The 57,671-nt window shown below is 53.2% G+C and carries 43 protein-coding genes and 3 pseudogenes (2 of these 46 running past the window's edge); 30 read left to right on the plus strand and 16 right to left on the minus strand.

Features of this window, described 5'->3' with window-relative positions:
* A protein-coding gene (locus ACR0JA_RS18740; RefSeq protein ID WP_480578383.1) for an SH3 domain-containing protein crosses the window boundary here: on the plus strand, positions 1 to 287 show its end. 346 nt of this gene lie to the left of the window's left edge; the window shows 287 of its 633 coding nt (coding positions 347-633); its start codon lies off the left edge, out of view; the stop codon is at positions 285 to 287.
* A 63-nt stretch (positions 288 to 350) separates the two neighbouring features.
* On the opposite strand, the gene ACR0JA_RS18745 is transcribed toward ACR0JA_RS18740, so the two are convergent.
* Entirely contained in the window at positions 351 to 2,330 is a 1,980-nt protein-coding gene (locus ACR0JA_RS18745; protein WP_480578385.1) for a tetratricopeptide repeat protein, read from the minus strand.
* A gap of 210 nt (positions 2,331 to 2,540) precedes the next feature.
* On the opposite strand from ACR0JA_RS18745, the gene ACR0JA_RS18750 reads away from it, so the two are divergent.
* Positions 2,541 to 3,857 (plus strand): D-alanyl-D-alanine carboxypeptidase family protein, encoded by a 1,317-nt coding sequence (locus ACR0JA_RS18750; protein WP_480578387.1) that lies wholly within the window; start codon positions 2,541 to 2,543, stop codon positions 3,855 to 3,857.
* Positions 3,858 to 3,883: 26 nt separating this feature from the next.
* Here ACR0JA_RS18750 and ACR0JA_RS18755 read toward each other — a convergent pair whose 3' ends face one another.
* A complete protein-coding gene (locus tag ACR0JA_RS18755) occupies positions 3,884 to 5,521 on the minus strand; it encodes a peptidoglycan D,D-transpeptidase FtsI family protein (RefSeq protein ID WP_480578389.1) in 1,638 nt (545 codons plus the stop codon).
* Between the two features lie 450 nt (positions 5,522 to 5,971).
* Here ACR0JA_RS18755 and ACR0JA_RS18760 point away from each other — a divergent pair.
* Positions 5,972 to 6,061: pseudogene (locus ACR0JA_RS18760) on the plus strand (IS5/IS1182 family transposase); the annotation flags it as partial.
* Between the two features lie 764 nt (positions 6,062 to 6,825).
* Here the strand turns inward: ACR0JA_RS18760 and ACR0JA_RS18765 are convergent.
* From ACR0JA_RS18765 to ACR0JA_RS18780, 4 genes and pseudogenes are all read right to left on the minus strand, one after another.
* Positions 6,826 to 10,428 (minus strand): P-loop NTPase fold protein, encoded by a 3,603-nt coding sequence (locus ACR0JA_RS18765; RefSeq protein WP_480578391.1) that lies wholly within the window; start codon positions 10,426 to 10,428, stop codon positions 6,826 to 6,828.
* Positions 10,429 to 10,513: 85 nt separating this feature from the next.
* Complete coding sequence (locus ACR0JA_RS18770) at positions 10,514 to 11,239, minus strand: hypothetical protein (protein ID WP_480578393.1); 726 nt, start codon at positions 11,237 to 11,239, stop codon at positions 10,514 to 10,516.
* A gap of 103 nt (positions 11,240 to 11,342) precedes the next feature.
* A pseudogene (locus ACR0JA_RS18775) lies at positions 11,343 to 11,552 on the minus strand (transposase); the annotation flags it as partial.
* A gap of 354 nt (positions 11,553 to 11,906) precedes the next feature.
* Positions 11,907 to 12,458, minus strand: a complete 552-nt coding sequence (locus ACR0JA_RS18780; RefSeq protein ID WP_480578395.1) for a hypothetical protein — start codon at positions 12,456 to 12,458, stop codon at positions 11,907 to 11,909.
* Positions 12,459 to 12,633: 175 nt separating this feature from the next.
* On the opposite strand from ACR0JA_RS18780, the gene ACR0JA_RS18785 reads away from it, so the two are divergent.
* From ACR0JA_RS18785 to ACR0JA_RS18865, 17 genes and pseudogenes are all read left to right on the plus strand, one after another.
* The gene (locus ACR0JA_RS18785; RefSeq protein ID WP_480578397.1) at positions 12,634 to 12,858 is read left to right on the plus strand and encodes a helix-turn-helix domain-containing protein; all 225 of its coding nucleotides are present in this window, start codon (positions 12,634 to 12,636) and stop codon (positions 12,856 to 12,858) included.
* Positions 12,859 to 13,113: 255 nt separating this feature from the next.
* Positions 13,114 to 13,809, plus strand: a complete 696-nt coding sequence (locus ACR0JA_RS18790; protein ID WP_480578399.1) for a Tn7 transposase TnsA N-terminal domain-containing protein — start codon at positions 13,114 to 13,116, stop codon at positions 13,807 to 13,809.
* Positions 13,806 to 15,944, plus strand: a complete 2,139-nt coding sequence (locus tag ACR0JA_RS18795) for a transposase (protein ID WP_480578401.1) — start codon at positions 13,806 to 13,808, stop codon at positions 15,942 to 15,944. Before ACR0JA_RS18790 ends, ACR0JA_RS18795 begins: the two co-directional genes overlap by 4 nt.
* Positions 15,937 to 16,929 (plus strand): ATP-binding protein, encoded by a 993-nt coding sequence (locus ACR0JA_RS18800; protein ID WP_480578403.1) that lies wholly within the window; start codon positions 15,937 to 15,939, stop codon positions 16,927 to 16,929. Before ACR0JA_RS18795 ends, ACR0JA_RS18800 begins: the two co-directional genes overlap by 8 nt.
* A pseudogene (locus tag ACR0JA_RS18805) lies at positions 16,926 to 17,327 on the plus strand (TniQ family protein); the annotation flags it as partial. The gene ACR0JA_RS18800 and the pseudogene ACR0JA_RS18805, both read left to right, overlap by 4 nt.
* A 36-nt stretch (positions 17,328 to 17,363) precedes the next feature.
* Complete coding sequence (locus ACR0JA_RS18810) at positions 17,364 to 18,743, plus strand: hypothetical protein (RefSeq protein ID WP_480578460.1); 1,380 nt, start codon at positions 17,364 to 17,366, stop codon at positions 18,741 to 18,743.
* A gap of 211 nt (positions 18,744 to 18,954) precedes the next feature.
* Positions 18,955 to 19,767 (plus strand): nucleotidyltransferase domain-containing protein, encoded by an 813-nt coding sequence (locus ACR0JA_RS18815; RefSeq protein WP_480578405.1) that lies wholly within the window; start codon positions 18,955 to 18,957, stop codon positions 19,765 to 19,767.
* 362 nt (positions 19,768 to 20,129) lie between these two features.
* A complete protein-coding gene (locus ACR0JA_RS18820; protein ID WP_480578407.1) occupies positions 20,130 to 21,860 on the plus strand; it encodes a sensor histidine kinase in 1,731 nt (576 codons plus the stop codon).
* Positions 21,857 to 23,197 (plus strand): sigma-54-dependent transcriptional regulator, encoded by a 1,341-nt coding sequence (locus tag ACR0JA_RS18825; RefSeq protein ID WP_480578409.1) that lies wholly within the window; start codon positions 21,857 to 21,859, stop codon positions 23,195 to 23,197. The genes ACR0JA_RS18820 and ACR0JA_RS18825 overlap by 4 nt, the downstream gene beginning before the upstream one ends.
* Positions 23,198 to 23,322: 125 nt before the next feature.
* Positions 23,323 to 24,333 (plus strand): TRAP transporter substrate-binding protein DctP, encoded by a 1,011-nt coding sequence (gene dctP / locus ACR0JA_RS18830; RefSeq protein WP_480578411.1) that lies wholly within the window; start codon positions 23,323 to 23,325, stop codon positions 24,331 to 24,333.
* A gap of 68 nt (positions 24,334 to 24,401) precedes the next feature.
* Positions 24,402 to 25,034 (plus strand): TRAP transporter small permease subunit, encoded by a 633-nt coding sequence (locus ACR0JA_RS18835; protein WP_480578413.1) that lies wholly within the window; start codon positions 24,402 to 24,404, stop codon positions 25,032 to 25,034.
* 11 nt (positions 25,035 to 25,045) lie between these two features.
* Positions 25,046 to 26,446: a TRAP transporter large permease gene (locus ACR0JA_RS18840; protein ID WP_170597730.1), complete on the plus strand. Its 1,401-nt coding sequence runs from the start codon at positions 25,046 to 25,048 to the stop codon at positions 26,444 to 26,446.
* 537 nt (positions 26,447 to 26,983) lie between these two features.
* On the plus strand, positions 26,984 to 28,411 hold the full coding sequence (locus tag ACR0JA_RS18845; protein ID WP_480578416.1) for an HlyD family secretion protein: 1,428 nt from the start codon (positions 26,984 to 26,986) through the stop codon (positions 28,409 to 28,411).
* The gene (locus tag ACR0JA_RS18850; protein WP_480578418.1) at positions 28,404 to 29,981 is read left to right on the plus strand and encodes a glycosyltransferase; all 1,578 of its coding nucleotides are present in this window, start codon (positions 28,404 to 28,406) and stop codon (positions 29,979 to 29,981) included. Before ACR0JA_RS18845 ends, ACR0JA_RS18850 begins: the two co-directional genes overlap by 8 nt.
* 99 nt (positions 29,982 to 30,080) lie before the next feature.
* Positions 30,081 to 31,499 (plus strand): mannose-1-phosphate guanylyltransferase/mannose-6-phosphate isomerase, encoded by a 1,419-nt coding sequence (locus tag ACR0JA_RS18855; protein WP_480578420.1) that lies wholly within the window; start codon positions 30,081 to 30,083, stop codon positions 31,497 to 31,499.
* Positions 31,500 to 31,681: 182 nt separating this feature from the next.
* On the plus strand, positions 31,682 to 33,076 hold the full coding sequence (locus tag ACR0JA_RS18860; RefSeq protein WP_480578422.1) for a nucleotide sugar dehydrogenase: 1,395 nt from the start codon (positions 31,682 to 31,684) through the stop codon (positions 33,074 to 33,076).
* Positions 33,077 to 33,153: 77 nt separating this feature from the next.
* Complete coding sequence (locus ACR0JA_RS18865; RefSeq protein ID WP_480578424.1) at positions 33,154 to 35,733, plus strand: calcium-binding protein; 2,580 nt, start codon at positions 33,154 to 33,156, stop codon at positions 35,731 to 35,733.
* 22 nt (positions 35,734 to 35,755) lie between these two features.
* Here ACR0JA_RS18865 and ACR0JA_RS18870 read toward each other — a convergent pair whose 3' ends face one another.
* The gene (locus ACR0JA_RS18870) at positions 35,756 to 36,370 is read right to left on the minus strand and encodes a response regulator transcription factor (RefSeq protein WP_170424629.1); all 615 of its coding nucleotides are present in this window, start codon (positions 36,368 to 36,370) and stop codon (positions 35,756 to 35,758) included.
* A 346-nt stretch (positions 36,371 to 36,716) separates the two neighbouring features.
* Here ACR0JA_RS18870 and ACR0JA_RS18875 point away from each other — a divergent pair, with 346 nt between their 5' ends.
* Together ACR0JA_RS18875 and ACR0JA_RS18880 are read left to right on the plus strand one after the other, a co-directional pair.
* Positions 36,717 to 37,208, plus strand: a complete 492-nt coding sequence (locus ACR0JA_RS18875; RefSeq protein ID WP_480578426.1) for a putative pterin-binding protein — start codon at positions 36,717 to 36,719, stop codon at positions 37,206 to 37,208.
* 38 nt (positions 37,209 to 37,246) lie between these two features.
* Complete coding sequence (locus ACR0JA_RS18880; RefSeq protein ID WP_480578428.1) at positions 37,247 to 39,715, plus strand: hybrid sensor histidine kinase/response regulator; 2,469 nt, start codon at positions 37,247 to 37,249, stop codon at positions 39,713 to 39,715.
* A gap of 659 nt (positions 39,716 to 40,374) precedes the next feature.
* Here the strand turns inward: ACR0JA_RS18880 and ACR0JA_RS18885 are convergent.
* Positions 40,375 to 41,259 carry an HAD-IIA family hydrolase gene (locus ACR0JA_RS18885; protein ID WP_170637904.1) on the minus strand — a complete coding sequence of 295 codons (885 nt, stop codon included), beginning with the start codon at positions 41,257 to 41,259 and terminating at the stop codon, positions 40,375 to 40,377.
* Positions 41,260 to 41,527: 268 nt separating this feature from the next.
* Between ACR0JA_RS18885 and ACR0JA_RS18890 the strand changes: the two genes are divergently transcribed.
* The 7 genes from ACR0JA_RS18890 to ACR0JA_RS18920 are packed head-to-tail and all read left to right on the plus strand — an operon-like array spanning position 41,528 to position 48,890.
* A complete protein-coding gene (locus tag ACR0JA_RS18890) occupies positions 41,528 to 42,304 on the plus strand; it encodes a DeoR/GlpR family DNA-binding transcription regulator (RefSeq protein WP_170637906.1) in 777 nt (258 codons plus the stop codon).
* 2 nt (positions 42,305 to 42,306) lie between these two features.
* Positions 42,307 to 43,323 (plus strand): ABC transporter ATP-binding protein, encoded by a 1,017-nt coding sequence (locus ACR0JA_RS18895; protein ID WP_170398781.1) that lies wholly within the window; start codon positions 42,307 to 42,309, stop codon positions 43,321 to 43,323.
* A gap of 56 nt (positions 43,324 to 43,379) precedes the next feature.
* Entirely contained in the window at positions 43,380 to 44,636 is a 1,257-nt protein-coding gene (locus ACR0JA_RS18900) for an ABC transporter substrate-binding protein (protein ID WP_170478323.1), read from the plus strand.
* Positions 44,637 to 44,695: 59 nt separating this feature from the next.
* Positions 44,696 to 45,589, plus strand: a complete 894-nt coding sequence (locus ACR0JA_RS18905) for a carbohydrate ABC transporter permease (RefSeq protein WP_117872581.1) — start codon at positions 44,696 to 44,698, stop codon at positions 45,587 to 45,589.
* Complete coding sequence (locus tag ACR0JA_RS18910; protein WP_170478326.1) at positions 45,586 to 46,395, plus strand: carbohydrate ABC transporter permease; 810 nt, start codon at positions 45,586 to 45,588, stop codon at positions 46,393 to 46,395. The genes ACR0JA_RS18905 and ACR0JA_RS18910 overlap by 4 nt, the downstream gene beginning before the upstream one ends.
* Positions 46,396 to 46,397: 2 nt before the next feature.
* The gene (locus ACR0JA_RS18915) at positions 46,398 to 47,192 is read left to right on the plus strand and encodes a metallophosphoesterase (RefSeq protein WP_480578431.1); all 795 of its coding nucleotides are present in this window, start codon (positions 46,398 to 46,400) and stop codon (positions 47,190 to 47,192) included.
* 39 nt (positions 47,193 to 47,231) lie between these two features.
* Positions 47,232 to 48,890 carry a Na/Pi cotransporter family protein gene (locus ACR0JA_RS18920; protein ID WP_480578433.1) on the plus strand — a complete coding sequence of 553 codons (1,659 nt, stop codon included), beginning with the start codon at positions 47,232 to 47,234 and terminating at the stop codon, positions 48,888 to 48,890.
* A 600-nt stretch (positions 48,891 to 49,490) separates the two neighbouring features.
* On the opposite strand, the gene hchA is transcribed toward ACR0JA_RS18920, so the two are convergent.
* The gene (hchA, locus tag ACR0JA_RS18925) at positions 49,491 to 50,351 is read right to left on the minus strand and encodes a glyoxalase III HchA (RefSeq protein ID WP_480578435.1); all 861 of its coding nucleotides are present in this window, start codon (positions 50,349 to 50,351) and stop codon (positions 49,491 to 49,493) included.
* Positions 50,352 to 50,367: 16 nt separating this feature from the next.
* The gene (locus tag ACR0JA_RS18930; protein WP_170667887.1) at positions 50,368 to 51,024 is read right to left on the minus strand and encodes a nitroreductase family protein; all 657 of its coding nucleotides are present in this window, start codon (positions 51,022 to 51,024) and stop codon (positions 50,368 to 50,370) included.
* Between the two features lie 111 nt (positions 51,025 to 51,135).
* Between ACR0JA_RS18930 and ACR0JA_RS18935 the strand changes: the two genes are divergently transcribed.
* Positions 51,136 to 51,495, plus strand: a complete 360-nt coding sequence (locus tag ACR0JA_RS18935) for a winged helix-turn-helix transcriptional regulator (protein ID WP_170547363.1) — start codon at positions 51,136 to 51,138, stop codon at positions 51,493 to 51,495.
* Between the two features lie 526 nt (positions 51,496 to 52,021).
* On the opposite strand, the gene ACR0JA_RS18940 is transcribed toward ACR0JA_RS18935, so the two are convergent.
* The 6 genes from ACR0JA_RS18940 to ACR0JA_RS18965 all read right to left on the minus strand — a co-directional run.
* Positions 52,022 to 52,831, minus strand: a complete 810-nt coding sequence (locus ACR0JA_RS18940) for an NAD-dependent epimerase/dehydratase family protein (protein WP_480578438.1) — start codon at positions 52,829 to 52,831, stop codon at positions 52,022 to 52,024.
* Complete coding sequence (locus ACR0JA_RS18945) at positions 52,819 to 53,721, minus strand: hypothetical protein (RefSeq protein ID WP_480578440.1); 903 nt, start codon at positions 53,719 to 53,721, stop codon at positions 52,819 to 52,821. Before ACR0JA_RS18945 ends, ACR0JA_RS18940 begins: the two co-directional genes overlap by 13 nt.
* 52 nt (positions 53,722 to 53,773) lie before the next feature.
* Positions 53,774 to 54,769, minus strand: a complete 996-nt coding sequence (locus tag ACR0JA_RS18950) for a substrate-binding domain-containing protein (RefSeq protein ID WP_010437236.1) — start codon at positions 54,767 to 54,769, stop codon at positions 53,774 to 53,776.
* Positions 54,770 to 54,825: 56 nt separating this feature from the next.
* Positions 54,826 to 55,812, minus strand: coding sequence for an ABC transporter permease (locus ACR0JA_RS18955; protein WP_174818509.1), 987 nt, complete (start codon positions 55,810 to 55,812; stop codon positions 54,826 to 54,828).
* Positions 55,813 to 55,814: 2 nt separating this feature from the next.
* Positions 55,815 to 57,410 carry a sugar ABC transporter ATP-binding protein gene (locus ACR0JA_RS18960; RefSeq protein WP_480578442.1) on the minus strand — a complete coding sequence of 532 codons (1,596 nt, stop codon included), beginning with the start codon at positions 57,408 to 57,410 and terminating at the stop codon, positions 55,815 to 55,817.
* 105 nt (positions 57,411 to 57,515) lie between these two features.
* Positions 57,516 to 57,671: the end of a GntR family transcriptional regulator gene (locus ACR0JA_RS18965; protein ID WP_170431691.1), read on the minus strand. 516 nt of this gene lie beyond the right edge of the window; only the last 156 of its 672 coding nucleotides appear in the window; the start codon falls outside the window, past its right edge; the stop codon is at positions 57,516 to 57,518.

Here is a 57,671-nt window from a genome sequence, read left to right on the forward strand (position 1 = left end):
CTGAATCTGGGCATTGGCGGTCTGTCAAAGATCTCGATGGAGCGGGTGGATGGGTGCACTATTCATTACTGAGTGCACTACGTTCCGTCTATTTTACAGAGGATTATTCGGAAATACATAAAGAGCCGACAGGTGACGCAACACCATTGGCTGTCGCGCAAATAGGGACGATTGCTGGATTGGCGGAATGCCGCGAAACACGCTGTCTCGTTTCCGCCGGATACATAGAGGGATGGGTGGCGAAATCTGATTTATGGGGGATTAGACTGGATGAAATCTGTCGCTGAAGCACCCAAACAACGAGCTTTTCGCCTGTTCTATACGCAAGAACTAGCTTAGTTCAGCGTTCGTTATTGGACTCTGCCGCCGTCGATTTCGTTGGCTTCTCGGATTTTACGCAAATCTTGACAGCTATCGTAACCGACGTAATTGCAGATCGTTTCGTCGAGCTCATTTTCCACGTCAAGGAGCGGGTTGAAAATCACACGTGACACAGTAGCGCAACTATCTTCATGACCATTGTAACAACGCGCTGCAACGTAGTTGAAATGTGCTTTGGCTGAGGCCGTCAGGAAGAAAGTCTGCCGGCTCTCGTTCAATATTTGCGTTTCTATGCAGGCGCTTTTCTCCTTCAAAGCGCACCCAGCGGTGAGTGCCCTTTGCGAAGCTCCAATATCCTTTGGCAAACTGTTTCCAAGTTGGTACATACGAGCCAATTGCAGACATCCTCGCGAGTCTCCGATGTTACAAGACACTTTAAAGTAGCGGGCTGCAAGCACCGGATTGGCCGGTCCATGTTCTCCCAATGCAATTGAGTTTCCGATTTCAAAACAAATACCTTCTTCTTCGCTATTGCAGACTTCCCATGGGGCAAGATAGCCCACTGGTTGCAGCGCGTCGTAGCTAGATTCTTGGTTTTGAATTGCCATCGCAGTAGAACAAGACCGTTCCTCTCCAAGCGCACAAGATTTTTCGTACAGCGACAACGCCTGAGCAATGTTTGGAGGACCTGTCCGCCCGAATTCCAAATGTCTTGCCGCAAGATAGCAAGCCAGAGGATTTTCTGCATCGCACCAGAACCGATACGCTTTCAGCGCCGTCACGGCATCCAACTGTACCCCACGCCCGTTTTCTGTCATCCAAGCCTGAAACACGCAAGCATCCGAAGACTCCAACGCGCAACCTTGGGTATATGCTCTAAGTGCGATACGCTCACCTCGCGGATCGTCTGCAGCGGCATAGGCAAGATGCCCGTGAAGCACGCATCCTTCAGGACTTTTCAAACGACAAGCTAGCATCGCATATCGCAGCCTATCCAATCGGCCTTCGATCTTCGTGTTTTTCAGAAGGCTTGCTGCGCGAAGGCAACTCTGTGCGCTTTGGACCTGGCACCCGCTGTTGTAGATATCAAATGCCCTTTCAAAATCCTCGGCCTCGTCAAAGAATGAAGCTGCAGCAAAACATTCGTCAGCAACCCCTTCGCGGCAAAGTTCGAGTTGGATATTTAAGCGAATTTGTTCATCTCCGGTTAGGCGAAGAACGTGGGGGCAAGCAACACTGGTTGCGATACTGCATAACCATTGGTCGAACGCACTGGCGCGCACATGCTCTTCACTTGATGCAACTGGTGCAACCAAAAGCATAAAAAACAGCGCATAGACCGAAATTAGTAATGACATTTGCGCTGTTGCATTGGCCCGGACATCGAGGAGGTTCTCTATTCGGATCGCCCGAACGAACTTGAGCGTACCTGACGCCAGCACAAATAACCAAGCCCAGACCGACGTCAGAAATGTTGTATAGAAGAAAACAGAGTAAACACTGAAAAAACCCACCATCTCAACCAAAGCAATCGAACTCTGTCCTGTAAAATACAGATAAACAGTGATGTAGCAGAAAATGATCAGACCTGACGCCAGCAGATCGACTACCAGCAGAACGCATTGAAGGATGACAGACCGGTACTTACTAAACAGTTTTATAAGCAACCGTGTTTCATACAATGAGAGATAGTCTGGGATCACATTGATCAAAAGGGCAAGAACCATCACGTCCAGAAACGGCAAAGTCTCTTCAAGACGCGCGCTAGAGCCTCCGTCAAAGTCGACAGCAAACGTAAATATCACGGCAGCGGAAATGAGCGATGCCACGGATGAACGGAAAAAGCATGTCACGCTCAGGTGTTTTCTGCCAAAAACTGCTTCAAAGAACGAAGAGTAGTGTTTTTGCCAAGTGTCGTTATGCTGCCCCATCAGCCATTTGGTCAGCTCTGACTTAGCCGTTTCCGACAAATGGTTTTTGCCAAACCAAACCAATACACCATAGATCATCCCCGCAACCCCGAAGGACAGCACGACCAAACTATAGGTATTCAAAGTTTCGAGTATCACAGGTGATCCAAATCGACGGCTTGAGCAAATCTCCTTTTCAGACTTTGCCATCGCAGGAATGGGTTGTAAATCTGGTTGGGAACTGTGACACTTCTCAGCAGAACTCGGATACGACCGCCGACCTTCATGAGCTATCTTAGGGATCGCAAGATGTTCGGAACAAAATGGTTTATTCAGCAATTTGTTGCCATTGCTTTCGCTTTCTGGGCCTCTGGATTTACACTGTCCGCTCAGGCAGCACCGTATGCCGCAATCGTGTTGGACGGACGCACCGGAGAAGTTCTCCACTCAAGAAATGCAGATACGCGACTTCATCCTGCGGCTCTTTCAAAAATGATGACGCTTTACGTCGCCTTTTCTGCAATTGGGTCCGGCGAAATTTCGTTAGATTCAGAGGTTACGATTAGTCGCCATGCTGCATCTGAACCTCCTTCTAGACTTGGGTTGAGCGTTGGGCAGAGCATCTCGCTCCGATACTTGATCCGAGCGGCGGCTGTGAAATCCGCCAATGATGCAGCCACAGCCATTGCCGAAGGCATTTCGGGGAGCGAAGAGGCGTTTGTGGCGCGCATGAACTTGATGGCGCGGCGAATGGGAATGACAAGGACCACCTTTCGCAATGCTCATGGTTTGACTCAAGATGGGCACCTGTCCACAGCTCGCGATATGGCCACCTTGGCGCGACATTTGGTTTTCGATTTTCCGCAGTACTACAATTTATTCTCTCGCCCAAGCACATCCGCCGGTGAGGTCGTAGTTAACAACACTAACCGCAGGTTCCTTTCCGAATATCGAGGTGCAGACGGGATTAAGACAGGCTATACGCGGGCTGCAGGTTTTAACCTTGCCGCCTCAGCAAGACGCGATGACGAACGGATTATTGCTGTAGTGTTTGGCGGAAGATCTTCAGCGGAGAGAAATGCACGGGTTGCAGAATTGCTGGATTTAGGGTTCACGCGTGCGCCGATGGAAGTTGCTATTGTTCGCCCTGAGTTACTCCCGTCGGACGATGTTTCGGTTACCACCCTGCCTGATAATTCAACTATGGATACAGACCCGGCTCCAGACATCGGCCCGGACCCCAGCGAGGTCGATACACAAAAAGAGATTACTGTCGTACGTGCCCCGGAAGGGCCTTTCAGAATTTATCCGGAGGCTCCTGGCGGACAGGTATATGGAGCGCAACGGGAGTGGATCGACATGCATCGAAGGTCTCCAACGGATCCCAGAGACGGGCTGAATCTAGCCCGCGTTGGAGCATTCGAAAGTCGCGACATCGCCGCCGGTACTGCTATGACGATCAGTTTAAATTCTTCTTTTGCGAAACATGCTAACTCCTTACGTATCATCGAATTGGACAACGGTGGAAGTTTCGCGTTCGAGCTTAGCTTCCCTGATGCCGACGAACGTGAAGCGTTCTGCAGGTTTGTCTCGCAGATGTCGCTGAGGTGTGTCTTTGACCTATGAAATCCTTGTTGCGGTTGGCGCAGTAGTTATTCGAACACCGGTTTAGGTTTGACGTAAAGCAAAGGTGCGACACGGCGAAGAACCTCCCGCCCCACTGAAGCGGGAACGATGTTGCTTTCTATGAGTTTTGTGTCTTTGACCACAGACAAGGGTTCGTCCAGCACCACAAGCAAAACGTAGCGCGGTTTATCGAAAGGGAACATCGCAGCGAAGATTGCCGTCGCCTCATCAGCCTGGTCGGAACCATCCTTTGACGATTTTCTGGAGGTTCCAATGCTCGCTGCAATATCATAGCCCGCGATGTCGCCGAAGCTAGCGCCTCCTTTTTGGGTTAAAGTGCGCATTTCATTCCTAACAATCCGGGCCGTCTGCGCCGAAAACAGGATTGGTCCGGGCTGATCACTCTCTGCGCGTTTTAGCAACGTAGCAGGCACCCACTGCCCGTCGTTGGCTAACGCGCTATAGGCCTGAGCCAAGTGAACTAATGATACGGAAAACTCATGCCCAGCACCCAAATACATCGCCAAAGTGTCGGACCAATCATTGGGCATTTCAGACTCGGTTGATGCAGCTTCGGATAATTCAAGTGGCAAAGGATCAAGAAAACCCAGCTCTTGAAAATACGTTCGCAATTGTTGCGGACCGACGCGTAAGCCCAACCGGGCGGCCAAGTGCACCGATGCAAGGGGAACAGCATCATTCGTTACGGGATTGTTGGACGCCGCCACATAATCTTCTACCCTGAAGCCAAGCGCAACCAAGTTTTGGTCGATTGGTATGCTGGTGCCGGGTTCAATGATCGCAAGGTCAACAGCTTTTGCAAATGTGAAAACGTTGAACAAAGATTCAGGCTCGAATACTTTCTCAACTGCAATGTTGACCCGTTCGACGTCCGTCATTCTTTTGTCTTTCTGGGCCGAGTGATTGTTGGGATCGAAGTCTGGCGCCGATGACAGCGCGAGAATTTCGCCGGTCTCTGGTTTCATCACTATAGCGGCAGCACCCTTTGCGATCTTCTGCTGAACCACGCGTTCCAAGACTTCCTCAACAGAAAGCTGAATCGCAAGATCGATCGACAACTCAAGCGGAAGTCCCGCACGTGTTTTGTCCTTTAACACAAAATCAAAATACTTCTCTAAACCGGCTGATCCTAAAGTCTCAACAGCGGTAACACCTTCTCGGCCTGTTGAAACACCTCCCAACAAGTGTGCGGCAATGGCTCCGTTTGGATAAAACCGCTTTTCCCGCACTGCGATCAAGAGACCGGGTTCTCCTATGTCATGAACTACCTGCGCATCTTCCGGACTTATGTCTCTGATAACCCAAGTAAAATTCCGAGAACTAGTGAACAATTGGTAAAGTGCATCATGTTCAAGGTTAGAAAAGGCCTTGGCCAATTCCGTGGCCGCCCGTGCAGGCGCAATCATCTGTGCTGGGTGTGCGTAAGCAGTATAGCTTTCCACATTCGTAGCCAAAATACGGCCATGCCGATCCACTATATCGGCCCGCGCCGAGGAAATGGGATTAATCGTCTCTGGTTTTGACGTTACGTGTGGCTCATTGGATAACGCGATCTGGCTTACTCTAACCCCAGCAATAATGAACCCCAAACAGAAAAATATTGAAATACCCAGCAAACGACGCTGAGCTCCAACATCCGGCACTCCATATATGCTTCGCGCTAACGAAAGCCATATCAAAAACGGTAGATTATTTAGTAAAAACTTACGCATACTGGACGGTCAGAGTGTGAGCCCTCAACTCTGAAATCTGTCGTTTCCTAAGAAAAAGTACGGTATACAAAAGTTCTCCAGTTTATTTAGCCTGTTGTTTAATAATCCCTATTTCTCGTTTCGCTATCGTAGCACAAAAACAACGCGCCGGGATATGCTAGGGCTATGAATCGGATTTTTCAAATTTAAACCGTGGTGATTGTGACGAAACTTGCAGCTTCGGCTCACCTGGCTTTTCTCATTAACTGACGAGGTCTTGCAGCTCAAAGGCGGATCGAAGTTTAAGGTCAGAACGTGTTAATTTCCGCTACTCGGTGTGATTCAATGCTCTGAAAACGGAGCCGTGATAGAAGCGACCTTTATTGGCTAACCGACGAGCAGATGGCGAAGCTCCAGCCCTTCTTCCCAAAGTCGCACGGCAAGCCTCGGGTTGATGACAGACGGGTGCTGAGTGGAATTATTTTTATCAATTGAAATGGGTTGGGGTGGTGTGATGCTCCGGCACAGCAGCTTCTCCGTTCGTATAGTGAACTCCAGGCTAAAATTGGTCACTCATGCTCCTCCAGCCAAAACTCGTAAAACAGTGCCACTTGTGCTTCCTGTCTAGCCCCATCATCGTAAATTCTCCCGCTCAAGGAACAAATTGAATCAGCCAATTAGGCGTCGATCAAGGAAGAGTTCTTCAACAACATCGGCTCGAAGCAGTCGTTTGCTGCACTTTGCGCGAGCGTCTGTTAAATTACGTCTTACCCTTCGCTCTGTAATACTCGAACCTGAGGCTTTGATAGGCCAGATCTTACGCTCAGTGTGGTATATTTGGTGGTATAAGCCTGATAGTTAATTTTTTTATTAAAATTTAACAGATAGTTAAAAAAAATATATAGTTGCTCCTCGGTCCGCCACTGGTTTCCTGTCAGGCGACACATAGTTCTGCCACCAGCGACAGAACCTTTCCATTTTCGCCTCGCATCCTTCATCCAGCACCTAGACCGATTTCAATGATCCTGACTTCCCTTTTGGGAAATCAGGGCTGATTTGCAGATCAGACGCCGAAGGCGCCTGTTCCTGCTGATCTGCCACGTGGCGAACGCGGATATTCGTAATTAGATTGGATGTCTGCGGGTGTCATGATTTTATCACCGGTGCCTCGTCCTCTGTACAACACGCTGACCAACTTACTTGGTGATTGCAGACGGTCTGCAGTTTGCCTTTCCGGGTATCAGACTATCAAACAGCTATGTCCCCTCAGCATCAGATGCTTGTACGGCGTCCGACGATGCAAATGTATACCGGCGTGCGATCGGTGCTGTGCTCTTCAATTTTTCATAGAGACCTGAACGGGAAAAATCAGATTTCTCCTGCGGCGGTATAACCAGACGCAAGGGTTCCCATATCAATTCAGCGAAATCTGGGGCCAGACGGAGTGGAGGTTCCCCTTCGGGGTTTTCCGATCCGGTTACATCAAAATAAACGAAATAATCATCGCTCGTTTCGATCAGGTCGAAATGATGAATGGCCGCTTCGGGCGAACCCGTGGCGAGTGCCAATTGGGCTATCAGCGCCCGACAGCCAAGTTCATCGTCGTTGTAATCAATAAGCGGGGATCCGTCCTTGTTGTCGACTGATTTTATCAACCCGTAGACATTCACAAACCGTAAGAGTTTTCTTGGGGAACGCCCCGCAAATGGCGCAAATTCCTCAAGAATGGCGCGTTCGGTTTTCGTTATTTCGACCGGTCGGGTCAGAATTTGGGCCTCAGCCGGGTCATCCTCCTCTTCAATTTCAACGGCCAAATCATCGGGCTGATCATCATCTGGTTCCTCGTAACTAGGCTGAGTTGGCGGTATGGAAGGAGGCTCTGTGGAATTCTCTGGTGTTGCATCTTCCGTTGGAACCGGTGCTAAGGGTGTTGGGATTTGATCGTCGTCGGTTTCCCCCTTTTTTCCGTAATCGGTTTGAACCCCGTCGTCCTGCGAATTCGGCATGATGTTTTTAACGAATTTTCTGGCGATACGGCCTTCCATGCGCCGCGTCCAATAAGGGATCTGGAATATTTTCTCCAAATAATCCTTTGGGTTAGCGCCGCTCGTGCCGTCCACCAGATTGCCGAGCTCTTTTTTGAGCGAGGTCTCCATCCATCTTGTGTCCACACCAACAACAACCACGAAAAGAGGGAAGGTAAGGAAAAGATGCAGCGCCTGAAGAACTTCGTAGACCTTGTTCGGGGGGCAGCGATCAAGATCGTCGATATAAAGGACAATCCTGTCAAAGGTCGTTCCGAGCTTAATGCCGGTTTTGTTGGTCTCGTTTAGCTTGTCGAGCGCGTTATTCACCGTGGCATAGGCCGCATTATCAAGATCGTAACGGGCCTTGATCGCATCAATCTGGGCCGCAACATGTTTTTTGTGCAGCTCCAGAATTTCACTTTCGTCGTCTTTGGTTTTTGAGTTTTCCACGAGGGCTGACAATTGTTCAAAGTCCCTCCGGATGGTGTCGATGATCCCTAAGTGCTTGGAATAGACATCACTTTCGGCGCGATCACGGATAAATGCGGCGATGCGACCGGCACTGGTGTGTTCCATCAACCGAGTTTGAGCTTTGGCAACAGCCTCTTCCGACTGAATGATGATTGATTTTGCGTCATCGATGTTTGTTTCGAGTTTAGCCAATGGCGTTTTTTTCTTTTCGTCGATGGCGTTGAATTTTTCCTGCAACGTGCGAAGCGCTGTGACACCTTTTGAGGCACGCGCGGTCACTGCGCCCAGCCATGCTGTCGCACTCGCCGCCAAACCGGCAATCGTTGTTATCGTCTCATCAAGATTGAAATCAGAGGAAAGCACAAAAAACTGCTGTTTCTCTGCAAAGTTTATGAGCCAACCGATCAAAAAGGGCCCAAGCAAAACGACGGCCGCCAGACTAGCCAGATTTAGGGGTGAAGAAATCCGGGAACGCAGTGATCTGATCAGGAGATCCGCATTTGAAGCTGTCTTTCGCGCCTCTGAGATCGCGTTCTGCAAATTTAACGCATCGTCGCTGAGCGTCTGGAGTCCAAGGGTATTTATGGCGCGCTTGACGTGTTTGTTCGACAATTTTGCGCTTTTTAGCTCGTCAAGAACGCTCTTCCAGTAATCTTTGGTGTTCTGTTCGACATCAGACAGATCTTTCCGTGCACTTTCCAGCGCCTTTACCTTTTCGGCCAGCGCTTCAATCGCGTTCAGCTGCTCTTCCTGCGCCGTGGTGAGGCTGTCAAACAATGCATCAATGTCTTCGCCCTTGTTTGAACCGCCATTTTTGTCGCGCAACCATGCGTCGAGGTCTTTAAAGATGACATCCACAAGGCTCGCCCAGACATTGGCTTCCATGTAGTGCCAGGCATTAAAGGGAATGCGGACAATCTTGTCGTGGAAAGAGGGCGTATCCTGCGTTGCCTGACCCTCGACGCCATTGACCTTATGCTGGACCAGCTTTCTGATCGCCTTTTCAATCTGGTTCATGAAAAAGGTCTTGCCGCTGCCCCATGGGCCGAAAACGCCGATGGCAAGCGGGGGTTCGAAACTAGTAGACGCAATCAGGCGCGCAAATGCTTTTGCCTCTTCTTCCACATCAAGAAGGTCCTGTTCCCGGTCGGCTGAATCGTTTTGGGCATTTGGGATCTGCCAGACCGGATACTTGGCGTCTAGCGCTGTGGTTACCGCTGTTTCGGGACCGGCGTCTGATGCTGAGAAATTATCTTCTGGCGATGGTATAATCGGACCATCGGCGAGGTTCGTCCGTTTCACCCAGGTGAGAAATTGCCGCAGCTCTTCGGCTCGGTCGTTTTGAACCGCCTGTTCGTAGAGCCGCTCAATCAGACCATCGCGATCAGTTCCGAAAACGTCTTTATAGACGTTGTCGTTACGATGCGTGTTTATCAGGGCGGCCAACATAGCCTCGACAGAGATCAGCCCATCCCCGGAGATCGCTTTGGCTTGCCTTATCGCTTCTTCGGCACTTGGGCTCATTTTCTCCATTGCAACCGCGTCACTGCGTTTGAGCTTTGAGATCGGCAAGCGGGTGCTTTCCCATAGCGCGTCGAGTTCTGCATCGTCATCATTGGGTGACGCCAAATGGTAAAGGCATAATGTGGCGACGTCTTTTCTGGTGTTCTTCCGCAGGTTTTTTCCCTGCAACAGGACCCCAAAAAATAAATGTGTCCAGGTCAGCTCACCTGAACGGCTGCTCGATGCACCACTGAATGCCCTCGCCAGTTGAAAGGCAATTGCCGCATTCCGGTCGACCCAGGCGCGCGACTTGTCAATTGTTCGGGTGACAGCGTCAAATCCATGCCTATCTTCGAGCAAAGCATTCAAGTTTGGATGTTCATACACATTTGCGCGCTGGATTCCGTCCTCTGGTGCGTCGATCTCATCAACCAGTCCAACAGCGACATCGCGATCGATCAGAAAGTTCACACCCATCTGACCATAGACTACGCCCGCGGACGCAATACGATGATCGTGCCAAAACAGATAATCTGGAAGAACCTCGTTAGGGAAATAGGCCAGCGTTTCGACAGGTGTACCGGATGCAGTAATCGTAAAGTCAGGCGTGACGGGTTCGTTGACTACAATACCGTACCCCACGATACCTCGCCAAGACTGATCCCTTGGGTGGTCCTCCGGTCTGGCCCCGGCTTGCAGGATAAACACATAGTCGCCGATCGATGGCTGTTGTTGTTTCCACCGCCACTTAACAATGCCGCCGGGGTGCAGGTTTTTAATTTGAGGGCTAAGATTATCGACTAAATCATCGCGTGTATATTTGACAATCCAGAAGTTTGGGCTTTGGGCCGCGGCCATTTTCGTTAGTACCCCTTCAAATTATCAGGCCGGAAACATTTTGCGGCGGATGGTTTTTTGCCAGGGATGTTTTTTAGAATGCCGTTCATGGTCTTTTGATCATTGTCGAACCCGCCAAGTGTTTCGCTGTCGGTGATGGCGGGCGCGCCCGCCGTCGGTCGTGGGAGAGGGTTTGATTTCGCCTCTGGCCGGGTCTTGCCAACCTAGATAGATTTGCGCGGATACTACAGATAGAGTCGGCTTCGTTGAGAGCATGATAGTCGACGATTTCCGGACGCAGGCGATAATAGGCCCCGAGACCGACATTCCTGGCGTCTTTGGCGTGTTTGACCTTTAGGAACCAGTTCTTTTGACCATCTTTGAAGGGGGCAACGTCGTCGCTGCAGGCGCCATTGTTGTAAAAGCCTTTCAGGGCGCCGCGAATGCTGGATTCTTTATAATCTTCGCCTGGCCATTCGTCATGGATCTTGGCCATTTCATACAGCATGCGCGGGCTGGTCATCGGAACTACGGTCGTCGGATCGATCTTGTGATGACGACGCCTGTTCATCAGCGTGATCGCACTTGCGAGCGCGAAGCCCGGGCAAGAAACTTCGCGCCCTTGATCGCAGATTGGGCTGAATTGAGGATCTGGCGGACCCATTTGGAGATCCAGATCGCGCAATGCCGGTCCATAGATGCGGTCGCGCAGGTCGGAAACATCCGGTTGAACGTTAAGAACCCGATCCCCTGGTTTTGGAGCGGTATCAAGGGTCGTAGAAGGGTTGGCTGCTTTTTGGGCATTGCGTGATTTTGTGGGAATCTTGCTCATAAATGGACCCCTCCTATACGATCCGTTGCAATGTCGTGTTCTTAAAAAATCTTGTTCAACAATTTGGGGATACTGTAGCGCGGAACTGTCCTCCGCGCAAAACTAGCAATTCCTTTAGTTTAACGTTTTCAATTTCGGGCGACTTCAATCGCCCGGCATCGGACACTTTCATGCCGCCGTACCTTGACCGCCATCTATAAAATGTCGCATCGCTGATTCCGTACTTGCGGTACGGCTACTTCGCGCCAAGCCCAGCCTGGTACTCGTTAGGAATACCAATAATCTGTTCTTCGCCAAAACAGCTTCTCTTCATCCTCTGCCTCCTCAGTTGGAGAACAGGCTGACCAAATTCGAGGAAATTTCAGGGGAGCAAGTCACAGGCAAAGCAGATTCGCCATTGCCCGTTGATCGCACGGAATGTTGCCCGGTCCGTCAATAGTCACAAAACTTGTCAAATGATGCTTACGCGGCCAATGGAGTATTTGTATCCAGTTTGCGCTCGGTCCCGCGAATGTGAGTTCGCCACTTTTGAGAATTCGCGGTTGCGGCGAATGTCCGGAAAGCGGGCTGCGACCGCAGAACCTGAGCGAGGCGCCCAATGTCAGCATTGGGCCGGCCGTGACTAAACTAGATTTTCTAAAACGCCCCTGAGGCGTATACAAAAAACCTACGGCGACCGTGATGATTTTGAGAGTTTTCTCGGTCGACCTTCATAACCCACGATCAGCTTTTCGTCCTTAAGTAGATATAACGCCGTTTCCCACCGAATATCGAACGCTCGCGCCACCCTGTTGATTACCTGTGTCTCAAACCAGATGCGGCGCAGCTTTTGTTTTGGCACTTTGGGTCTACGAACCCCGCGCTGCACCTCAAAGCCGCGTTCCCTAAAGAGTTTGGACAGCGTTGCTGGCTTCATCCCGTTTGCGTTGGCGATTTCTGAACAGGTCTTTCCCCTTTCATATTGCCTATAAAGGCGTCGAACATAGTCGACGCCAAGCAAATCCAACAGCCGACGCACAACCAACGGGCTAATTCCGAGCCGCTCAGCAAATTCCCTATGGGTTTTGCTAAGTTTGAGTAGAGCGAGGAGTTTGCGGCGCAGGTAGGGCTGCCACGCATTTGGCGTCTCTCGCAGGAAAATAGTCGGAACTCTGCCACATTTTATTTCGACTATTGTGTTCAAGCCTAATCCAGTTTCTTCAACGTCAGATACCTCCATTTGCGTCTCTTGGCGCAAAGCCATCAGCGTTACAGCAACTTAGCTGATTGTCTTCCAACATTGCATTGAATTTTTGAGGCGCAAATACGTAAACACCAGAAAATAAACAATAAAAATGACATCTTTGAGGTCATTTGCTAGGTTTCGTTAACTGGAATCAGTCGGAACATTTGACATGGCAGGAAATTTGGTAGTCGATCTCGCCAAGCATGAGCAGATCAAGTGTGATCTTCGGCTCAAGGGTAGTTCACTGGCGATGCTGAGTCGGGACATCGGCCGCTCCATCAGCTCCGTGTCTACCGTGTCTCAAGGATACAGACGCTCCGATTACATCCAGAAGGCCATAGCAGAGAAGCTTGGGACAACACCTGAGGCTCTTTGGCCGGAACGTTATGAATAACGGAGGTGCCTGCAGATGAATTAGCAACAGCATTGATAGGAAGAAAGGGTATGGCCCCGAGGGCGGCAACCCACGAGGCCTTTGAAATCAGTATCGATAGCTTACCGATACACCTTCTTCCCCCGCCATGATCGCAAAGTCAACTGTTTCGTCGTCGCTTTTGGCGATGAGATGGCTTGGCTTTGCCCAAGGAACACCAAAAGAAGGTGGAGAGGCACGATCGGCCCAAGCTGGTCGGCGCTCCAAATCACAGAAATGAAAGATGAAGAGTTCACACTGAAGGGCGAGATGTCGCCCGAAACCAGCCGTGCGACACGGGATATCCCCCGGAGATCGACGCATAGCTCCAGAGGCGGAGTTGTCATGCAATTGCCTGGGCAAATCCGCCCCAGGGTCGTTCAATTTGAAAGCAAACTGGAACAGCGAGTGTTGTTTCTGCTGCTGGCTAACCCTGCAGTGGCTAACGTTTGGGAGCAGCCACAATTCATCAGCTACCGCGATCAATCAGGCAATCGGAAGACCCATTTCATAGACTTCTTGGCGGAGCTTAAAAACGGTCGCCGATTGGCTATAGCAGTGAAGCCGTGGAAGGTGGTGCTGGAGAAGAATTTCTTACGCGAGCTTCAGCAGATCCGCGCGGCGATGCGCAAGGATTTTGCCGATGACATCGTGTTAGTTACAGAGCGCGATTTCACCCGCGCAGAGGCCCTCAACGCACAACGTTTCGTTGAGTTCTCAAAGACGAGAAATTCGGAGCATCAGGCTCATCTCAAATCCATCATCTGTGACGTTTGTTTTCCAGTAACGGTCAACGAGCTGTGCCAGTTGTTGGGTCTCGGTGGCGCAGGGTTCAGGAGCATCGTGATTGCGGTCTTTGAAAACGTTCTAACGGCCGACAGAAAGCACCTGATTGATCTCGACACTCTGCTTTCGAAGGGAGGTGCAAAATGAACCTGCCTTTCAGAGTGAGTGTCTTTGGCCTTCTGACTGTTGACGGCCGGAAGTACAAATTAGACCGGAAAACCGACTTTGGTTACCAATTCGAAGATTTTGATGAGACTGGCAGGAACCTGTCTCTCACATTCGACGAATTTGCCGACCTCCTTCAAAGACCTGATGTGACCTTTGATCCCGGGTATTATCTACCTGAACGCCAGGGCGTGCGAATGAGTGCGGGTGTTGAAGCAATAGCAAGCTTGCCAGATGACGTGAGATCCGAAGTAGTCTGGCGCTTCTCCTGGGTCGACGGGTTTTACCAGTTCGAGCGTGTCGATGAGGCGAAGCGGACAGATTTCTCACTTCAGAGCGCCATTCCTTCCATCGAGGCCCATGTGAACAAACAGGCACGTGCGGCCCAAAGCAATTGGCGGAACCCGAGGGCCGGGAAGAAAAACGTTTTCCGTGATCCTCCCAGTCCAAGAACCTTAAGAGAATGGGTGAGACGATACGAGAAAGCAGGCGGCTCTCCGCTCGGGTTGATCCCGGGTACACATAGGTCTGGCAACCGGACTGCGCGGTTCTGCCTGGAGGCTTCGAGATTGCTGGGCGAATGCCTCGAAGCCTATTTGACCCGGAAAAGATTAACTAAGAAGAACGTCGCGGATATGTGCCGGGACCGGTTTAAAACTGTGAACGAGCAACGAGCGATGGAGGGCAAGCCGGAGCTTACAATTCCGTCGCGACGCAAAGTCGAGCGCGCCCTTTCTGAGCTTGATCCTTATTTTACATGTGTCCAAAGGCACGGCGTGGACTACGCCAATCGCAAGTTCGCACTCTATGAGGAAGGTGTAACAGCAAGCTATCCAATGGAGCGTGTTGAGATCGATGAATGGTGCGTCGATCTGATCACGATACTGGCCGAACGCGGGGCCCTGGACCATTTGAGTCCCGAAGAGCTCGCCAAGCTGGATCGTGGGCGTCGTTGGCTTTACCTCGCAATCGACTGTGCCACGCGATGTGTGGTGGGTATGAGACTGGCGGAAAAGCCGAATTGCCAAGACGCCATGGCTTTGTTGTCTGACATCACACGCGACAAAGCGGACCTCGCGATAGCGGCTGGCTGCAAGTCGGCCTGGCATCACTATGGTGGGTTGAGTTCTCTGGTAACCGATCTTGGCGTTGCTTTTGTGGACGATGCGTTTCGAAGTGCGGTCTTTGATGCGCATGGGGTTGTTGAGACGCCTCGCGGCGGGCTACCGCGTTTGCGGGGGCGCGTGGAGCGGATCTTTCGAACTTTTGGGACGGCCCTGATGCCGCTTCTCGCCGGTCGCACATTTTCTGATCCTAAAGAGCGAGGAGACTATCCTTCGGAAGAGATGGCCTCTCTTTCAGATGATGTGTTGATGGAAATCCTCATCAGGTTCGTTGTGGACGTGTATCACAACATGCCGCACCGTGGGCTGAACGGCGAAACCCCCAATAATTGCTGGAAACGCCTCGCCGATAAAATGGGTATTGTCCCCCAGCTTGCGGAAACCACCCGACGCAAAGCCTTTGGTGTGAGGTATCGCAGGCGTGTTTTTGGCAAAGGAGTGAGGCTGTTTGGCATCGACTACACCTGCCAGGCACTGCGTGGGTTTTATGTGCACGGCCGCCGCCGTCACGTTCATATCAAAGTTGACCTGAACGACCTCGGTTGGATCATGGTTCAGATCGGAAAAAAGTGGTTTGCGGCGCGGGCTCTGCAGAAGTGCTTCGATGGAGTGTCTTATGAGCATTGGGAAGCGACCGCGCGTCAGTTGCGGCTGAAGCACAAGGCCGAGGCCGTGCTTCAGGAGAAGATCGTCTCTGACGCATTGCATGCCATCATCCAAAAGAACTCAGAAGAAGAGCGCCGGTTCGGGGCTGTCCTGAAGCGTCAAACACCTGCTGGGCTTAGACGAGCCAGGGAAGATCTGTTCCTTGGTTTGAGCATCGAAACGGATGATCCTGAAGGCTTTGACCTTCCGCCAGAGCCAGATCTGTTCGGCCATGTCATCCCGTCATTGGACGAAGGAGAAAACACCACCGAATTTACAGCTGGCCAGGGGCAAAGCCCCACTGGGGATCGTCCCAGAACTTCGAAATGGAGGATTGAAAATGACTGATCTCCCTGACAATCCATCTGATGAGATTGACGCTCAGATTGCGCGCCTTCGAGACATGTTCGTTTCGCATCAGGTGTTCCACGATCTAAAACTGGTTTTTGATCGTCATCTGCGTCAAAGACGAGCGGCTATCCGATTGGGTAGTCGCAGCGAGGCGCGCGGTATTGCTCTGATCGGGGCGTCTGGCAGTGGGAAATCCACCGCCGCAGACCGCTTGTTTGATAATCACACTGACCTGATCCTGCCAACGGCGAGCCAGGATGTGGCGGAGGTGATCCGGCTATTGCTGCCTTCACCAGCCACGCTAAAGAATGTTGGTACGACGCTCCTGTCCGGTCTGGGATATCCGCTCGCCAGAGACAAGTCGGTAGGTATCATCTGGACGCAGGTGCGTCAGTTCCTCCGAATGCGAAGGACCCTGTTTGTGCATCTGGACGAGGCTCAGGACCTCTACATCAGCAAAGGCGTCAAAACCCGCAATGACGTGGTAAACACCCTGAAGTCTCTGATGAACGATAAGGATTGGCCGGTTGGTCTTGTTCTGTCTGGCACGCCCGATCTGATCCAGATGATCAATTCGGATGTTCAGCTTAAAAGGCGCATAGATGTTGTGCACCTGGGTGCAGTGAGTTGGATATCCCACGAACCCGAAATCACAGATATCTTTACCGAGTTCGTTGGGAAGTCTGGTCTGGCACCATCCGGCGAACTGCAACAGGGCGTGTTTCTCAAGCGGCTAGTCCATGCAGGTGGCAATGAGTTTGGATTGATCATTGAAATGTGTCTGAGCGGGATAGAAGAGGCACTTTATAACGGAGATACCCAACTCCGTCTTGCACATTTTGCAGAGGCATTCCGGCGCAAGTCGGGTTGTATCCCTGCATTCAACCCGTTCCTTGCCCAAGATTACCTGAGCATCGATGTCCGGACCATCATGGGCTGGTTGGATTCCGATGACCCTTCGCCGAGTGGAGGCGGGTTATGACAGCACTACTCGCTCTGACTTTGGCTCATCATCACATGGAAACCCCTGCTTCTTATGTCGCCCGGTTGTCACGTCGCAATCTCAGTGTTCCAAGAGAGTTTTGTTCAGATCTGGGTCTGCGATGGCCCCATATCTGTTCGGCCCATCCGGATCAGCTGGAGCGGCTGTCACAACTGGCTGGGGTGCCACTTGAGGCGTTGGAAATGGCGGCATCCAGATTGGTTGGCCCCTGTCGGTACCGCGTCGGGTATTCCTTTGCCACCACAGGTTCGTTCCGTCGGGCTACCACCCGAATCTGTCCGAAGTGTATTGTGGATGTCATTGATAGGTCGGGCCCTGAGAACGCGTTTCAACTTGTGGAGTGGTTGGTGCTTCCGATTGGGACCTGCGCAATACACGGCGTTCCGCTGCTCCAGCTTCCCAACGCGTCATACGTGCATCGCACCTATGATGTGGTTGAACAAGTAACGCGTCACCAAGATCTGATCTTTGAAGCGGCTCAAGACGCAACATCGCTTGGGCGATCCTCGTTTGAAACCTACCTGAGCCGCCGTATCGAGTTTGGGGTCGCTGATGACTGGTTGGACTCGTTGGAGCTAACGCATCTTCATCAGTCTGCTCTGACATTAGGTATGGCGATTGCCATGGACCGTGGCGTCGGCCGCTCGGACTTGGACTTCGAACAAGAGCGTGCTTGCATGTCGGCTGGTTTCGAGGTTCTGAAGAGTGGGCCGGAAGCCCTGAAATCTGAGTTGGAGCGTGCCAGGCGCCGGTCTTCTTCTAAGCGATCTTATTTCACGACAGATATGGGCGAATTCTACACCTGGCTTAAGGAAACTGAAGAGGACCCGGCGACAGCAGTCCTCAGGGCTTGTGTGCAGGATTTTGTGCGTGAAAACTATCCGCTGCAGACCGGCGCAAAAGTTCTGGGTACGGAAATCTCAGCGCCCAAACTTATCACGCTTGAACGCGCGCGGGAGCTACATGGGGTCGGCGAGGTTCGGGTGCGAGGTATTCTCGCCCATCTTCGCGGTATAAATGCGAGCGACCTGTCATACATGAAAGATGTCAGCCATGAGGATCTGGCTGCCGTGCTCGACTTCTGGTCTGGGCTGCAGAATACCAAATCCACCGCGGTCCAGCTGAATATCCATCCGGTCCATGTTAAGGCACTGATCCGGCATAATGTTCTGGAAGCCTATCGTTTTGGAACGTCTCTGCGCTATGTTCCATCGTCCACGGTACAGACCTTGCTGACTAGGCTTGAAGGCCTGCGCATTGCCTCTCGGGCACGTCATAGATTGCCCCTCTCGGAGTACAGCCGACAGAGCAGGGTGGCCCTGGCTCGCGTTGTCGCCGATTGGGTAGCAGGCCGACTGAGCGGCGTTTGGAGAGATCCGGACGTAGAGGGGTTGGCTGGAATTCTTATAGACTGCGCTGAGATCTTGGAAAAATCGGAGCGCGTGTTTTCTGGTGATCTGTCGCTTCTGGATGCAGCGGCGCGCTTGAGAATTAGTATCGGGTCAATCCGGCTCTTGCGGGATTGTGGATACCTTAAGCAGGTAAAGCTGCGAAACCCGGACACGCAGCATTATCGTTGCTACATCACTGAAGAGAGTATTCAGGCTTTTGAAAAACACTATGTAACGCTGGGCCAAATGGCAGAGCAGTTTGAGATCGCCGCGATCCATTTGGCTCCGGCACTGGATCGCAGAGAAGTTGAGACAATCCCCTGCGAGGCTGGGTTTGTTCGTGCCTACCCGAACGAGACACGAGACGTGGTTCGGGAACTGGCGACCAGAGTAACGAGTTAATCTGACTTGATAGTCTCGACGGATATTTGAACCAGTGCGCTGCGGAGTTGGCCAGATACTCTACCGCGCATGCTCACCAATAATAGCAAGGTTTGGGACATGATAATGCCGCCTCCGATGGCCATAGTTCCGCGGTTGCTCGCCTAGTTCCTGTTGACAAAAACTGTGTTGTACCTTCCCAGATGGCTGTCTTGACACTGCGAGAAACACGATGACCCGTCCAACTTTCACCTCTAGCGTTTCGCCTGAGATCGAGCAGGTCATCCAATCTAAGCTCACCGCTTTAGAAGCAGATCATGATGTCCGAGTGCTGTTCGCCATTGAAAGCGGCAGCCGCGCATGGGGTTTCCCGTCTCCCGACAGTGACTACGATGTACGCTTCATCTATGTACACCGGCCAGACTGGTATCTGAGCATTGAGCCCGGTCGCGATGTCATCGAACTGCCCATTGAGGGCGATTGGGACGTAAACGGGTGGGATATTCGTAAAGCGCTTGGTTTGTTGATCAAACCTAACCCCGTGATGTTGGAATGGTTATCCAGTCCTATCAGGTACAGATGGAATGATGCGATATGTGAACGGCTGATTGCCTTCGCAGCCAAGACGACCTTCGGCGAATCCTGTCTGCACCACTATCGCAACCTGGCACAGAAACAGTGGGACAAGCATGTTGGTGAGAGCCAGGATGTGAGCTTCAAAACGTATTTCTACATCCTGAGACCCGCCTTGGCGATCTCCTGGATCCGGCAGATACCCGATACGCCACCCCCAATGAACCTGCATGATCTCATTAAAGATCAGGACCTATCTCCTAACCTACTCGGGCATATTGACAGGCTTTTGGTGTCAAAGAGCAAAACCAAGGAAATGGGCCGTGGGCAGCGCATAGCGATCGTTGACGATTTCATACAAGATCAAATGGCGTGGGCAGCCGTGATGAAAAAGAACGAAGATCGCCACGACCTCATGGCCGAGGGTAATTGCTTGCTACGGCACATCGTTAAGGAAAATGTCACGGCCTGAAATGCCAATATCGAAGGCATGTGACAGCAGATCGGGCGTTCAACGAGAGACCGGTGCATATAACACCCGAACTGCGATGTGCAGAGGCTTTCTGCTATTGTCTTTTTTCCAAGAAATCAAAACCGGACCCTAGTGCAGCGTGCGGCGAATATTCCAAAGGAAGCCCATTTCAGTCATATTGGTTTCATGCTGCGCGCGCGAAGTACGACAGATGTTGCTGGCGCAGAAAATCAAACTCCGTAACGCAGCTGAAAACTGGCCGTTCATTCACAACGCAGCAGTGTCTTACGCTCACGCCCAGCGTGTGGGATAGACTATCCCAAGCTGCTATGCTCCTATCTTATGGGATCAAAGGGTGCTTAATGCGGTCATCGTCACATATTGCGATCCTGGTTACTGCAGTTGTCGCCAGCACCGGCCTTTACCTGTCATCTTACAGGTATTTCCTTTCGGAAGAGCTTTCGAAAGCACAGGGACGGCTTTCTCTTTATCAAAGTTCGGTCACCGCTGAGTTGGAGCGCTTTTCGCATCTCACATACGTAATGGCGCAAGACCCATTTGTAATCGGAACTGCGCAAGGTGACAGTACCGGAATTCTCAATCAGAGATTCGAGGATTTTGCAACACAAGCAGGCCTGGACGCGATTTATCTAATGGATCGGAATGGTGTAACGATATCGGCTTCCAACTACCGTGAGGCCGGAAGTTTTGTAGGACAGAATTACGCGTTCCGCCCATATTTCCAAGTGGCTCTTTCCGGCGACCAGGGGCGGTTTTACGCGATCGGGACAACAACAGGATTGCCGGGTTATTTCATTGCCAATGCGGTGCATGGCGAAGCAGGAAAACCAGCCGGTGTCGTTGCTATTAAGATTGATTTTTCCAACCTTCAGGAAAGCTGGAAAAACTCGGGCGAGCAGGTTCTTTTGGCTAATGAAGACGGCGTCGTTTTGCTTTCTTCGAACTCGGATTGGCAATATCGCGCGTTGACGCCATTGTCAGAAACTCAGCAAGAACGGATTCGAGCTGCCAGGCAATTTCCGGGGCAAGACTTAGATGCGTTGGATTGGGTTGAATTGCCGGGAGATCAGGCCAGAATTGCTGGTACGAAGCGCCTGCACCTTGCAGCTACGGATTTACCCCATGGCTGGTCGCTTCACTATTTTGCAAGTGACGATCAGGCCGTAGCACGTAGTTGGCTTGTAACTGCAGTCTTTGTCCTTTTGGCGGGGCTCGCATTTATCTTTTTCCAGATACAACGCGCAAGGCGAGTAGGCGCGGCCTTAGTGCGGTCCGAAGAAGAAGAAGCAAAGCTGCGGGAGGCAAATGAAAGGCTCGCTATCGAAATCGACGACCGCACGACAGCCGAGCGGAGCCTGAAACGCACCCAAGGCGAGTTGGAGCGCGCAAGCCGATTGGCGGCTCTGGGGCAATTATCCGCGTCGGTCACGCATGAACTGGGCCAGCCCATCGCTGCGATGCGCAATCACCTGGTGGCAGAAGAGATCTCATCTTCCGGTGAGTCCAAGCTGCCGCAAAAAATTGGAAGTCTGGTCGACAGGATGGAAGGGATCACGCGCCAATTGCGGTTCTTTGCGCGTTCAGAGAGTGAGGCGTTTGACGACGTAGACTTATGCACTTCGGTCAATGCCGCTTTGGCTCTGGTTGCGCCAAACATCGAGCAGGGTAAGGTGAAAATCTCAGTTGATGCGCCGACGGATCCGGCCATTATTCGGGGCAGTGCTCTGCGGATCGAACAGGTCATCACTAATCTTTTGCGCAATGCGATTGACGCGATGGACGAAGTGGATGCACCTGAAATCCATATCGCTGTCATAGCTACTGATGATGAAGCGGTGTTGGAAATTCAGGACAACGGTCACGGGTTGGGCGAGGCAACGCTGGCTGAGTTACAAGAGCCATTTGTAACCACAAGAGAGAGCGGGAGAGGCATGGGCTTGGGACTGGCTATCTCCACCAGCATTGTCAAAGATCACGACGGCACAATGACGGCCCGAAATCGTAACGACGGCGGAACAATTTTTCGTGTCACCTTCCCGATTGCCCCAATTACGGAAGAAACGGACGAATGACTCAGCAGCAACCCTTCAAAGTTCTGGTCGTTGATGATGACAAATCGATGCGACAATCTCTTATCGAGTTGCTCGAAGCCGCTGGCTGGATTGTTAGCGCCCTGTCGCGCGCGACCCACGTGATGGAGTATCTGGCCAGCGCGTCGCCCGATGTTATTCTGTCCGATGTGCGTATGCCGGGTATGTCTGGGCTTGAATTACTGGCCAGTTTGGACAGACAGGTGGCGCCTCCGGTGGTATTGATTTCGGCACATGGTGACATCCCGATGGCGGTTCAGGCCATACAGGACGGGGCGTACGGGTTCATCGAAAAGCCATATGAACCACGGCGATTGCTTACGGTGCTGAGGCACGCAGCTGAACAAAACCGAATGCGAAGAAGCAATGCCCGCCTCAAAGACCGGCTGTTCAAACTGTCAGGCCTTGACCGCATCCTGCTGGGCCAAACAGACGCCATTACAGACTTGCGACAAGAAGTACTTGATCTTGCTGATACCTCGGTTGCGGTATTGTTGCAGGGGGATACGGGCACCGGGAAAGAGCTAGTTGCCCATGCTTTACATGATTTGGGCCGCTCGCCGGAGGCTCCGTTCTTGGCGCTTAATTGCGCCGCATTGTCGGCCGATACGTTCGAAGTGGAAATGTTCGGCGTCGCGGGTGAATCCGACGGAAGGCTTGTGGCGGCATCAGGCGGGACCTTGTTTCTGGACGAAATCTGCTCATGCCCACCGGTGGCGCAGGCCAAGCTACTAAGGGTCATCGAGGATCAGCAGGTGCTGCCAGTGGGGGCTGTGTCGCCAGTGCCAGTAAGCTTCAGGGTCGTATCAGCAACCAACGAAGACGTTGTACTTGCAGCCGAGGAAGGTCGACTGCGTCAGGACCTTTTGTTTCGATTGAATACTGTCGTCCTGTCCTTACCTCCACTACGTCAAAGACGGGATGATCTGGTTCTTTTGGCAACGCATTTCTTGAACGAATACGCGCAGGTTTATGAGATAGACGCGCCAGAACTCGATCAGGACGATTTGGCCGCTCTGCTTGCACATAGCTGGCCCGGGAATGTACGTGAATTGCGCCATGTCTGCGAACGGCGTATTTTGTCGGCCCGACGCGGAGGAGGGTCGGTGGCCCAGGCTATCCAAAGCGATCAGCACTTTGACGAAGTGCCGGATACGCTGCGCGAAGCGGTTGCTGCTTTTGAACGCGAGCTCATCGGCAAAGCCATCAAGGCACATAAAGGCCGCATGGAAGCCGCCGCCGAAGCGCTTGGGATTGGCCGCCGGACGCTCAACGAAAAGATCGTCAAACTCGGTCTCGATAAAGAGGCGCTCTTGTAAGCGAAACCACTCTGCGGATATCCGCAGGGAATCCGACTGTTCACACGCATTTTCCTTCATAGGCAGGCTGCTGCCCATCCTGGATACTCCACCCAAGCGAATTGCGTGATCTGGGAGGAGCCATTATGCGCAAACATCTTAACCGGGCGGCCATTGCTGCCCTGTCACTGACCGTTGCATCCGAAGCACTGGCCGTCGAATGGAACGTTTCCCTGTGGGGCAAGCGTCGTGCCTTTACCGAACACGTCGAGAAACTTGCCGAACTGGTGAGCGAAAAGACGGGCGGTGAGTTCACACTCAACATCAGCTATGGCGGCCTGTCGAAGAACAAAGAAAACCTCGATGGGATTTCGATTGGTGCGTTTGAAATGGCCCAGTTCTGCGCTGGCTACCACCGTGACAAGAATCCCTCGATTACTGTCCTGGAACTGCCGTTTTTGGGCGTGACATCGCTGGACCAAGAGGTCGACCTGTCGATGGCTGTCTACCAACACCCGGCCGTTGTCGAGGATCTGGCCCGCTGGGACGCGACTTTGCTGATGCCGTCGCCGCTACCGCAGTACAACCTTGTTGGTGTCGGGGAAGCACCCAAATCCCTAACCGATTTTGAAGGTCTGAGCGTTCGGGCGACAGGTGGCATCGGCAAGGCTATGGAGACGGTTGGAGCGGTTCCGACCTCGATGTCTGCATCCGAAGTGCGTCAGGCAATGGACAGCGGCATCGTCAAAGCGGTCAGCTTTGCGCCACACGCGCATATGTCCTTCGGCACCATTGAGAATGGCACGTGGTGGACGACGAACCTCAACCCCGGCACCGTCAACTGCCCCGTCGTGGTGAACACGCTGGCACTGGAAGATCTGTCTGACGAACACCGCGAAGCTCTGCTGGGATCGGTGGAAGAGGCACTGGATCACTACGTGAGCCACTACCAGACCAAAACGATGGAAGCGTGGGGCCCTGAGCTGGATCAACGCGGCATCGAACGAGTCACTTTCAGCGATGAAGAAATCGCAGCGTTCAAAGAAGCCGCAGCCGCCCCCGCGGCCGAGGCCTGGATTGCAGAAAACACCGAGCGTGGCCTACCTGCACAAGAGCTCTATGACCTTGTGACTGGCACGATCGCAAACGGGAGCTAATCCACTCACTGCCCGGCGTCAGCTTGATTGGCGTCGGGTTATTTCTTTCCTGACAGCGGAGTACAACGATGGCCGGGTCATCCCAGGTGCTGTCCGACGACAGCCGTCTCAGCATTCTCGATCAACACCTCTACAAACTGGAAAGCTTTCTGGCTTTGATCAGCGGTCTTGCAGTCTTTTCGCTGATGGTCATGGCCGTAGTCTCCGTTGGTGGTCGGAACTTCGCCAATGCACCACTTCCCGGGTACGTGGACTGGATCGAGCAGGCCATGCCATTAATCGCCTTCATGGGGATTTCCGATGCGCAGCGTGATGGTGGTCATATCCGAATGGACATGGTTGTTGGAGCGCTTAGAGGCCGGACACTCTATATCGTTGAGTTTATCACGACCGCTGTCATTCTGGCGCTGATCGTCTTGCTGATCTGGGGGAGTTGGGCGCATTTTGCACGCAGCTTTGACTTTGGTGCGCCACTCTGGAGCCGCGACAGCTCTATCGACATAGGTATCCCGCTTTGGCCCGCAAAGCTGTTGGCCCCCGTCGCCTTCAGCGTGCTTTGCCTAAGGCTTGTTCTACAGCTTTGGGCCTACGGTCGTGCGATCAGGCATCCCGATCGGGCACCTATTGCCGTCCCGCTAATAGCCGATGCAGCCACTCAAGCCGCAATGGAAGCCGAGCACGTCTCGGGCCACGACAACTGAGGTTAAATCTGATGGAACCCATTGATATTGGTCTGATCGTCTCGGGTGGTATGCTTGTTCTTGTGGTGCTGGGGATGCGCGTGGCCTTCGCCGCCGCGACAGCTGGTATGGTTGGTCTGATCTGGATCTTCTGGGCCAAGTTTGGGTACGACCCTGCGCGGTTCGGCAAAGCTGTGACTGTGGCCGTCAAAACAGCAGGGCAGGTGCCACACTCCAAGATTTCAAGCCAAGCGTTGAGCCTTATCCCGACTTTCATCCTGATTGGCTACCTCGCCTATTACGCGGGCCTGACCAAAGCACTGTTCGAAGCCGCAAAGCGTTGGCTGGCATGGGTCCCCGGTGGGCTGGCGGTTTCGACCGTTTTCGCAACCGCTGGGTTTGCGGCGGTATCCGGGGCCTCGGTCGCCACATCCGCTGTGTTCGCCCGTATCGCCATCCCCGAGATGCTAAGGATCGGCTACGACAAGCGTTTTGCTGCAGGTGTCGTCGCTGCAGGCGGTACGCTTGCCTCGCTCATTCCGCCTTCGGCCATTCTGGTCATCTACGCGATTATTGTCGAGCAGGACGTTGGCAAACTGCTGTTGGCCGGATTCATCCCGGGCATGTTCTCGGCGGTAATTTATGGCTTGCTGATCATTGGCATGGCCGTCGTGATCAAAGGATTTGGTCCCGCAGTCTCAGGCTTTACATGGAAAGAGCGTTTCATGTCTCTTCCGCCCGCACTGCCTATCTTGTTTGTCGTCGTTACCATCATCTTCTTTGTCTACAACCCATTCGGCGGCGATGCTTGGGGCACGCCAACCGAGGGTGGCGCAATCGGTGCCTTCGTGGTGTTCCTGATGGCACTGTATCAGGGTATGCGCTGGGCCGAACTCAAAGACGCGCTTTTGGAAACCGCCAAGCTGAGCGTCATGATTTTCACGATCATTTGGGGCGTTTTGGTCTACGTTCGTTTTCTTGGTTTCGCCGAACTGCCAAGCGCATTCTCCGACTGGATTACCTCGCTTGAGATGTCTCCGATGCTAATCCTGATCTGTATTCTTCTGGCTTACGCTGTACTGGGAATGTTCATGGATGCGATAGGTATGCTGCTCCTGACGCTGCCGGTAGTTTACCCTGCCGTCATGGCGTTAAACGGTGGTGAAGCCGTAAGTGCAGCCGAAAGTACCTTCGGCATGTCCGGGCCGATGTGTGCCATCTGGTTTGGCATTTTAGTTGTCAAAATGGCTGAGTTTTGCCTGATCACGCCACCTATTGGGCTGAATTGCTTTGTCGTGGCCGGCGTTCGTGATGACTTAAGCGTTCAGGATGTTTTTAAAGGTGTAACGCCCTTCTTTCTGGCGGATGCTGCAACCATAGCGATGCTCGTTGCTTTCCCTGCTATCGTTCTGTGGCTTCCCGGACAGGTTTGAAGTGGTTTTCCGATGGGTCCAACGGCGATTGATAGGTTCGAACTCTCTTGCATCCGAAAATGGCCATGCTAGCAGTTGGCGTTCCGAATACGAACTGGACCAATGACAGCTTACTAAGCCTGGTTTGCGTCGCGGTAAAAGACTCGCTGCAATTGCAAAGCGATGCTGCGTCAGCCAAGGCGGAATTGCCAATACCGGCTCTGTCCGCGAGGCAGCCTTTCGCACTTGTTCCACTGAACGGCCATCACTCAACCAGAGATCGCTTCACATAAAACCGCTTCAAGTATGTTCGCAGTTTGTTAGCGTGAAACGTTTCAACCCAAGGCTGTATTTTCGCGCCTCTGAACTAAAGCGCAAATGCAGAATTTCGCGAACAAAATGAGAGGCTCTGGCGCGGTCCAGGAAGATTTTCCCGATATACTTTAGTATCGGAAGCGATCTTATTTGCGTACAAATATGCGTCCGTGTGTCCGTCAGAAGCTGTGATTTGTTGCTACCTCAGTCCTGTCAACAATTTCTGAGGCGACATTGCGTATAATGCACGAAACACCGGGGTCGGACCTGGATTGGAAGGTCAAAGCACCGCTGGTCGTGGAAACCCCCTCTGGCGCGGTGGTCGCGATTGAACGCTGGTCGCTTGCGGGGCTGGAATGGCCGGACGACGCGCCTGAATGCCCCAAAACCGCAACACTTAGCGTTCCTTTTCAAGGCGTAGATATCCGCTTCCCGGTACGCCTAACCAAGCCGAACTCGAATTCCACAGTACAATTGCAAGGCCTGAGCGGTCGGCAACGCGAGACACTGGCACTCTTCTATCGCTCGCTTTTGTCTGGGCGAATGGCCAGCAGCGGCGACGTGATAACCAGCCTCGATACTCCGGTTGATTTAGTGCCGATGGAGGAAACTGAGGGCGAGCAATCCCGAAAACCCGTGAGGTTTCTTCCACGTTCCCTGCGTGTTGCATTCAATGTGGCGACCTACCTTCTAATCGCTGCGGCGGTTGTAGGCGTCATAGGCAACAACATCTTTACCAACCTGGATCGGATCGACATTCAACACGGTCGGGTGTTGGCACCCATGATCCCCTCTTTCCCACCGGCCAAAGGTTACATCAAGCAAATTGCGGTGACGCCGGGGCAGGAGGTGCTGGAGGGTGATCTTCTATTCTTAATGGACGACGCGGAAGCAGAGGCGGCTCTCAAACGAACAGAAGCGGAATTGGCGTTGGCGCGCGCAGAGCTCTCAAATGTCAATGACGCCCTAAAGAACCTTCAGTCCCAATCCAGCTCTGAAATTCTGGCCGAAAGGGTTGCTGCCGCCATGCGCTTTTATGCTGAGTTTGTGCAGGATGGTGGGTTTGACGATATGCGACGCCAATGGCTCAGCCTTCGCGAACGCAATCCGGATCTGGCGCGGTCTGTAGACCCAGTTCTTATTGTGACGAACCTGCTGAAAGCCGAAGAGCGAAACCGCTCGTTTGCAGTAAAGGCGTTGGAAGCAACCGAAGAAGCACTGCAACAGATAATAGAAAACAACCATGTTCGTGCGACCACGGACGGGGTGGTTCAGGATTTCACTGTCAGCGCGGGACAACCGTTTCGCGGCACTCCGGAAGAACTGATTTTCGAGACTGCTGAGCCTCGCATGACTATCGGATGGGTGTCTGAGCGGTTTGCTGAAACGATCTACATCGGAATGCCAGCGACAATCGGGTTTAACGAAAAGGGTGATAGGATCAGCATCCCCGGAGAGGTCTGGGATGTGCGCGCCGGGGACAACCCTGAGCGGCCCGGAGAGTTTGGGATTATTGTCACTGTTCGTCCAACCGGCCTGTCTTCACGACAAACCAAAACCCGTTTGCGATTGGGAGCCCCGGTCAATCTGGATGCGAAAAGACAGTTGGGAACACGATTTGCCACTTGGATGAAGTCTATGGACCCTCGTAGTGGCCAACCCCATGACTGAGTATGAGTTCGACAAGGATCTGGCGCGGCGATTGAGGCAACTGCAATCAAATGTACCCAACTATTTTTGCAAGTGGTCTCTACTGCAGTTCACGCTGTTTCTGTTGTTGTTCATGGCGCTGCTTTGGCTATTGGCGAATGTGCCGAACCGGTTTTTTAATCCAAGCGTTTTGCATGTCACGATGGTCCTTGGAACACTCGGGCTCTGGCGATTTGGCTGGTGGTTTACCCATGCGTTGAGGGCCCAAATTTACGCTAAAGCCAAATGGCCGGGAATGCGGCGCCGCGCCGACGCGCTTTGGGATGCTGGATGGCGGCCCAAGCGTCTCCACATCCAGATGACAACATATTTTGAGGAACCCTCGATCACCAAACGCGTCGTAGGGTCGATACTTGGGCAAATCCGACGCGAACGGATTCCGACAACGATCTATATCGGCACGGGCAGCGCATATGATGAGCAGATCATACGCGACTTTGTTGAAACCTATGCTCAGGATATTCCGGACGAATTGGCCACGCTGGTTTTTGTCCGCCAGAACCAGCCGGGCAAAAGGATGGCGATTGGTCTGATCCTTCGAGCTATTTGCCGCTCTGGTGCACACCGTGACGATCTGGTGATCTTCATGGACGGAGACGCCTTGTTTGGCGGGGATGTTCTACGCAAAACCCTGCCTATGTTTGCAAGTGATCCAGAGCTGCAAGCACTGACGACAGATGAAGAGGTCATCTGCTATGGCCCGGCGTGGATCGCAAAATGGCTGGACATGCGGTTTGCCCAACGTCGTCTAGCGATGCAAAGCCATGCTTTGTCTGGCCGCGTTCTGACACTGACGGGCCGAATGAGCGTCTTTCGAGCCAGGCATATTCTGGACGAAAAATTCATTCGCACGATCGAGGCGGATCACCTGCATCACTGGCTTTGGGGTAATTTCCGGTTTCTGTCCGGGGATGACAAATCAACCTGGTATCGCCTGCTGAGCGTGGGTGCGAAAATGACCTACGTGCCGGATGCCACGGTCTACACGATTGAGGTTATCAAGGAAAACGGCCTCATGCGGATGGTTCAGAACTTCCGCCGTTGGTCGGGCAACATGCTGCGGAATGGCAGCCGCGCAATCGCTCTTGGTCCGACCGCAATGCCGTTTTTCATCTGGTGGTGTGTCGTTGATCAAAGGATCGCCATGTGGACCATGATGGTCAGTCCGGTCATGGCCGTTGTCGGCAGCCTGATTGCGCCAGGTTACTTCTGGAACTGCATAATCTGGGTGCTGTTTTCACGGATCGTGCTGTGTCTGTTCCTGTTCGGTTACAGCAGGCGCGCGGACATGAGTTGGCCGTTCATCCTGTATCTCAACCAAGTGATCAACGCGACGGTCAAAATCTACATGATCTTTCATTTGTCCAAACAGAAATGGTCGAACAGAGGCAATCAAAGCTCGGGCGGTGGGTCGGGCTTTGTCGAAACGCTCAAAAGCGGCTTTGCCAAGTTCCAGATGGCCACTGCAATCCTGACGTTTCTAACCGCGATCCTGATCTATGTTGGTCTGATCGAGATGCCGTTTGGCTAGCAGACCTATCCTTTCGATAGGTGAATTAAGCCTATGAAACACAATGTTAAACACGAGGGTCGGTAACCTGAGATCAGACTTGTAATGAAGAGGTTTCACATGATTCAGCCAATTATCCTTGCTGGTGGTTCCGGCACCCGTCTCTGGCCCGTCTCTCGTAAGAGTTACCCAAAGCAGTTCGTCGAACTAGTTGGCGACAACAGCCTGTTTCAGAAAACAGTTGAACGTGTGGCCGAGCCTGGATTTTCGGCACCACTGATCGTGACGGGCGAAGACTACAGGTTCATTGCCCAACAACAATTGGCAGATGTTGATGCCGAAAAGTCTGAACTGATCGTGGAACCTGTTGGCCGCAATACCGCCGCTGCGGTTCTGGCAGCCGCGTTGCGGTACAAAGAAGAGCCGGAAACGATCCTGCTTGTCCTGCCCAGCGATCACGCGATCGTGGACGTGTCGGCATTCCGCCGGACTATGGTGCGCGCTGAAAAAACAGCCAAACGCGGTAAGATCGTCACCTTTGGGATCAAACCCGATCATGCCGCGACTGGTTTCGGCTACCTGAGGGTTGCGGGCGGGTACCAAGGGGCGTTGCTGATTTCTACGTTTGCCGAGAAGCCCGATGCTCAAACCGCAAAGGTCATGCTGGAAAGCGGTGACTGGCTGTGGAATGCCGGGATGTTCATGTTCAGGGTCGATACTGTGCTAAAGGCGTTTGAAGCGCACGCCCCTGAGATGTCTGCGCCGGTCGAAGCCGCGGTGGCTCTCGGTCAAAAGGATCTGGGTTTCTACCGACTCGATCAAAACGCCTTTTCCCGTTGTCCGAGCCTCTCGTTTGACCATGCGGTAATGGAGCATGTCGAAAAAGGTGTCGTAGCGTTTGAATTGGACTGCGGGTGGTCCGATCTGGGCAGTTGGAAATCGGTGAAGGATCAGGGGCAGCTGGATGAGGGGGCGAATGTCACTTCTGGAAATTCGACGGCCATTGATTGCCGCGACAGTCTGCTGAGGTCGGAAAACCCGGATATCAAGTTGGTCGGACTGGGTTTGAAGGACATCGTTGCAGTCGCGACCGACGATGGAATTCTGGTCGCGGACATGTCGCACAGTGCTGAAGTCGGCAAGGTAGTGGACGCGTTGCGCAACGAAGGCTCCGACCAGGCCGAGATGTTCCGCCGGTGCCATCGTCCCTGGGGTTACTACGAAACGCTGTCGCTGGGTCCTCGGTTTCAGGTCAAACGGATCATGGTTCTGCCTGGTGCCAAGCTGTCCCTGCAAAGCCATATGCACCGAGCCGAACACTGGGTTGTCGTCAGTGGTTCAGCAACCGTGACGGTTGGTGACAGAGTCAGCCTGCTTTCCGAGAATGAATCGACCTACATCCCGCTGGGTGCTGTCCATCGGTTGGAGAACCCGGGGAAACTGCCTTTGCATCTGATCGAAGTTCAATCCGGTTGTTACTTAGGCGAAGACGACATCGTGAGATACGAGGATATCTATGACCGTGTCGCTGTAGCTTAGATTCACTTGCACCACCCTCCTGAAGACTGGCCCGTGTGGATTTTCACGCGGGTTTTTTCTGTCGTATGGGTTTCATGACCATTCGTATATATTCGGCGTCATTTGCGCATTCCAGATAGTCTGTCGATACATTTCTCAAAATTATCAAAGCGTTACCTTGGATTTAAATCGGAGGTAAATCTATGGAACTCAGAAAAATTACTCAGAAAGACGCCGAAATTGTCATACCGACGTCTTCGCAAAAACCCCGGATCAGTGTTGTGGGGCTGGGCTATGTCGGCGCTGTCTCAACCGCCTGTTTGGCCTCACTTGGGCATCGGGTCGTAGGTGTTGACATCGACCCTGACAAAGTGAGCCAGATCGCGGGCGGTCAAAGCCCGATCCACGAAACAAATCTTGGCTCAACTCTGAAACAGGGCGTTCAAAAGGGGCTGATCTCTGCGACGGACGATTTGAGCGCAGCTGTACGCGAAACCGACGTTACCTTTGTGTCGGTAGGAACACCAACCGCTCCGGACGGGGGCTGCGACTATAGCTATATTGAACAGGCCGCCCGCTCGATGGCAGTTGGCCTTCGCCAAAAAGATGGATTCCACATCTTCGCCATGCGGTGTTCGATCCCGCCCGGAACCACGATGAACGTTTTGGCCCCGATCCTTGAGCGGCTTTCAGAAAAGAAGATGGGCCAAGACTTTGGGGTGTGCTTCAATCCTGAGTTTCTACGGGAAGGCGTCGCCATAGATGACTTCCATAACCCTCCGAAAACAGTGCTTGGCACCAACGATTTTCGCACTGCGGAAGTCATGAAGCGCATCTTCGCACCGGTTGATCCAAATCCCATTTTGACAACAGTTGAAGTGGCTGAGACTATCAAATATGTCGACAATGTATGGCACGCGACCAAGGTTTGCTTTGCCAACGAAGTCGGCCGCTTGTGCAAGCCGCTGGGCGTGGACAGCCATGCGGTCATGGATGTCTTTACCCAAGATACAAAGCTGAACCTGTCCCCTTACTATCTGAAGCCGGGCTTTGCCTATGGCGGCTCATGCCTGCCGAAAGAGGTGCGGGCGGTTACACATATCGCTGAAAAACTGGGTGTCGAACTCCCCATGATCGGCAACCTTGACCGCTCAAACCGAGAGCAAATCGATCAAGCGACCGAGATGCTGCGAAAAACGGGGGCAAAGCGCGTTGGGGTTCTGGGGCTGGCTTTCAAACCTGGAACGGACGATCTGCGCGAAAGCCCAATTCTGGAAGTCATGGCCGAGCTCCATTCCGAGGGGGTGGAGTTGGTCCTACATGATCCGGCGGTGACAAAAGAAACCCCTCTGAGTGGGTTGCAAGCCTACATGCATCACGCTGGCTCTGGCATTCGAAGTCTCGCGGGATCTATCAAATCGATGCTCTGTGACAGCATAGAAGACGTAATGGAACAGGCCGAGGCTGTCATCGTCTGCCACCGCAACCCCGCTTATCAGAACGCCGTTTCCAGTAAACCAGAGATGCCGGTCGTGGATGTGGTGCGCTTGTTCCCCGAGAACCCGGTGAACCGTCGGATCGACGGCATCGGTTGGTAAATTTTTACTCCAAATAGCTGAAAGTAAGAGGTGAAATGATGCCTGCGGTATCTTCAAATGTAATTTCAGGAACGGGTTTGTCCGATCAACTTGTTGGCGGAAGTGAGCAGGAGACCCTGATAGGGCTTGCCGGAAACGATGAGATCCAAGGGCAAGCTGGCGATGATGTGTTGCACGGTGACTATGCCGAGGCAAACTTGCTGGACGGCACAGAAGGTGCTGTCAGTTTTTCCGACTACGCCGAGAACGGCGAATGGGGATTGATTGATCTTGCAAACGGCCACCAACAGATGGAGCAGCAGATTACGACCGAAGCGGGCGGGGTCTATGAACTGAACCTGGATCTCGCGACAAATTTTGCTGCAGGTCGTTCCGGTGCTGCCGTCGAAGTGCTGGTCGATGGTGAGGTGGTGGCCGAGTTTTCTTCTCAGAGCGGTGCCTTCGGATCTCATTCCGTTCAATTCACAGCTGATGATGACCGCTCGACCATATCGATCAGATCGATTGATGTGTCAGGCAACGGTCCAACAATTGATACGTCCGGTCCTGCGTTTCACTATGACAAGGATGTCGAGATTGGTGGGCAAACCGTGACGGTTTCCGCATTCGCCGATGGGCAATCAAATCTCTATCAGGTTCTAAATGGAACACTGCAGGTGTTTGATGTCGAAACCCAAGCCTATGAGATGGCCGGCGTCGAGGGCACGGTCAATGTGAACTCGATGGGTTACAATACAGAAGACGACCTTCTGTATGCCATCGCAGTAGGCGACGGTGTGGATTCACTGGGACAGGTGGTTAGCCGCTCTGATTTGGTGATGCTGGACGCCGAAGGAAACAGTTACCGTGTTGGCAGCACACCATATCGGTCTTGGACCGGGGATTTTGATGATCAGGGCAACCTTTGGTCGTTTCAATCCAGTATGGACCGTATCGCAGTCATTGATGTTGATCAGTTCGATACGGATGGAAACCCGGTAACCACAGTGTACAAGTTGCCATCCGATCTTGTGGATTTCAAAGTCTACGATGTTGCGTTCGACGCGGCCTCACAGTCGTTCTACGGTGTCTCTCGCCCAAGTTCCGAAGGTGCAGCTACGGTTATGTTGATCGTTGATATCTCTTCGGGCGAACCAGAGTTTCGAACGGTTTCAGTCACATCGACAGTGATTAACGGTGAAGTCCTGAATGGAGTCCCGCTAATGACGTTTGGAGCTGCAATCATTGACGCAGACGGAAACCTGTTTGTTGGTGGCAACTCGGGCGACCACGACATGGATGACTCGACACCTGCAACAGGCGCGATTTTCCAGGTCATCGTAGATGATGTGACCGGCGAGGCTAGTTTGCACCTTATCGAAGAGGCGCCGAAATCGTATTCGAATGATGGTGCCGCCGACCCGACAGCAACCAGTCCGTTTGCGCCCGTCGATTTGGATGCAAGCGTTTTGGTCAAGGATCTGACACTTGTTGCGACTACCGAAGGCGCGTTGAGCTACGATGATGATCTTTCGGGCAATGCTGGTGGCGATGCCCTATACGGTGGGATTGGCACAGACACCCTGACGGGTGGTAGTTCAGGCGACGTGCTTGAAGGGGATGGCGGCAACGATCTGCTGCACGGTGGAGCGGGCGTCGGTGCCGCCAGCGGCATTGTCTCGCAATATGACGAAGACGGTGTGCGGTACGACCAGTTTGGCAATGTTCTTACAGAAGACGATGACTCGTTGTTCGGCGGTCAGGGCGACGATCGCCTGATGGGCTCGGCTGGGCACGACATGCTGGATGGTGGGATCGGCAACGACATTTTGGATGGTGGTTCAGGCTTTGACATCCTTATCGGCGGTCACGGCGATGACACACTCCGCGGTGGATCCGAAGCTGACACACTGCGAGGTGAAGACGGCCAAGACGTTATGGACGGTGGCTCGGGAAATGATGAGATGTTCGGTGGCACAGGCGATGACCAACTCGATGGCGGGTCTGGTGCGGATGTCCTGAACGGTGGCGATGGCAGTGATAATTTGTCAGGTGGATCCGGTGATGATTTTCTGTCCGGGGACTACGGAAAAGACACGCTATCCGGAGGATCTGGCAACGATAACCTAGATGGCGGTGCGGGCGACGACAGCCTCTCTGGGGGCTCGGGTGATGATACCGCGATAGGCGGTCTCGGCGCGGATACTCTGGATGGCGGATCTGGAAACGACACATTAGCTGGCGGTGAGGGTTCCGACACGCTGAAGGGTGGTTCTGACGATGACGAGTTGATTGGGGGCGCTGGCAACGATTATCTGAACGGCTCCAGCGGTAACGACGTTTTGGACGGCGGTTCAGGGAAAGATCGGCTTTACCTGGGCGCAGGGGGTGATCAAGCCACCGGCGGCGCTGATGCAGACAGGTTCATTTTCCGCGATGAGGATCTGGATGGGTCGACCGATACGATCACAGACTTTGCGCTCAGCGATGGCGATTTACTCGATCTGCGTGCGCTCAACATCGATAGTGGCGGAGCTGATACATCTGACTGGTTTAATGCCAACGCTGAAATCGTGGGCGGGACCGATGTCTACGTAACTTTGTCACCGGATACGACATTGATCCTTGAAGGCGTAGCGTCGGATTTCGACCAACTCTACGATCACTTTCTATTCTGAAGTCCCCCCCTGCGGACCCGGGTCACTCGAATCCTGCATCCCGAGCGATCAGAGCGGCCTGGGTCCGGTTTTTTGCATTGAGTTTCTTGCAAAGGGTCCGAACATGCAGCTTGATCGTGACTTCCTGAAGATCCAGCTCTCGCGCGATCTCCTTGTTGGACTGCCCACGGCACAATCCGCGTAGAACCTGTTTTTCCCGCTGGCTGAGCTGACGGGAAAAGTCGCTTTCTTTGACATCGCCATCCATACTTAGAACACTGGCCGGGACGAAGGTTTCGCCGGCGATCATAAATCGCACCGCGTTGACCAGGGATTTGGCGCCCATGGTTTTGGGCAAGAAACCAACGGCGCCCATTTCGACCGCTTCCTGTGCGATCTTGTTTGGTGCCGTCCCGCTCAATATCGCAAAAGCCTGTTCAGGGAATTGGCGAATTGCGTCTGAAAGCCCTTCGATCCCATTCATGCCCGGCATTTCAAAGTCTAACAGGACAAGGTCGAATGGATCTTCGGATGACAGCAATTTCATCGCAGCCATGTAATCGGGTACGGCAACAACTGCCGCGCGCCCCTCGGTTTCGAGGTAGGATGAGATCGTGTCACGGACCAAACCGTGATCATCAGCCAATAGAATTCGCATTGATATCGGTGACCTTGAACAAATGCTTTGATCCGATTTTATCCCACCCGGAATAGTTGAACCACCAAAAGGGTTACTATTTGACGAACTTTGCAAATTCATGTTGCTTTCCTAAACTATTACTCTTTGACGCTGGCTGCCAAAGCCTCATTATCGCATTCCGCGAAAACTTTAATTGCATGGTTTGGGACGTCGAAAGTTCGCAAATTAGGCTGATGGTGTGACCTTTGGTGCGCTGAACTATCCTAAAGTATAGCGAGCTATTCTATTGCGTCTGAGAACGTTTCGCGGGGCTGTGTCAAAAGCGTTTTGACAAAGGTTCACCTACTCACGGACACAACCTCGCATGCATAAAACTTTAAAATCACTTAGCGCCGCACTCGCCATTTCATTTGCGAGTGCGGCATATGCGGATGAACTACTTCTTACGGTCTCGGGCGATGTCGGTCTCAATGGAAACAAGAACACTTGGACATTCGACAGGAAAGCCTTTGAGGCATTGCCCAGTAAGTCAATCGCTACAACAACGATCTGGACAGAGGGTACGCAGAGCTTTGAAGGAGTTTCCCTTGATGTGCTCCTGGACCATGTCCAGGCAGAGCAGGGGATCATACGAGCGGTGGCTTTGAATGACTACGCCGTCACCATTCCCACCAGTGATGCAACAGATGGTGGCCCGATCGTTGCCTACTTGCGCGATGGCAAGGCGATGTCTGTTCGCGACAAAGGACCTTTGTGGATAATTTACCCTTACGATGCTAACGAGGCCTATCAGTCCGAAGAAATTTATGCCCGCAGCATTTGGCAACTCAATCGATTGGAAGTCGTAGCACAGTAAGTACCGAGGAGACGGCCATCGACACTAAAGCGCCTTTAATGAGCATGAAGAGATGGCCCATTTTTGCCTTTGTAGGATTGCTGGTTGTGAGTCTGGCTATCGTGCTTTCCCTTGGGCGCGAGGTGAAATCAGATCTCGACGCACTCTCGACCGCAAAAACAGACAACGTCAGCTGGCTGATGTCTCAGCTCGAAGTCGAGCTGCTTAGGTTCGAAGTCTCGGTCATTGACGCTTCATCACGTTCCAATGGTGACTTGTCCACTGTACGCAACCGTTTCGATATCTTTTATAGCCGAGCGGATACGCTGTTTAGTAGCGAGCTGTTTTCATTTCTGCGAGGGGGTGCCGCCGCGCAACCAGCCCTGCAAGCCACTGAAGATTTTCTATCCCGGCTGACACCATTGATCGATGGGCCGGATGACCAGCTGCGCGCAGCACTTCCTGATCTGCGGGCGCAGATTCAAACACTGCGACCTGAAGTGCGCGAGATTGCGCTGGGCGGTATTCAGGGATTTGCCCAGGAAAACGCAACCCGACGTGCTGAGTTGGCCAGCACACTAACCCGAATGGCATCATTACTTGTTGTACTTTTCGTTGCACTGCTTTTAGCTTTTGCAGTTCTCATCAAATTATTCCGGCAAGGGCAGTTGTTTGCCCGGCAAAGCCAGTCGGCTCGCAACCGATTTGAAGCGGCCATTACCTCGTCACTGGATGCGGTGTTGGTGGTCGATACTTCTGGAAGAATTCTTGAATTCAACGGTGCCGCCGAAGATGTCTTTGGGTACCGTCAGGCCGAGGCAATCGGTGCTGATATGGCTGAACTTATCGTTCCAGAACACCTGCGCGCCCTGCACCGAAAAGGCATGACACGATTTCTCGAGACCGGCGAGCAAAAGGTAATCGGCGCTGGGCGCGTCAGGTTAGAGGGTTTGCGCAAATCGCAGGAAACTTTTCCCGTGGAGCTGTCCATATCGCTAGCTGAAACGGATGGAGAGCAAGTCTTTGTCTCATTCCTTCGGGATATAACTGAGGAACTCAAAGCCGAGGAAGACTTGCGCACTGCAAGAGACAAGGCGCGGGAAAGTGAACAGGCCAAATCCGATCTGTTGACAGTGATGAGCCATGAAATGCGTACTCCGTTGAACGGAATACTCGGCTCTGCGGCATTGATTGATCAGAGCAATCTGACGGACAGACAAAAGCGGTATCTTCGTTCTATTGAGGTGTCGGGTAAGTTGCTGCTGTCTCATGTGACTGATGTTTTGGATTTTTCCAGACTGGGTTCAGCCAATGCCTTGCGTGACAGATCAAGTTTTGACGTTATGGAGGTTGTCCACGAAGTTGCCGACAGTCTGTCGGCGAATGCAGATGCGCGTGGCAACGACTTGAAGGTCGATGTTCTCTCTGAAGAGCTTATCGACGTTCTTGGATACAGGACTGCGCTGCAGCAATGCTTGGTGAACCTGTTAGGTAACGCAATCGAATTTACGCGGGATGGATCAGTCACGATCGAAGTCGAACGACTTCATCATGATGATCTGATTGAGTTTCGGATTGCAGATACCGGGGTCGGGATATCATCTGACTATCTGGACGTTATCTTCGACGAATTTGTCACGATCGATACCGCCTTTGCACGTGAGACGAGCGGAACGGGATTAGGGCTGGCTATTACCAAAAGATTGGTCGAGGCGATGGGTGGCGACATCACGGCGTATAGTGTGCTTGGAGAAGGCAGCCTGTTTACAATGCGACTGCCGCTGCCAACCTCAAGATCTGATGTCATGAGCGAACCGGATTCCACAGACGCGCCACAGGCAGAGCTTTATCAGGGTTTGAAAGCGCTGGTGGTAGACGACAATGAAATCAATCGAATGATCTTGACCGATATGCTTGAAGATCTTGGCTTTTCGGTTGCTGAGGCTGAAAGTGGTTACGCCGCCTTAGAACGTCTTGGGTCCGAGCGATTTGATGTACTTTTGTTGGATATCAGCATGCCGGGTATCGATGGTATCGAAACACTCGGAAAAGTTCGCGAACTGAATATCGAGTGGGGCAATTTGCCAGCGATAGCAGTTACGGCTCACGCAGCCCCAAAAGATCACGAAGTCATACGAGCAGCAGAATTTCAGGGGTTGCTGGTGAAACCCGTTCCATTGGCGGCTTTACAGTCAGAACTGTCTAAAGTTGTGAAGGTGCAAAGGGTTGAGGTTATGGAGCCAGACAATGACTTCAGGATTCGATTTGGAGCGGACAAATTCCGTGAAGCCTGCAGGGAATTGAACAACGAAGTTGTTGGTCTTATTGACAGTCTCAATAATTCCAATGAGTTAAATGACACACACAGGCAAGCGGCGCATAAACTATGTGGCTCTGCTGCGATACTCGGGCAAACCGACCTTTGGTCCAAGTTGAATGACCTTCAAAACTGCACTTCGCAGCAATGGGACGACGAGAAGGCTACTTTCTTGAGGGATTTGCAGTACGAAGCCAAACGTTGTCGTTGAAGTTCAATTCGCTGGCTACGGCCCACAATTCTCACAGTTGCACTCGAATTGGCGGGATGTATCGAAGCGATATCGGCAGGACGGCTGAGGCTTAACAGACAAGAACTTGCCGAGATTTTGATAGATTTACCTACGATCTGCGCCGAAGAAGGCGATAAAGATTCAGTCTAGCTTTTGCTCGGCTGCTCCAACGTGATGGAAAGCCTTTGAGTCGCAAATGGTAAAACCCGTGCGCCCATCGAAAATCGAATGACCCAAAATCAATGGCTTAAGCCTCTCGGAATGGCAAAACTATGTGTCGCCCGACATTTCCTGTGGGACGACACATAGTTTTGCCATTTGGCACCCATAGTCGTTCCATTGGCGATAGACGCTTCATTTTTTGTTGGTTCGCTATGTGCCAGTCGGTGTTGGCTGATGCCGGAATCGGATTGGGCAGAGGTGGTTGGGCCTGGTCGCATTTCTCATGACCTTGGGTCTGCTCACTTGAGGTGCGTGCGCGAAACGACGATTTGCCGAGTTTTCTCTGGCTGAACTGGTTAGTTTGAATTTCGCCAAAACTAACGAATATCCTCGGTCACTGCTGGACAGCCGCCGTTCGAACCAAGGCTAATTTTCGGTCTGATACTTCGCCAAAAGTGGGAGCATCACGATGTTTTCTATATGCGAAGTAGGCGCCAGCTCGGTGTCAAGCTCGATTGCTCGCAAAAAGTGCGAGTATCCAGCCCCGAAAACACTCCATCTTGCGCGACAAGGACTGTGCGCCAACCCCGTGCTGCTGCACCGAGGATATCGGTGTGAAGAGTGTCACCGCACATCGCGATGCGTTCGGGCGGAATTCCTGGAAGCGTGGCTTCGACCATTTCAAATACTTCCGGAAATGGCTTGCCAAAGAACTTGATGTCTTGAAGGCCCTCATCTGCCAGCAAATGCCCGTAGTGACCGGGCTCCAGTGAGAATCCGAAGTCTCGTGGCGCTGCCAGATCAGCATTTGCGATCACCACTGGGCGCGGGTTCGCCAACAAGCTGTCGCAAAGCATGGATTGTTGAGATTGTTGCCAGATTTCGGTCGAGAGAAACAAGAAACCGTCAGCGCGGTCAAAGTCTGTCTGGTCTGCCTCAAGCCTGATTGTCTCGGATAAGATGTCCGTCAGATCGTCAGACGGAGAGGCGATGCAGCCCCACAGAACGTCGTTCAGGTTTGCCAAGGCTGCGTCGCGACTGGTTACAATCTCATCTGAATCAACCTGCATTCCGAGCTTTTGAAATTTGGCAGTCGCGCCCTCGTGATTATAGCTGGCAGCATTGGAAAGAATGCGAATCTGGTGCCCTCCCTCCCTGAGCTCTTTCAAACGAGTTGCCGCGCCGGGAATCGGAGTTTCGCCAACATTTAGAACGCCAAAAGCATCAAAAACAAAGGCGTCTACTTCGTTGCCAATATCCAGAAGTGACTCGATATCCAGAGTGGCTGCGGTGAATGTTGCTTTTGGGAGTCTGGGACGTATGGACTGATAACGCGAAAATATCGAGTTGGCGTCAAGCATGTGTCCAAATGTCCTTTTTTGATGGGCGTCCCCGACAGGTTTGACGCAATTCGGAATGTAACATCAACAAAATAATATGGAAGAAAAAACAACATTTTTTGCAAGTCGCCACTAGCGGGTTTTGAAGCTTTGCGCGCAAATCTTTGAAAGATATAATTTTTCGACACTTGCGATCAAGTCACCCTTCAACGTTCCATGTGGTTTTGACTAAAAAATGTTGTTTTGTTGTTTTTTGGTGGTATGGTTTTGGCAACTTGAAGGGGGATAAATGGCGTCAAAGAAGATCAGACGGAGGGATTTTATCCAGCAGATCGTGCAAGAGCGTGGCGGTGTCAGTGTGGGGGCCTTAGCGGAAATGCTAGGGGTCTCGACGCAAACCATCCGCCGTGATCTGGACATTTTGTGCGACGGTGAAAACCTGCGACGCGCGCACGGGCGGATCGAGCTGGCTGAAAGCTGTTTGAATACCCCGTTTGATCAGAGAGCCGGAACGAACTTACGTGGCAAACGGTCGGTTTCCGAACTTGTTGCGAGCATGATCCCCAATGGGGCGAACGTGTTCCTTTCAATTGGGTCGACTCCGCTCGAAGTGGCTAAGGCACTGTCCGGCCACCAGGAGTTAACGGTCATCACGAACAACCTGAGTGCCGCGATGGCGCTGAGTAATGAAATCTCAAACCGTATCCTTTTGCCAGGAGGCGAGCTGCGCCTGCCCGATCGTGATTTTATCGGCGAAGAAGCAACCGATTTCTTTGACAGGTTTCGTGCCGAGTTCGCAATATTTGGCGTTGCCGGTGTGGCGCATGATGGTGGGTTGTTAGAATTTCATCCAGCTGAGGTTCGGGTGAGAATGAAAATGCAGCAGCACGCAGCCAAATCGATCCTCGTAATAGACAGCAGTAAATTTGGTCGCATTGCGCCAGCATTGGGCGGCAACATCTCGGATGTCGACGTTGTCGTGTGCGACCGTCCTCCGGGCCCTGAATTTTCCGATCTCGCAGACAGTTTGGGCGAAGCCATTACTTACTCACAAGGAGAGCGCTGAATATGGCAGAACCGTTTGTTCACGTCGACAATATTGCTAAGCGCTGGAATGGGCAGCTTGGCGTCGAGAATATTAATCTTTCGATCCCGCGTGGTTCGTTCGTAGCGCTGCTTGGCCCGTCGGGCTGCGGCAAGTCAACGACGCTGAGATTGCTGTCGGGACTAGAATTGCCGGATGAGGGGCGGATCGTCATTGACGGGCGTGACATCACTACTTCTGCCCCTGCAGAACGCAATCTGTCGATGGTGTTCCAGTCTTATGCATTGTTCCCGCATCTGAGTGTCGCGGAAAACGTTGTTTTTGGCCTCAAGGTGCGAAAAGTCGTCGCGGCGGAACGGCGCGAGAAACTGACCCGGGCGCTCGAGATCACTGGCTTGCTGGGCTATGAGCAGCGTAAGCCGGGGGAATTGTCGGGTGGTCAGCGCCAGCGTGTGGCGCTTGCACGTGCGATCGTGGCAAACCAGCCGCTGTGCCTGATGGATGAGCCGCTTTCGAACCTTGATGCCAAGCTGCGCGCCTCTGTGCGCAAGGACATCAAAAAACTTCAGGTCGATTTGGGCATCACCGTAGTTTACGTCACGCATGACCAAACCGAAGCGATGAGCATGGCCGACATGGTCGTGCTGATGAAAGACGGCCATATCCAGCAGACAGGGTCCCCGGAAGAGCTTTACTACAAGCCTGCTAACACCTTTGTCGCCGAGTTTGTCGGTGCCCCGCCAATGGCGCTGATCAAGTCAGAAGGCGTGCCGGGATTTGAGCGCGCAACGACAATTGGCCTTCGCGCCGAAGCGGTGAAGGTGGTGGAATCGGGCAAGGGCAGGCTGACTTGTAAAGTATCGGAATGCGAATTCCTGGGTTCCGAAACATTCATTGGCCTGTCACATCCTGCTGCCAATGGTCTGACCGTATCCATGCCCGGACTGAAACATATTCCGGCAGGAGAAGATCTGGAGATCAGCTTTGCCGATGAAGACCTGCATTTCTTTGACGACATGGGCAAGCGACTGGCCGGGTAGGTCGAGCAACTGAACTTTGGAAAGACAAGAATAACTGTCATCACTGGGAGGAAAAAATGAACGTTATTAAGAAGATAAGTTTGGCTGCCGTCTCGGCCACCGCGCTGACATCGGCGGCGGCGGCTGAGACGGAACTAACAATGTATTATCCTATCGCGGTTGGCGGCGCGCTGACCGAGGTAGTGGATGGCATCGTTGCCGATTTTGAAGCCGCCAACCCTGACATCAAGGTCAACGCGATCTATTCAGGCAACTATGACGACACGCGCGTTCGTGCCTTGTCCGCACTTGCATCGGGTGAACCGGCTCAGCTGGCGGTGATGTTCTCAATCGATGCCTATGATCTGATCGAGCAGGATCTGATCGTGGCCTACGAAGATATCGACGGGGTTAACCCGGACTGGCTAGAGAGCTTTTATCCTGCATTGATGGCCAATGGCCGGATCGAGGGTAAAACTTGGGGCATTCCGTTCCAGCGTTCAACTATCGTTGCCTACTACAACAAGGACCAGTTTCGTGCGGCAGGTCTTGACCCCGAGGCGCCGCCCAAGACCTGGGACGAGCTGATCAGCATGGGCAAGGCACTGACCAACGACGACACCTATGGCCTGATGATCCCATCGACAGGCTATCCCTATTGGATGTTCCAGGCGTTGGCGATCCAGAACGGCAAGGAGGTGATGTCCGATGACGGCCTGACCACCTATTTCGATGACGAAACTGTTGTCGATACGTTGGAATTCTGGCAGTCGCTGTCGCAGGAGCATGGCATCATGCCCACTGGCACCGTTGAATGGGGTACCCTGCGGCAGGCGTTCCTTGAAGGTCAGACCTCGATGATGTGGCATTCGACCGGCAACCTTACGGCTGTGAAGAACAACGCCAGTTTTGACTTTGGCGTCGCCGAGCTTCCGGCCAATGTGCGGCTGGGTTCGCCTACCGGCGGCGGCAACTTCTATGTTTTCAAGGAGACATCGGACGAAGAGCGCGCGGCGGCCATGAAGCTGATCGAATTCATGACCTCGCCCGAGCAAGCGGCAGCGTGGTCCATCGCGACCGGCTATATGGGCGTGTCTCCGGCAGCGTATGAAACCGAGGCGCTTAAATCCTATACAGAAGAGTTCCCACCCGCTCTCGTTGCCCGAAACCAACTGGAAAATGCTGTTGCCGAATTCTCGACCTTTGAAACCGCACGCGTGCGCGAAGGTCTGAACAACGCAATTCAGGCGGCTTTGACCGGCACAAAATCGGCTGAAGACGCGCTGGGGGAAGCCCAGACGGCGGCTGTGCGCCTGCTGCGTGATTACCAGTAACCTCAACTCCCTGGCGTCGGGCAGAGATGCCCGACGCGCCCAACCTTGAGGGTCGCTATATGGCAGAGCATGTGAACATCGAGCGTCGTCGACAGGCCATCTACGGTTGGATCCTGTTGTCACCAGCGGCAATTCTGCTGACGACGTTTGCATTTTATCCTTCGCTTGCGACCTTGTGGTCGAGTTTGTTCAGCCGAGAAACCAGAAGACGCCCCAGCGAATTTGTCGGCGGTGAGAACTATGCTGACCTGTTTGCCGACCCAACCTTTTGGAAAGTTGTTGTGAACAACTTGATCTATGCGGGCGCGACCATCCCTATTTCTATTGCAATTGCGCTTTCGATGGCGCTTTGGGCGAACTCAAAGATCCCGGCTCGCGGGTTTGTACGCACCGCCTATTTCACGCCCACGGTCCTGCCAATGATCGCAGCGGCAAACCTTTGGCTGTTTTTTTATACTCCCGGATTGGGTGTGCTTGACCAGATCGGCGGTCTGTTTGGCCTTCCCTCAATCAACTGGCTGGGACAGCCTGAAACTGCGCTGTGGGCTGTAATCATCGTGACGATCTGGAAAGAGGCTGGGTTTTTCATGATCTTCTATCTGGCGGCCTTGCAGACGATCCCTGAGGACCTCAAGGAAGCTGCCGACATTGAAGGCGCCAGCCGCTGGACCTATACGCGCCGGATCGTGCTGCCGTTGTTGATGCCGACGACGCTATTTATCATGGTCAATGCGTTGATCAACTCTGTGAAATTGATCGATCATTTGTTCATCCTGACCAAGGGCGGGCCCAACGACGCCTCCAAGCTTATCCTTTATTACATCTGGGAAATGGCCTTTGCCTTCTTTGATGCGCCCCACGCAGCGGCAATGACCATCCTGGTGCTTGTCGTGCTTGGCGTGGTTGCCGGCGTCAAGTTCACCATACTCGACAAGCGGACCCACTACCAATGAGCGGATTTTCCAGGCATATCGAATCCTTTGGCGCACTATTGTTGGCCGTGATCTGGATTTCCCCGCTGGTCTTTGCCTTTTGGGCGGCGTTCCACAGCACCTCTGACGCGGTCAACTTTAACATCACGTCGCCATGGACGCTCGACAATTTCCGCACAGCTTGGGAGGGGGCGCCGTGGCTACGCTATTTCATCAACACCTTCCTTTTAGTGACGGTGATCCTTATTGGTCAGTTCTTTGTCACGACGCTGGCAGGATTTGCCTTTGCCCAGGTCCAGTTTCCGGGTCGGGATTTCGTGTTCATCCTCGTGCTGATGCAACTTTTCATCCTGCCTGAAGTGTTGATCGTGGAAAACTATGCAATGGTGTCACGCCTCGGGTTGTTTGACACGATTCTTGGCGTCGGAATGCCCTATATGGCCTCTGCCTTTGGCATTTTCCTAATGCGGCAGGCGTTTAAGGGTGTTCCTATAGAACTGCATGAGGCAGCGCGCGTCGAAGGCTGCGGATGGTTCGGAATTCTTTGGCGAGTCTATGTGCCCTTGGCGCGCCCGACATATCTTGCTTATGCGTTGGTGTCGGTATCGACCCACTGGAACAACTTCCTCTGGCCGCTCATCGTGACCAACTCGCCCGACACACGACCGCTGACGGTTGGCCTGTCGATCTTTGGCGCACCGGAAAATGGTGTGGATATAAGCGTCATTTCGGCGGCCACGATGATGTCGGTTGCGCCCTTGTTGATCGCGTTCCTCGTGTTCCAGCGTCAATTCGTTCAGGCCTTCCTGCGCGCGGGGATCAAATAGTCATGGCGACATTTCTGCATCTAAGTGACTTGCACGCGGTAGGGCATGGCGATCTGTGTTCAGGCGTGCTTGATACCCGCGCGATCCTGATCGGGGCCATCGACCGATTGATCGATAAAGGCGAAGCTCTTGGCCCGCTCGACGCGGTTTTAGTCACTGGTGACCTCAGCGAAGATGGTAGCCCGGACAGCTACGATTTCGCACGCACTCAACTGGAGCGGTTTACCCTGCCGATTTACGTTGTTCCTGGAAATCATGATGCGCGCAAGCCAATGCAAGAGGCCTTTTCAGGCCTTGGCATCATGCCGCCGGACGGGCTTGTCGACTGGGCGGATACAGTGGGCGATACGCGTGTTATCGGGCTTGATACGCTGGTCGAAGGACAGGGCGGTGGCAGGCTGCGCCGGGAAAGTCTTGATCTTTTGGAGCGGGAACTCTCTGGGTTTGACGGGCCGGTTGTCGTTATGTTGCACCATCCGCCGTTTAGCATCGGGATTGATTTCATGGATGTTATCGGATTGGAGAACCGTTCCGATCTGGCAGAAATTCTTTCAATGCACTCAGAGGATATCACGGTGCTGGCTGGTCATGTCCACGGCGTTCACATTGGTCGCGTTGGCGGTCACGTTGCCATGACAGCGCCGGGCCTTTGCAGCGGTTTTGCACTGGACCGGCGCGCGGTGGCTCCTGCTGGTTTTTTTTCTGGTCCTACGGGCTGTGCAGTTCTCGAAACCGGAAAGAGCGGTATATGGAGCATTGTCTCGCTAGACGCTGCCGAGGGACCGTATTCATTCTGAAGTGGCCGGATTGGCCCGGAAACCAAAGACCCGGTGATGATGGATAGCTCACCCATAATTATTGTTTTGAATTTGGCTGCTGCTGCGGCACTTCTGATCTGGGCTGTTCGCCTCGTGCGCACCGGTTTTGAGAGAGCCTTTGGAAGCCAGTTGCGGCTTTGGTTGCGTCGGTCGACGGGAAACCGGTTGGCCGCGACGGGAACCGGAACGCTGACCGCGATCCTGCTGCAAAGTTCCACCGCCGTCGCAATGCTGCTTGCCGGATTCATGGCCGCGGGTTCGGTTGGCAGCACCGCCGGGTTGGCCATTATTCTGGGGGCGGACCTTGGCTCTGCCATCGTAGCGCAGATCATGAATTCCCGGATTGCTTTGCTGACGCCCTTGCTACTTTTGATCGGGGTGCTGATTTTCCTGCGCAGTTCCCGGCGCGGCGTGCGCCAGGTTGGTCGGATCCTGATTGGATTGGCCCTGATTTTTTTGTCGCTTGACCTTATTCGCGATGCCAGCGCGCCGCTGGCAAACAGCGAGGCCGCTTCGGGGGCCTTGATTTACCTGTCTGCTGATCCACTGACGGCCTTTTTGCTGGCGGCGGTTTTTGCCTGGCTGGTTCATTCCAGCGTTGCGGCGATATTGTTGTTTGCAACCCTTGCGGCTCAGGGCGTTATGCCGCTGTCGGCGGCGTTTGCCATGGTCCTTGGGGCCAATCTGGGCGGTGCCTTTATTGCGTTTGTTCTGACCTTGCAGGCCGATGTCTCGGTGCGGCGGGTCGTGTCTAGCAATTTGTTCCTGCGTGGCGGTGGGGCGGGGCTGGTGCTGTTTTTGCTCTACCGGCTTGACGGTGTTGACCTTATTCCCGGGGCCAGCCCCGTTCAGCAGGTTTTGAACCTGCATCTCCTGTTCAACCTTGCGCTTCTTGTTGTCTGTATTCCGTTTCTTGGCCCGATAATGCGTTTGGCGGAGAGCGTTTTCGCTGATGACAATAAAAACAGCACCAAGGCCAACGGACGTACGGCCCTGGATCCTTCGGTTCAGAACCAGCCGGCGCGCGCCTTTGCCTGTGCGCATCGTGAGTTGGTCGAAATGGGCAATAGGATCGAGATCATGGTGCGGGACTCAATGTCACTCTTTGACAATTACGATGATGCCATTGCTCAACAACTGAAGAGGGAAAAAGTCGAAATTGACCGAATGTCGCTTGACCTGCGGGTTTATTTGTCAGGAGTCAAAAGCGACAATCCGAAAGAGGACACCGGTACGCGGGCATTTGATCTGTCCGGCGTGGCAGTGAACCTTGAGGCCGGGGCGGATACGATTGCACGGAAAATGGTCGAATTGGCCAAGCGCAAGAGTGCGGAAAACGTGAACTTTTCGGAAGAGGGTTGGCAGGAACTGACCGATTTCTATGACCGTGTGTTGCGCAACGTTCAGCACGGAATCGCGGTACTGATGACCGAGGATGCCGGGGCAGCACGGGAGCTGGTGCAGCAAAAGGAAATGATCCGCAAGATCGAGAGAAAGCTGGAGCGCGCGCATCTTACCCGGCTGCGTGCTGGGGCGTCCGAAACCATCGAAACCAGTGCGATTCACCTTGATCTGTTGCGCGCCCTGAAAATGTTAAACACGGCATTCGCGATGATCGCCTATCCGCTTTTGAAAGAAAGTGGACAGTTGTTGGAAAGCCGATTGGCAAATGAATAGACGGTTTCATAGAGTGATGAAGATACAGTCCTAGTTCAAGACAATCCACTTTCCCGAGCCGGGAAGCGCTGGCAATCAGACGAAAAAATGGAAATTGATCAAACTTAAAACAGTTCATCCAATGGGTCAGCTTATTAAGTTGATTGGAAATAATACTGTGTCAGCCAACCACGGTCGCTCAAATTCAAATTGACCGGGGGCGTACCAGAAAAATTTATGAGTGTGTTGAGAGGAAATAGCTAAATATTTGTTTCCCATTGTTTTGTTGCCAAGGCTACGTGGTTGCCACGAAAATTGAGTGAATGATTGGTCAAATGTCTCGCCATCGGTTGTGGTATTCACAATCGCCCTATCGTATGCTGGCAAACTGCTCGGCGTCAAAAAAACTATGCCTGCTGTGGGCTGGACAACCGCCATTGTTTGCGATTTTGCCGATGGCGAATTTGTTTGCGTCTTGCTTGTTCATGCGGTGTGTAGCGAAAGTCGATCCATATCAGACCCGCCCTTAGCGCAGATCGCGGCGAAGGTGCCAGGAGAGCCCGGAATTACCGATGCTGCGTGATGCACGAATGTCCGCATGCACGCCGCACCTGCTTCCGTCTACCGCACGTTCTTCAACAGCGCTTCCGCCGCCAACCTTCCAAATGCGTTCGCCGCTTTGGGGCTTGCGCCCGAAACGAGACGGCGGTCGATGTGGCATGTGGCGTCGGCCTTGGAATTGATGATTTCCACACCGAGAGCGTTCAGCTTTTCGCCGAACTTCCACGGCATATGGCCCGGCATGTAGCCGATCATCGGCGTTTGTTTGTCGACCGCATCAGGAAAGGCCGCGATCTTGTAACCGTTGTAGATGAACGATGGGCCATCGCCCGCAGCAAGCAGGGCGGCCGGTCCGTGGCAGATCGCCATCGTGAAAAGGTCCTGTTTGTGCGCCCACCGGAGAAGTTTTCCCAGGTCTTCGTTCTCTGGCAGGCCCAACATGGCCCCGTGGCCACCCGGCAGATAGACCCCCACGTAAAGCGCATCATCAGTCATCGTATTCGCCACGAAATCGTCGAGGCTGCCGGGGTTGGCAAAGGCATCGGCATAGTCGCGATACAGCTTCATAACGGCTTCGTCTTCGCGCGGCATGGCCCAGTCTTCAATAACGGCAGGGGCACCCGTGGGTGTGACAATGTCGATCTGGAAACCGGCGGCCAGCAGGTGCAACATCGGCAGGCCCATTTCGACCGGGTGGTTCCCGGTCGAAAATTTCTTGCCATTGGCCATGGTCATGTTGCGCTCTTCGGTGCAGATCATCAGCACGCGCTTGTCACCGCCCCTGTAAGGGTTGGCATAGGCCCCGCCATCATAATCCGTCTTGGATGCGGTCGCGAGTTTCAAGGCAAGGGGTGACGGATGAAAGGCACCGTCCTCTGTGGGCGTGGGGGCTGCTTTGAACAGATTTCTTAGAAAGCTCATGTGATTCCGTCCGCGCTCATTTGATTTCTGTCACGATAGCATCGCGCGACTTGCGGACCTTTGGCATCGGCAGCAGCCAATCGCTGGCCTCTTCTCGATAACCCAATGGCATCAAAACGACGGAACGAAGACCACGTTCCCTAAGACCAAGAATGTCGTCAACAGCATCGGGGTCAAACCCTTCCATCGGCGTGCTGTCGACCTCTTGTTCTGCGGCTGCAATGAGGGCAATGCCCAATGCGATATAAGCCTGACGCGCTGCATGGGCATAGTTCACCTCGGCCTCGCGCGGCAAATAGTTGGCTTTCAGATTGTCGTAGTAGCCATGGATCAAAGGCAGGTCGCCTCGGGCCGCAACATTTAATTGCTTGACTGTATCAATACGATCTTCGGTGTAATTGTCCCAAGCGGCAAACACCAAGAGGTGCGACCCATCTGTGATCTGTGCCTGACCTGACGCCGCTTCGGCGATCTTTGCCCGGATATCGGAGTTTGTGACCACAATCAGCTCAAATGGTTGTGTGCCGCTTGACGTCGGCGCCATGCGAACAGCTTCGACGATGGCATCGACTTGGTCTTGTGGAACGGCTTTGCCAGATTCCATTTTCTTGGTGGCGTAGCGCCAGTTCAGGTGGTCGTTCAGTGTTTTTGCGGTCACAGTTGTTGATCCCATTGTCAGGGCCCGAGATGAGCAGTATATATTTGTGACTGACTAACTAATGAGAACTGATTTCTGCCGCAAGAAGGCACATTTTTGACCCTTGGTCACAAATTGGGAACTGCCATGCTGGACGACAAACAATGCCCCGATTGCAAGCGTATCAACGAGGTCCTGTCACGAGTGGGCGACCGTTGGAGCGTTCTGGTGGTCATCTCGCTGGCTCAATACGGAACCATGCGCTTCAACGAGATCAAGCGAAACCTGGGCATTTCGCAGCGTATGCTGAGCCTGACGCTGAAGGAGTTGGAACGGGATGGGCTTGTGAACCGGACCCAATATCCAACGATCCCGCCCAAGGTCGAATATAATCTGACTCAGATGGGGCAGTCGTTTCGCGAGCCGGTCAGCGCTTTGGGCTATTGGGCATTGGAACACTTGAGCGAGATTGATGCCGCACGGGAAGCGTATGACAAGTCTGACTGAAGCCAGACAATTTCCCGAGAACCACTGTTTTTTGATAGGAGACATTGATACTCCCGCAGCGAATTGCCCCTTTGTCCGCTACTTTATCTTCGCCCTCTAAGTAGCTCTCCGCGCCCCGAACGAATGGCAGGTTTTTCCGCTGCCTAGCAGCGCCGAGAACCACGCAGGCGCAGCGGTTTTCGCGCTGCGTGTGCGCACAGCACAAAGTCACTATGACTGCCTTGGGCTCTTCGCTGACTTTCTCTGCAAACAGGATCAATGACTGCAATCCGGCGATTGAAGTAGTGGTTCGTTTGGTCCGCTTGGGGGCTGAGCACTCAACCAGAGATCGCTTCACATAAAACCGCTTCAACGATGTGCGCAAGTCGTCATCGAAGTATCAAACATCAATGGTTGCCAAATCTGGCGCTCGTTATGTCGCTCTCCGTCTACCGCGAAGCGGACAAAGATGACCTTTTCAGCGCTTACTTCGGTGCGAGGTTTCGGAAACTGAATGCGAGACGCAAAAATGTCCGGGCCTTATACTCTACCAATCTGGAAAACGTGTCGTGAAATAACTAGGGAGCCGGACTGTAAACAGTCGCTGCAGCATGGATCTCAAGGAAATGCCCAACGTTATTTTCGCGGGGCTTCCATCCTTTGGAGAATAGCCAATTGCTTGTCGTGTTTCGGTGATGTCCCAGCGCATACCTGGGTTTTCTGACATTAGGTTCAGGGCTGCGAATGAAATATCCTTGGCATCTATTGCGGCGCGCATTCCGCCTAGAAAGTCCCGATCACTCAACCACATTTCCTGACCCCACCGGCCCATCGCCATGTGTGTGCCGGGTTGGTTGCCGTGAGTCCATTGCGTCCAGCCGATGCGCAAGCAGATGACCGACAGTCCGTGATGCTCGGCGAAATAGGCCCCTGTCCGTTCACAGAATAGCTTTGACATGCCGTAGGCGTTTACTGGCCCTGGTGGTGTCGCGCTGTTGAGCACCTCATGCGTGAACCTTTTGTCGCCATGGACCCAGTTGGAGCTGGCAAGAACGACGCGGCTGACGCCCATGGCTGCCGCATGGTGATAGAGAGAAAGCGTTGCATCCATATTGTGTTTGATCGCGGAGGCCCAGGTGGCGGAGGGCTCTCGGTCACCAGCAAGATGCACGATAACGTCCACGCCCTTTAGCAAACTGACCCAACTGCTGTCGTCAGACAGGTCTGCGGTGTGAATGTCGGGATGATCAACGGGGCGAATGTCGAGGCCAGAAACGATATAATCGGAGTCGTTTTCTAGCGCGTCGAAAAGTTTGCGGCCTAGGTGCCCGCCAGCGCCTGTAATCAAGACATGCATGACAGGAACTCCTTGTTGTTTGTGAGCCCCAATGGCATTTGGGTTGCATCTTCATCTGTAAAGACGCGGAACGTCTGCCGAAAACTCAGCGTTTCATTCGGTGCGAGGTTGCGTGCAGGGGAGTGCCACTCCGCTTCGCAATAGGCGTAATCGGCTGAATTAAAGACCTCAAACGGATAGTCGTGTGCAAATTGATCGCCCTTTTGAGGTTCTGGTACCGAGCACATTAGCAACGGGGTATCAGCGCCGCACCGTATCAATGTACGACCGTTGGGGTTCGGTAGCCCGACCTTGAATTCCTGCTGTCTGTTGCAATCCACGACAATGCCGTTGCCGTGCGTAGCTATCATCCCTTCGGCAGAGCCAAAAACAGGATAAAATGCAGGGTCTTCCAATTCGACACCGACCTTGGTGGGGGTGTTAAGCATCATGACTGACCAAATGCCGGTCAGGCGCGAGGAGGTCCCATGGTTAACCACGATGTGTTCTATTTCCCAGCTTTCCGCCGAGGTCAGCGTGATGCGGCGCGACACTGACAAGTGCGAGGTCGGGCATAATGCGCTGGTCATGTCGATACGAGTGCTGCTTCTTGAAGTGATCTGGTAAGAGCCGCTGTCCAACACGGGAAACGGAGCGCCGTTTACCCAGGATGCATCCGGGGCGATCCACGTCTTCTCTCCGCCCCAGAGCGGAAAACCAAATTGTGGAGAGCGTGTGGGCAGATCAGTAAGCCGTGTGTCATCGACATCCAAACCGTCGAGATCTGCGTTCTGAAATAGGAGGGAGCGACCTTGGAAGTTTATATCCCATAGGCGGCCCCCGATGCCGGGCAGGAGTGTCAGCTGCAGATCGTTTTGCTGCAGGTGAAGAACGCTCCATCTGTCCGACATGTACCCCCTCCTATCGGTTTCCCGGCGCGATCGAATGCGCCGGGACAATCCCTTAGGTGTGCTTGAACTGGACGACGTTCTCGGCAGTAATCGGCATAACCCCGGTTTCAACGCGCTCGGGTAGAGGATTGATGCCAGCCGCCTTCCAATCGGGCAAGACCTTCAGCGCATCAGTGTTCTGCCAATGCATCATGTGGAAGGCGAGAAAGATCTCCAGATAGGATTTCTGAGCCACAGCGCCGTGAATTGTGCCGTCTTCGATATAGGGAAGCATATCATCATTTCGGTCCATCGCGACGATCTTGATGTCCTTGCGTCCTGCCTCATTGACGGCAATTGCCGCGCCTTTGCCGCTGTCGCCGTCCGTGCCGCCAATGCCAACAATATCCGGGTTCGCCTGAATTGCCTGAAGGTAGGCTGTCGGCGCATAGGACGGGTCGGCCTTATCGTTGACGACGTCGACGACCTCGATATCTGGGTATTTCTCAGCAAAGATTTGTTTGTACCCCTCGACCCGCTCCAATGTGGAGGGGGCAGGGAAAGTGCCGAGGATAACCTTGCCTTTCCCGCCAATCGCTTGCGCGAGCATTTCACCGCCGACACGTCCTGCCTGAACGCCGTTGATACCAAGGAATGTGGACCTGGGACTGTCGGGAATATCGCCAATACAACATGTGACCGGAATGCCCGCCTCGACCGCACGTTCGACGCCGGGGGCCAGAGTGGCCGGATCACCGGGGAAGATAAGGATGCCTGCGGGACGTCTTGCGATCAGTTCATCCAATTGGCGTGCTTGTGCGGCCGTGTCGAAATCCAAGGGGCCCGTGAATGTGGCCTTGATGCCCATCAGTTCCTCAAGGTCTTCCATTGCATTTCGATAGTCCACCCAGAACGGCACCTGCGTGACGATGGACAGGAACACATACTCCTTGCCGGCCGCTTGCGCCATGGCTTCTTTGGACAGCATGGGCAGTCCGAACGCTGCGGCCAATCCAGCGGTGGTGCCCGCTGTCAGCAGCCTGCGCCGATTCACGTTCAATTCAGTCATCGTAGTCTCCCTGTTTTGGATCTTTGGTTGTTGTTGAGTTTTGGAAAGCTTCGGGATTAGCCCCGTTTGCTTCGGATCAGCATGTCCAAGGCGACCGCTGTAACGAGTACACCGCCGATGACGATCATCTGCCAGTAGATCGATACAGCCAGCATCGTCATAGTGTTGTTGATCAACGCAACGAAAACGACGCCGAGGAAAGCACCAAGAATAGTACCTTCGCCGCCGCGTAGAGATGCGCCACCGATGACAGCCGCTGCCAGAACCTGAAGTTCGATACCGTTTCCTGCCGTGGGCGTGCCGCTCATCAGGCGGGAGGCCAGCAATACACCCGCCAAAGCAGCCAGAATACCGGTCAGTGCGTACAGAATGATACGTACGCGTGTGACATGGATGCCTGACAACATCGCGGCTTTTTCATTGGCGCCGATGAAATAGACCTGACGGAAAAAGCGTGTATGGCGGACGGCCAGGTCAAACAGAACGACGAGCAGAATGGTGAACAAGACGATTACCGGAAAGCCGCCTATGTCAGCTTTGCCGATCCAGGCAAATGATGCCGGCAGGCTTGAGACAGAAAAACCTTCGGTCAGGACAAGAGCGATGCCTCGCGCGATCGACATCGTGCCGAGGGTCGCGATAAGCGGATTGATCCCGAGGCCGGTCACGAGCAAACCGTTCACTACCCCGACAATTCCACCCAACACTAATCCGCATACCACAGCGAGCGGAATTGGCATGCCAGTCAAAAGCAGCATGGCTACGACGGTAGAAGACAAAGCCATAACCGATCCAACGGAAAGATCGAACCCGCCGGATGCAAGTAGGATCGCCATGCCGATCACGATGATCGCGGTGGGGGCCATGCCCACGGCCACGGCTCGAAAGTTCGAAAAGCTGAGGAAATAGGGATTAACGTTGGACATCACGATGATGATGGCGGCGATCAGAACGATCAGCGTCAGTTCACGAATATCGACAAAAGCTTGTAGAACACGGCGCAGCAGCGGACGCTTCATGGGCAAGTTGGCTTGAGCGGTCATGGTCACGTCGCGACTCCTGATTGATTGGTTTGGGGTGCGTCCACAATTGGAACGGAATTTCCAGCGGCCATTTGGAGAAGCGTGGTTTCGGTTGCCTCAGCGGCTGCGATGTCTCCCATGAGGCGACCGTCGTGGACGACAAGGATGCGGGTCGAGAGAGAGACCAGTTCGGGAAAATCGGATGACACGACGAGGATGGCCATTCCCTCGGCTGCTCGACGCAAAAGTTCCGTGTGGATTTGGAATTTGGCTCCGACATCGACCCCTTTTGTGGGCTCCTCAATGATCAGAAGAGCTGGCGCGCGTTTGAGCCACTTGGCCAACATAATCTTTTGCTGATTGCCCCCTGAGAGATCACCAACAAGTTCGTTAATCCCGCTGGTTTTGACACTGAATGCGTCAATGGCTGTTTGGCTGGCTGCTTTGATCGAGCCCGAACGCATGAACCCAGCAGACGCATGATCGGAAAGACTGGCCGCGATCAGGTTGTCGCTGAGTGATTGCTCCAGAAAGAGGCCTTCAGTCTTGCGTTCCTCGGGAACAAACCCGACCCCAGCACGCATCGCCTGCCGCAAGGACGCAAAGTTAACAGGCTTGCCGTGAAGTCTGATCTCCCCGGTCGCGCCATGCATCAGCCCGACAATCGATCGAACAATCTCGCTGCGGCGAGCGCCCATCAACCCTGCCATCCCTACAATCTCTCCGGCTTTAATGGAGAAAGAAATGTCTTCGAATTCACCTGGATGGGTTAGGTCTTGGACATGCAAAACCTCTTCGCCGTTAACCTTACCTGACCGCGTGACATCACCGGGGTGGGCGCCGCCGATCATCTCGGCGACGACTTGTTCCTGAGAAGTTTCCGAAACCGGTAAAGTGCTGATGTGGCGCCCATCTCGCAAAACGGTAATGCGATCCGAGATCTGGAAAATCTCGGCCATATGGTGGCTGACATAGACGATGCCAATCCCTTTCTTTGTCAGGGACTTTAGGACTTCGAATAGTGCGTCTACTTCGTCGGGTGCCAATGCTGATGTCGGTTCATCCAGCAAAAGGACGCGGGAATTCAACGACAGCGCCTTGGCGATTTCAACAATCTGGCGGGAGCTTATTGGCAAGTTTTCCACGGGTGTTGAGACGTCGATATCCAGACCGAATTCCGCCAGTAACGCCTCCGCACGGCGGCGCAGTTCAGGCCAGTCAACTACGCCAAACCGGGTGGGTACGCGCCCCGCGTAGATGTTTTCCGCAACAGAGAGCGCGCCAGCGAGGCTGAGTTCTTGAAAAACACAGCCGATGCCCAGGGATTGCGCGTGTGATGGGCTTTCGACTCGCTGTTCCTTGCCGTCGCACATGATACGCCCAGCAGAAGGTTGGTGAAGTCCATAAAACAGGCCGAGACAAGTGGATTTTCCGGCGCCGTTTTCCCCGCATAGCGCGTGAACTTCGCCGGGTCTCAATTCAAAGTCGACGCCATCCAAAACAATGTTCGTGCCGAAGCTTTTGCCAACCCGATCCAGCTGGATCAGTGGCTGTAGCCCCGGTGAGTCAGGTTTCATTGCTGGCGTCATACAAGCTTCCTCCCGCCTTTTGATTGGCATCTGATATCTCAGATGTCAACTGAAAAAGAAAAGACCGTGAGGTGCCCAAAAGAAAGGGGCGGCGCCGTTCTGGCCCGCCCCCGTCACAACGAAGCTACGTTTTTGCTAAGATGCGGTCGCTCCTTCGAGGACGATGGCGGCGCTTTTGTAGGCTTGTCTGGTGCGGTCAATATGCGCTGTGAGAAGAGATTTGATTTTGGCCATGTCACCTTCGCGAACGGCAATAGCGATTTTCGAATGCTCGTCGAAGGAGAGCTCAGT

The organism is Ruegeria sp. AM4 (assembly GCF_056540665.1).

Coding starts and splice junctions, on each gene's coding strand:
- ACR0JA_RS18745 (WP_480578385.1), bottom strand. CDS start 2,330: ATGATCTATGGTGTATTGGTTTGGTTTGGCAAAAACCATTTGTCGGAA.
- ACR0JA_RS18750 (WP_480578387.1), top strand. CDS start 2,541: ATGTTCGGAACAAAATGGTTTATTCAGCAATTTGTTGCCATTGCTTTC.
- ACR0JA_RS18765 (WP_480578391.1), bottom strand. CDS start 10,428: ATGGCCGCGGCCCAAAGCCCAAACTTCTGGATTGTCAAATATACACGC.
- ACR0JA_RS18770 (WP_480578393.1), bottom strand. CDS start 11,239: ATGAGCAAGATTCCCACAAAATCACGCAATGCCCAAAAAGCAGCCAAC.
- ACR0JA_RS18780 (WP_480578395.1), bottom strand. CDS start 12,458: ATGGAGGTATCTGACGTTGAAGAAACTGGATTAGGCTTGAACACAATA.
- ACR0JA_RS18785 (WP_480578397.1), top strand. CDS start 12,634: ATGGCAGGAAATTTGGTAGTCGATCTCGCCAAGCATGAGCAGATCAAG.
- ACR0JA_RS18790 (WP_480578399.1), top strand. CDS start 13,114: ATGAAAGATGAAGAGTTCACACTGAAGGGCGAGATGTCGCCCGAAACC.
- ACR0JA_RS18795 (WP_480578401.1), top strand. CDS start 13,806: ATGAACCTGCCTTTCAGAGTGAGTGTCTTTGGCCTTCTGACTGTTGAC.
- ACR0JA_RS18800 (WP_480578403.1), top strand. CDS start 15,937: ATGACTGATCTCCCTGACAATCCATCTGATGAGATTGACGCTCAGATT.
- ACR0JA_RS18815 (WP_480578405.1), top strand. CDS start 18,955: ATGACCCGTCCAACTTTCACCTCTAGCGTTTCGCCTGAGATCGAGCAG.
- ACR0JA_RS18820 (WP_480578407.1), top strand. CDS start 20,130: ATGCGGTCATCGTCACATATTGCGATCCTGGTTACTGCAGTTGTCGCC.
- ACR0JA_RS18825 (WP_480578409.1), top strand. CDS start 21,857: ATGACTCAGCAGCAACCCTTCAAAGTTCTGGTCGTTGATGATGACAAA.
- dctP (WP_480578411.1), top strand. CDS start 23,323: ATGCGCAAACATCTTAACCGGGCGGCCATTGCTGCCCTGTCACTGACC.
- ACR0JA_RS18835 (WP_480578413.1), top strand. CDS start 24,402: ATGGCCGGGTCATCCCAGGTGCTGTCCGACGACAGCCGTCTCAGCATT.
- ACR0JA_RS18840 (WP_170597730.1), top strand. CDS start 25,046: ATGGAACCCATTGATATTGGTCTGATCGTCTCGGGTGGTATGCTTGTT.
- ACR0JA_RS18845 (WP_480578416.1), top strand. CDS start 26,984: ATGCACGAAACACCGGGGTCGGACCTGGATTGGAAGGTCAAAGCACCG.
- ACR0JA_RS18850 (WP_480578418.1), top strand. CDS start 28,404: ATGACTGAGTATGAGTTCGACAAGGATCTGGCGCGGCGATTGAGGCAA.
- ACR0JA_RS18855 (WP_480578420.1), top strand. CDS start 30,081: ATGATTCAGCCAATTATCCTTGCTGGTGGTTCCGGCACCCGTCTCTGG.
- ACR0JA_RS18860 (WP_480578422.1), top strand. CDS start 31,682: ATGGAACTCAGAAAAATTACTCAGAAAGACGCCGAAATTGTCATACCG.
- ACR0JA_RS18870 (WP_170424629.1), bottom strand. CDS start 36,370: ATGCGAATTCTATTGGCTGATGATCACGGTTTGGTCCGTGACACGATC.
- ACR0JA_RS18875 (WP_480578426.1), top strand. CDS start 36,717: ATGCATAAAACTTTAAAATCACTTAGCGCCGCACTCGCCATTTCATTT.
- ACR0JA_RS18880 (WP_480578428.1), top strand. CDS start 37,247: ATGAGCATGAAGAGATGGCCCATTTTTGCCTTTGTAGGATTGCTGGTT.
- ACR0JA_RS18885 (WP_170637904.1), bottom strand. CDS start 41,259: ATGCTTGACGCCAACTCGATATTTTCGCGTTATCAGTCCATACGTCCC.
- ACR0JA_RS18890 (WP_170637906.1), top strand. CDS start 41,528: ATGGCGTCAAAGAAGATCAGACGGAGGGATTTTATCCAGCAGATCGTG.
- ACR0JA_RS18895 (WP_170398781.1), top strand. CDS start 42,307: ATGGCAGAACCGTTTGTTCACGTCGACAATATTGCTAAGCGCTGGAAT.
- ACR0JA_RS18900 (WP_170478323.1), top strand. CDS start 43,380: ATGAACGTTATTAAGAAGATAAGTTTGGCTGCCGTCTCGGCCACCGCG.
- ACR0JA_RS18905 (WP_117872581.1), top strand. CDS start 44,696: ATGGCAGAGCATGTGAACATCGAGCGTCGTCGACAGGCCATCTACGGT.
- ACR0JA_RS18910 (WP_170478326.1), top strand. CDS start 45,586: ATGAGCGGATTTTCCAGGCATATCGAATCCTTTGGCGCACTATTGTTG.
- ACR0JA_RS18915 (WP_480578431.1), top strand. CDS start 46,398: ATGGCGACATTTCTGCATCTAAGTGACTTGCACGCGGTAGGGCATGGC.
- ACR0JA_RS18920 (WP_480578433.1), top strand. CDS start 47,232: ATGGATAGCTCACCCATAATTATTGTTTTGAATTTGGCTGCTGCTGCG.
- hchA (WP_480578435.1), bottom strand. CDS start 50,351: ATGAGCTTTCTAAGAAATCTGTTCAAAGCAGCCCCCACGCCCACAGAG.
- ACR0JA_RS18930 (WP_170667887.1), bottom strand. CDS start 51,024: ATGGGATCAACAACTGTGACCGCAAAAACACTGAACGACCACCTGAAC.
- ACR0JA_RS18935 (WP_170547363.1), top strand. CDS start 51,136: ATGCTGGACGACAAACAATGCCCCGATTGCAAGCGTATCAACGAGGTC.
- ACR0JA_RS18940 (WP_480578438.1), bottom strand. CDS start 52,831: ATGCATGTCTTGATTACAGGCGCTGGCGGGCACCTAGGCCGCAAACTT.
- ACR0JA_RS18945 (WP_480578440.1), bottom strand. CDS start 53,721: ATGTCGGACAGATGGAGCGTTCTTCACCTGCAGCAAAACGATCTGCAG.
- ACR0JA_RS18950 (WP_010437236.1), bottom strand. CDS start 54,769: ATGACTGAATTGAACGTGAATCGGCGCAGGCTGCTGACAGCGGGCACC.
- ACR0JA_RS18955 (WP_174818509.1), bottom strand. CDS start 55,812: ATGACCGCTCAAGCCAACTTGCCCATGAAGCGTCCGCTGCTGCGCCGT.
- ACR0JA_RS18960 (WP_480578442.1), bottom strand. CDS start 57,410: ATGCCAATCAAAAGGCGGGAGGAAGCTTGTATGACGCCAGCAATGAAA.